The organism is Caballeronia sordidicola (genome assembly GCF_002220365.1).
Classification (GTDB): Bacteria; Pseudomonadota; Gammaproteobacteria; order Burkholderiales; family Burkholderiaceae; genus Caballeronia; species Caballeronia sordidicola_C.
In genome coordinates this window covers 1-55,131 of the sequence record NZ_MTHB01000063.1, presented here as the reverse complement: position 1 = coordinate 55,131, position 55,131 = coordinate 1, and the positions used below count along the sequence as shown (strand labels likewise).

The 55,131-nt window shown below is 60.6% G+C and carries 56 protein-coding genes, 1 tRNA gene and 1 pseudogene (1 of these 58 only partly in view); 27 read left to right on the top strand and 31 right to left on the bottom strand.

Annotated features, from left to right (window positions below; all coding sequences use genetic code 11):
• Together BSU04_RS11025 and BSU04_RS48775 are read right to left on the bottom strand one after the other, a co-directional pair.
• Window positions 1–628 carry the 5' portion of an SOS response-associated peptidase family protein gene (locus tag BSU04_RS11025; protein ID WP_089160642.1) on the bottom strand. The gene continues 332 nt to the left of window position 1, outside the view, so only the first 628 of its 960 coding nucleotides appear in the window; its start codon is at window positions 626–628; its stop codon lies off the left edge, out of view.
• A gap of 118 nt (window positions 629–746) precedes the next feature.
• Window positions 747–875: pseudogene (locus BSU04_RS48775) on the bottom strand (site-specific integrase); the annotation flags it as partial.
• A gap of 278 nt (window positions 876–1,153) precedes the next feature.
• Here BSU04_RS48775 and BSU04_RS11020 point away from each other — a divergent pair.
• Window positions 1,154–1,228: transfer RNA gene (locus BSU04_RS11020), tRNA-Arg, on the top strand.
• Window positions 1,229–1,471: 243 nt separating this feature from the next.
• Window positions 1,472–1,732, top strand: a complete 261-nt coding sequence (locus tag BSU04_RS11015) for a hypothetical protein (RefSeq protein WP_089160641.1) — start codon at window positions 1,472–1,474, stop codon at window positions 1,730–1,732.
• Window positions 1,733–1,829: 97 nt separating this feature from the next.
• Here BSU04_RS11015 and BSU04_RS46400 read toward each other — a convergent pair whose 3' ends face one another.
• The 5 genes from BSU04_RS46400 to BSU04_RS10995 form a co-directional block, all read right to left on the bottom strand.
• Window positions 1,830–2,000, bottom strand: a complete 171-nt coding sequence (locus tag BSU04_RS46400) for a hypothetical protein (RefSeq protein ID WP_179258288.1) — start codon at window positions 1,998–2,000, stop codon at window positions 1,830–1,832.
• A gap of 193 nt (window positions 2,001–2,193) precedes the next feature.
• On the bottom strand, window positions 2,194–2,394 hold the full coding sequence (locus BSU04_RS11010; RefSeq protein ID WP_089160640.1) for a hypothetical protein: 201 nt from the start codon (window positions 2,392–2,394) through the stop codon (window positions 2,194–2,196).
• A 121-nt stretch (window positions 2,395–2,515) separates the two neighbouring features.
• Window positions 2,516–2,764, bottom strand: a complete 249-nt coding sequence (locus tag BSU04_RS11005) for a hypothetical protein (RefSeq protein ID WP_089160639.1) — start codon at window positions 2,762–2,764, stop codon at window positions 2,516–2,518.
• 28 nt (window positions 2,765–2,792) lie between these two features.
• Complete coding sequence (locus BSU04_RS11000; RefSeq protein ID WP_031361269.1) at window positions 2,793–2,996, bottom strand: hypothetical protein; 204 nt, start codon at window positions 2,994–2,996, stop codon at window positions 2,793–2,795.
• 56 nt (window positions 2,997–3,052) lie between these two features.
• Complete coding sequence (locus BSU04_RS10995; RefSeq protein WP_089160638.1) at window positions 3,053–3,286, bottom strand: hypothetical protein; 234 nt, start codon at window positions 3,284–3,286, stop codon at window positions 3,053–3,055.
• 269 nt (window positions 3,287–3,555) lie between these two features.
• Here BSU04_RS10995 and BSU04_RS10990 point away from each other — a divergent pair, with 269 nt between their 5' ends.
• Together BSU04_RS10990 and BSU04_RS46395 are read left to right on the top strand one after the other, a co-directional pair.
• On the top strand, window positions 3,556–3,954 hold the full coding sequence (locus tag BSU04_RS10990) for a DUF1090 family protein (RefSeq protein ID WP_179258287.1): 399 nt from the start codon (window positions 3,556–3,558) through the stop codon (window positions 3,952–3,954).
• Window positions 3,955–4,042: 88 nt separating this feature from the next.
• Entirely contained in the window at window positions 4,043–4,387 is a 345-nt protein-coding gene (locus BSU04_RS46395) for a hypothetical protein (RefSeq protein ID WP_179258286.1), read from the top strand.
• A gap of 28 nt (window positions 4,388–4,415) precedes the next feature.
• Here the strand turns inward: BSU04_RS46395 and BSU04_RS46390 are convergent, their stop codons facing one another.
• Window positions 4,416–4,583, bottom strand: coding sequence for a hypothetical protein (locus tag BSU04_RS46390; protein ID WP_179258285.1), 168 nt, complete (start codon window positions 4,581–4,583; stop codon window positions 4,416–4,418).
• Between the two features lie 142 nt (window positions 4,584–4,725).
• Window positions 4,726–5,409, bottom strand: a complete 684-nt coding sequence (locus BSU04_RS10980) for a TetR/AcrR family transcriptional regulator (RefSeq protein WP_089160636.1) — start codon at window positions 5,407–5,409, stop codon at window positions 4,726–4,728.
• A 181-nt stretch (window positions 5,410–5,590) separates the two neighbouring features.
• Between BSU04_RS10980 and BSU04_RS10975 the strand changes: the two genes are divergently transcribed.
• Entirely contained in the window at window positions 5,591–6,076 is a 486-nt protein-coding gene (locus BSU04_RS10975) for a hypothetical protein (RefSeq protein WP_256982474.1), read from the top strand.
• Between the two features lie 7 nt (window positions 6,077–6,083).
• On the opposite strand, the gene BSU04_RS10970 is transcribed toward BSU04_RS10975, so the two are convergent.
• A complete protein-coding gene (locus BSU04_RS10970; protein ID WP_089160747.1) occupies window positions 6,084–7,541 on the bottom strand; it encodes a sensor domain-containing diguanylate cyclase in 1,458 nt (485 codons plus the stop codon).
• A 303-nt stretch (window positions 7,542–7,844) separates the two neighbouring features.
• On the opposite strand from BSU04_RS10970, the gene BSU04_RS10965 reads away from it, so the two are divergent.
• The 6 genes from BSU04_RS10965 (at window position 7,845) to BSU04_RS10940 (ending at window position 12,310) form a co-directional block, all read left to right on the top strand.
• Window positions 7,845–8,348: a YbhB/YbcL family Raf kinase inhibitor-like protein gene (locus BSU04_RS10965; RefSeq protein WP_089160635.1), complete on the top strand. Its 504-nt coding sequence runs from the start codon at window positions 7,845–7,847 to the stop codon at window positions 8,346–8,348.
• A gap of 132 nt (window positions 8,349–8,480) precedes the next feature.
• Window positions 8,481–9,848 carry an MFS transporter gene (locus tag BSU04_RS10960; protein ID WP_089160634.1) on the top strand — a complete coding sequence of 456 codons (1,368 nt, stop codon included), beginning with the start codon at window positions 8,481–8,483 and terminating at the stop codon, window positions 9,846–9,848.
• Between the two features lie 128 nt (window positions 9,849–9,976).
• Window positions 9,977–10,531 carry a type 1 glutamine amidotransferase domain-containing protein gene (locus BSU04_RS10955; protein ID WP_089160633.1) on the top strand — a complete coding sequence of 185 codons (555 nt, stop codon included), beginning with the start codon at window positions 9,977–9,979 and terminating at the stop codon, window positions 10,529–10,531.
• 32 nt (window positions 10,532–10,563) lie between these two features.
• A complete protein-coding gene (locus BSU04_RS10950; protein WP_256982471.1) occupies window positions 10,564–11,283 on the top strand; it encodes a DUF4142 domain-containing protein in 720 nt (239 codons plus the stop codon).
• The gene (locus BSU04_RS10945; RefSeq protein ID WP_256982470.1) at window positions 11,280–11,636 is read left to right on the top strand and encodes a DUF1488 domain-containing protein; all 357 of its coding nucleotides are present in this window, start codon (window positions 11,280–11,282) and stop codon (window positions 11,634–11,636) included. The genes BSU04_RS10950 and BSU04_RS10945 overlap by 4 nt, the downstream gene beginning before the upstream one ends.
• Before the next feature lie 68 nt (window positions 11,637–11,704).
• The gene (locus BSU04_RS10940) at window positions 11,705–12,310 is read left to right on the top strand and encodes a hypothetical protein (protein WP_089160632.1); all 606 of its coding nucleotides are present in this window, start codon (window positions 11,705–11,707) and stop codon (window positions 12,308–12,310) included.
• An 82-nt stretch (window positions 12,311–12,392) separates the two neighbouring features.
• Here the strand turns inward: BSU04_RS10940 and BSU04_RS10935 are convergent, their stop codons facing one another.
• A complete protein-coding gene (locus BSU04_RS10935; protein ID WP_089160631.1) occupies window positions 12,393–12,641 on the bottom strand; it encodes a hypothetical protein in 249 nt (82 codons plus the stop codon).
• 256 nt (window positions 12,642–12,897) lie between these two features.
• Here BSU04_RS10935 and BSU04_RS10930 point away from each other — a divergent pair, with 256 nt between their 5' ends.
• Window positions 12,898–13,350 carry a PA2169 family four-helix-bundle protein gene (locus tag BSU04_RS10930; RefSeq protein WP_089160630.1) on the top strand — a complete coding sequence of 151 codons (453 nt, stop codon included), beginning with the start codon at window positions 12,898–12,900 and terminating at the stop codon, window positions 13,348–13,350.
• Between the two features lie 205 nt (window positions 13,351–13,555).
• Here BSU04_RS10930 and BSU04_RS10925 read toward each other — a convergent pair whose 3' ends face one another.
• Both BSU04_RS10925 and BSU04_RS10920 read right to left on the bottom strand, forming a co-directional pair.
• Window positions 13,556–13,873, bottom strand: coding sequence for a hypothetical protein (locus BSU04_RS10925; RefSeq protein WP_089160629.1), 318 nt, complete (start codon window positions 13,871–13,873; stop codon window positions 13,556–13,558).
• Window positions 13,874–14,061: 188 nt separating this feature from the next.
• Entirely contained in the window at window positions 14,062–14,394 is a 333-nt protein-coding gene (locus BSU04_RS10920; RefSeq protein ID WP_089160628.1) for a BON domain-containing protein, read from the bottom strand.
• 485 nt (window positions 14,395–14,879) lie between these two features.
• Between BSU04_RS10920 and BSU04_RS10915 the strand changes: the two genes are divergently transcribed.
• A complete protein-coding gene (locus BSU04_RS10915) occupies window positions 14,880–16,364 on the top strand; it encodes an RNA polymerase factor sigma-54 (RefSeq protein ID WP_089160627.1) in 1,485 nt (494 codons plus the stop codon).
• An 83-nt stretch (window positions 16,365–16,447) separates the two neighbouring features.
• On the opposite strand, the gene BSU04_RS10910 is transcribed toward BSU04_RS10915, so the two are convergent.
• The 9 genes from BSU04_RS10910 to BSU04_RS10870 all read right to left on the bottom strand — a co-directional run bounded on the left by BSU04_RS10910 (window position 16,448) and on the right by BSU04_RS10870 (window position 23,538).
• On the bottom strand, window positions 16,448–17,329 hold the full coding sequence (locus BSU04_RS10910; protein WP_256982467.1) for a YihY/virulence factor BrkB family protein: 882 nt from the start codon (window positions 17,327–17,329) through the stop codon (window positions 16,448–16,450).
• A gap of 174 nt (window positions 17,330–17,503) precedes the next feature.
• Entirely contained in the window at window positions 17,504–17,869 is a 366-nt protein-coding gene (locus BSU04_RS10905) for a chemotaxis protein (protein WP_089160744.1), read from the bottom strand.
• A gap of 140 nt (window positions 17,870–18,009) precedes the next feature.
• On the bottom strand, window positions 18,010–19,452 hold the full coding sequence (gene otsA, locus BSU04_RS10900) for an alpha,alpha-trehalose-phosphate synthase (UDP-forming) (protein WP_089160625.1): 1,443 nt from the start codon (window positions 19,450–19,452) through the stop codon (window positions 18,010–18,012).
• A gap of 200 nt (window positions 19,453–19,652) precedes the next feature.
• Complete coding sequence (locus tag BSU04_RS47480; protein WP_089160624.1) at window positions 19,653–19,916, bottom strand: hypothetical protein; 264 nt, start codon at window positions 19,914–19,916, stop codon at window positions 19,653–19,655.
• A gap of 168 nt (window positions 19,917–20,084) precedes the next feature.
• Window positions 20,085–20,369 carry a hypothetical protein gene (locus BSU04_RS10890; protein ID WP_306427181.1) on the bottom strand — a complete coding sequence of 95 codons (285 nt, stop codon included), beginning with the start codon at window positions 20,367–20,369 and terminating at the stop codon, window positions 20,085–20,087.
• Window positions 20,370–20,735: 366 nt separating this feature from the next.
• The gene (locus tag BSU04_RS10885; protein WP_089160623.1) at window positions 20,736–22,115 is read right to left on the bottom strand and encodes a sigma-54-dependent transcriptional regulator; all 1,380 of its coding nucleotides are present in this window, start codon (window positions 22,113–22,115) and stop codon (window positions 20,736–20,738) included.
• A 350-nt stretch (window positions 22,116–22,465) separates the two neighbouring features.
• Entirely contained in the window at window positions 22,466–22,735 is a 270-nt protein-coding gene (locus tag BSU04_RS10880; RefSeq protein ID WP_089160622.1) for a hypothetical protein, read from the bottom strand.
• A 59-nt stretch (window positions 22,736–22,794) separates the two neighbouring features.
• The gene (locus BSU04_RS10875; protein ID WP_089160621.1) at window positions 22,795–23,112 is read right to left on the bottom strand and encodes a DUF883 family protein; all 318 of its coding nucleotides are present in this window, start codon (window positions 23,110–23,112) and stop codon (window positions 22,795–22,797) included.
• 96 nt (window positions 23,113–23,208) lie between these two features.
• Entirely contained in the window at window positions 23,209–23,538 is a 330-nt protein-coding gene (locus tag BSU04_RS10870; protein ID WP_089160620.1) for a hypothetical protein, read from the bottom strand.
• A 521-nt stretch (window positions 23,539–24,059) separates the two neighbouring features.
• Here BSU04_RS10870 and BSU04_RS10865 point away from each other — a divergent pair.
• The 3 genes from BSU04_RS10865 to BSU04_RS10855 all read left to right on the top strand — a co-directional run bounded on the left by BSU04_RS10865 (window position 24,060) and on the right by BSU04_RS10855 (window position 26,476).
• Entirely contained in the window at window positions 24,060–25,130 is a 1,071-nt protein-coding gene (locus tag BSU04_RS10865; RefSeq protein ID WP_089160619.1) for a sigma-54 interaction domain-containing protein, read from the top strand.
• Window positions 25,131–25,409: 279 nt separating this feature from the next.
• The gene (locus BSU04_RS10860; protein ID WP_089160618.1) at window positions 25,410–25,964 is read left to right on the top strand and encodes a hypothetical protein; all 555 of its coding nucleotides are present in this window, start codon (window positions 25,410–25,412) and stop codon (window positions 25,962–25,964) included.
• Window positions 25,961–26,476: a hypothetical protein gene (locus BSU04_RS10855; RefSeq protein ID WP_089160617.1), complete on the top strand. Its 516-nt coding sequence runs from the start codon at window positions 25,961–25,963 to the stop codon at window positions 26,474–26,476. Before BSU04_RS10860 ends, BSU04_RS10855 begins: the two co-directional genes overlap by 4 nt.
• Before the next feature lie 65 nt (window positions 26,477–26,541).
• Here BSU04_RS10855 and BSU04_RS10850 read toward each other — a convergent pair whose 3' ends face one another.
• The 3 genes from BSU04_RS10850 to BSU04_RS10840 form a co-directional block, all read right to left on the bottom strand.
• On the bottom strand, window positions 26,542–29,970 hold the full coding sequence (locus tag BSU04_RS10850; protein WP_089160616.1) for an autotransporter outer membrane beta-barrel domain-containing protein: 3,429 nt from the start codon (window positions 29,968–29,970) through the stop codon (window positions 26,542–26,544).
• Window positions 29,971–30,375: 405 nt separating this feature from the next.
• Window positions 30,376–31,710: an ABC transporter ATP-binding protein gene (locus BSU04_RS10845; protein ID WP_089160615.1), complete on the bottom strand. Its 1,335-nt coding sequence runs from the start codon at window positions 31,708–31,710 to the stop codon at window positions 30,376–30,378.
• A gap of 113 nt (window positions 31,711–31,823) precedes the next feature.
• Window positions 31,824–33,623: an ABC transporter permease gene (locus tag BSU04_RS10840; RefSeq protein WP_089160614.1), complete on the bottom strand. Its 1,800-nt coding sequence runs from the start codon at window positions 33,621–33,623 to the stop codon at window positions 31,824–31,826.
• 760 nt (window positions 33,624–34,383) lie between these two features.
• Between BSU04_RS10840 and BSU04_RS10835 the strand changes: the two genes are divergently transcribed.
• Window positions 34,384–36,060 (top strand): sensor domain-containing diguanylate cyclase, encoded by a 1,677-nt coding sequence (locus BSU04_RS10835; RefSeq protein ID WP_089160613.1) that lies wholly within the window; start codon window positions 34,384–34,386, stop codon window positions 36,058–36,060.
• A 125-nt stretch (window positions 36,061–36,185) separates the two neighbouring features.
• On the top strand, window positions 36,186–36,449 hold the full coding sequence (locus BSU04_RS10830) for a double-stranded DNA-specific endonuclease (RefSeq protein WP_089160612.1): 264 nt from the start codon (window positions 36,186–36,188) through the stop codon (window positions 36,447–36,449).
• A gap of 155 nt (window positions 36,450–36,604) precedes the next feature.
• Here BSU04_RS10830 and BSU04_RS10825 read toward each other — a convergent pair whose 3' ends face one another.
• Together BSU04_RS10825 and BSU04_RS10820 are read right to left on the bottom strand one after the other, a co-directional pair.
• The gene (locus BSU04_RS10825) at window positions 36,605–37,957 is read right to left on the bottom strand and encodes an ATP-binding protein (RefSeq protein ID WP_089160611.1); all 1,353 of its coding nucleotides are present in this window, start codon (window positions 37,955–37,957) and stop codon (window positions 36,605–36,607) included.
• Window positions 37,941–38,663, bottom strand: a complete 723-nt coding sequence (locus BSU04_RS10820; protein ID WP_047896230.1) for a response regulator — start codon at window positions 38,661–38,663, stop codon at window positions 37,941–37,943. Before BSU04_RS10820 ends, BSU04_RS10825 begins: the two co-directional genes overlap by 17 nt.
• A gap of 220 nt (window positions 38,664–38,883) precedes the next feature.
• Between BSU04_RS10820 and BSU04_RS10815 the strand changes: the two genes are divergently transcribed.
• Window positions 38,884–39,465, top strand: coding sequence for a periplasmic heavy metal sensor (locus tag BSU04_RS10815; protein ID WP_089160610.1), 582 nt, complete (start codon window positions 38,884–38,886; stop codon window positions 39,463–39,465).
• A 358-nt stretch (window positions 39,466–39,823) separates the two neighbouring features.
• On the opposite strand, the gene BSU04_RS10810 is transcribed toward BSU04_RS10815, so the two are convergent.
• The gene (locus BSU04_RS10810) at window positions 39,824–40,522 is read right to left on the bottom strand and encodes a pirin family protein (protein WP_089160609.1); all 699 of its coding nucleotides are present in this window, start codon (window positions 40,520–40,522) and stop codon (window positions 39,824–39,826) included.
• 522 nt (window positions 40,523–41,044) lie between these two features.
• On the opposite strand from BSU04_RS10810, the gene BSU04_RS10805 reads away from it, so the two are divergent.
• The 4 genes from BSU04_RS10805 (at window position 41,045) to BSU04_RS10790 (ending at window position 45,123) form a co-directional block, all read left to right on the top strand.
• Window positions 41,045–41,734 (top strand): ABC transporter permease, encoded by a 690-nt coding sequence (locus BSU04_RS10805; protein ID WP_089160608.1) that lies wholly within the window; start codon window positions 41,045–41,047, stop codon window positions 41,732–41,734.
• Window positions 41,735–41,912: 178 nt separating this feature from the next.
• Window positions 41,913–42,626, top strand: coding sequence for an ABC transporter permease (locus BSU04_RS10800; RefSeq protein WP_089160607.1), 714 nt, complete (start codon window positions 41,913–41,915; stop codon window positions 42,624–42,626).
• 32 nt (window positions 42,627–42,658) lie between these two features.
• Entirely contained in the window at window positions 42,659–43,438 is a 780-nt protein-coding gene (locus tag BSU04_RS10795) for an ABC transporter ATP-binding protein (RefSeq protein WP_089160606.1), read from the top strand.
• A 539-nt stretch (window positions 43,439–43,977) separates the two neighbouring features.
• A complete protein-coding gene (locus BSU04_RS10790; protein WP_089160605.1) occupies window positions 43,978–45,123 on the top strand; it encodes a porin in 1,146 nt (381 codons plus the stop codon).
• Window positions 45,124–45,856: 733 nt separating this feature from the next.
• Here BSU04_RS10790 and BSU04_RS10785 read toward each other — a convergent pair.
• From BSU04_RS10785 to zwf, 3 genes are all read right to left on the bottom strand, one after another.
• A complete protein-coding gene (locus BSU04_RS10785; protein WP_089160604.1) occupies window positions 45,857–47,785 on the bottom strand; it encodes a bifunctional transcriptional regulator/glucokinase in 1,929 nt (642 codons plus the stop codon).
• On the bottom strand, window positions 47,763–48,485 hold the full coding sequence (gene pgl, locus BSU04_RS10780; RefSeq protein ID WP_089160603.1) for a 6-phosphogluconolactonase: 723 nt from the start codon (window positions 48,483–48,485) through the stop codon (window positions 47,763–47,765). The genes BSU04_RS10785 and pgl overlap by 23 nt, the downstream gene beginning before the upstream one ends.
• Window positions 48,486–48,656: 171 nt before the next feature.
• Window positions 48,657–50,117 carry a glucose-6-phosphate dehydrogenase gene (zwf, locus tag BSU04_RS10775; protein WP_089160602.1) on the bottom strand — a complete coding sequence of 487 codons (1,461 nt, stop codon included), beginning with the start codon at window positions 50,115–50,117 and terminating at the stop codon, window positions 48,657–48,659.
• A gap of 527 nt (window positions 50,118–50,644) precedes the next feature.
• On the opposite strand from zwf, the gene BSU04_RS10770 reads away from it, so the two are divergent.
• The 4 genes from BSU04_RS10770 to BSU04_RS10755 all read left to right on the top strand — a co-directional run bounded on the left by BSU04_RS10770 (window position 50,645) and on the right by BSU04_RS10755 (window position 55,086).
• Entirely contained in the window at window positions 50,645–51,898 is a 1,254-nt protein-coding gene (locus BSU04_RS10770) for an ABC transporter substrate-binding protein (protein ID WP_089160601.1), read from the top strand.
• Window positions 51,899–52,077: 179 nt separating this feature from the next.
• A complete protein-coding gene (locus BSU04_RS10765) occupies window positions 52,078–53,001 on the top strand; it encodes a carbohydrate ABC transporter permease (RefSeq protein WP_306427183.1) in 924 nt (307 codons plus the stop codon).
• Entirely contained in the window at window positions 52,991–53,848 is an 858-nt protein-coding gene (locus BSU04_RS10760; protein WP_031359215.1) for a carbohydrate ABC transporter permease, read from the top strand. Before BSU04_RS10765 ends, BSU04_RS10760 begins: the two co-directional genes overlap by 11 nt.
• Window positions 53,849–53,967: 119 nt before the next feature.
• Window positions 53,968–55,086: an ABC transporter ATP-binding protein gene (locus BSU04_RS10755; protein ID WP_089160600.1), complete on the top strand. Its 1,119-nt coding sequence runs from the start codon at window positions 53,968–53,970 to the stop codon at window positions 55,084–55,086.
• Window positions 55,087–55,131 lie beyond the last annotated feature (45 nt).

Here is a 55,131-nt window from a genome sequence, read left to right as displayed (position 1 = left end):
GGCTGACGTTTTCATAGAACGCGGTCACTAGCAGCAGGCCGTGTGTATAACCGAAAAGCCCCTTCCAGAAACCCTCAAGACTGTCCCGCCGCGCGTTATAGGTTCCGGGGTATTTCACGTCGTAGATAGCGGGCTTACCTGCCGGCCGACATTGATAGCGCATCGGCTTAATAACGCGCCGGCCGTTCTCCATCACCATGACGGGCGCGTATTGACCGGGAAATATCCGCGAGTCCCGCTCCGCTGGTTCCGTTCGACATAGGTCGTCGAGCCGGCGAAGGGTTGCGTCTATCTTGCCCGTGGCAATCCGTTTGCTCTCGATGGCCGTCTTCGTGGCCTTGGCCTCGAGGATGCGTTCCGCATCCGCGAGCCGGGTGCGCTGTTTGCACAGTTCCTGTTCGAGCTTCGTCATCTGAGTTGCGTCATACCGCTCGATCAACGCCTTGATGCGCCGCTCCTCTTCGGTTTCGGGATTCATGAAGGGCGCATCCATGCCCTTGGGGACCTTCGCACCGCTGCCTTCGACGCGCTCCCAGTAGAGCCGCGCGAACTCCCTGATGTCTATGTCAGGACCGAACATCTTCACGTACTTACGATAGTCCGCCACGATCTGCGCCGAGTAGCACATGGTGCGACCTCTCCTTTGGAATCGTCATCGCATGATGGAACGATCCGCCGCCTGTTGTCACTCCGAAATCTACCGCACGGCCGCGCGACACCGTCAGCTTTGAGCGATCGTGACGTGCAATCGTGACGCTTTGCGAGTCGACGGCATTCCAACCCTTGTCGATCGCACTTTCCTGCTCGCGCGCCCACGCCAGAGCCGCGCCTTTCGTTTTAAACGTCTTTGATATACTCTGCCCGCTGCGCCGGATCTATGTTCACAAGCGTTCGCCGACGGGTAAGATTGAAGTGATTTTTTTGCCCGAAACCGATGAATAGCGAGGTCGAGCGGTCTGGGGTGGCTACCACTTGCTATAGGTCGCCAAAAGCGCCGTTTTATAGCAAAAGCGTAGCAGCCAAGTTGAGAAGCAAGGGTTCACCGTGCGTCACGGCGCTTCATTTAGGAAGAAGCAAACCAGCCGGAAACGTGCACTGGGCGGAGCCAAAGCCGGTATTTACAAGGCTTGAGTCCGCCCGCTGAAATATCCATCTCCCCGTAGTTCAATGGATAGAACAAGTGCCTCCTAAGCGCTAGATGCAGGTTCGATTCCTGCCGGGGGGACCATTGATGTATTCAACACCGCCCCACCGAATTTCCAAGCCCCGTAAGCCTTGCGCTACGGGGCTTTTCTCTGTCGTTATCGTCCCGTGGCGTAGGTGCCGGCACCTGTCCCGGCACCTACGCCGCCAAACCGCGCGCTTAAGCGACATCGCCCACTCTTCCCCATGCACGAAAGCCTCGGAAAGCGCTACTCTTAGCGAGCCCTGTTTCGCCTCGCAGGGTGTCGATTTTTATCCGGGACCCGTCATGACCACGACTTATATCGTTTTCAAGGCTCAACTCAAGATGCTGCTTAGCGACCAGCCACGCGGCATGACTGCGGACTTGACCGATTTCGCGGTTGCTTATTGGGACGGGCGACAGGTGGTGGGCGCCTACTTGCGTGACGCCGGGCATGTCGATGAAGTGTTCGACCTGGACGAGAATGCTTTCGAGCAGTGGCGCGACGAGTTTGTTGCGTGGCTAGCCGATCCGCGCTTTACAGCACGGCCAGACCTGCTGGCTTAGACAAGAAGGAAGAAGCGGGAAGGAATAAAGGAAGAAGCCGCCGTTCGATATCGACGGATATCAGTGCGATCTGCTGCTTTCTGCTACTTGCCTCGGCTTACCGCGCGCCGATCCAGAATTCGTCATCGAGCGCCTGGAAGAAAAACGTTTCCAGCGCGTCCTCCGACAAATCGTCGATCGTCATGCCGCGCAGGCGGCAAAGCACGTGGAGGGTCTCGTCGGCAGCAATAACAAGATTCCGAAACGCAGTAGCGGTGGGATTGGTCATGTCCATGCATCCGCTAACGGCCTCTGCTGACGAAACTTTAGACCCTGGTGCACGATATTTTCGACTAGCCGCGCCAAGCCTTCTCCTGACACGCCAAGGTAATACGCCGTAAGCAACCTGCCCCACGTGCCTTGTATAACAACACCTGTCATAACAACACCTGTCGCCCATTCGAGCGCTGGTCACATCGCTGTCAAAAAACTTGGATTCGCCCGCCAAGATACGCGCCGCCGCCGAACTCGTCTTCGAGTGCACTGAAAAAGAACTCGCCCAGTTCCGCATCCGACAAGCTGTCGAGCGGAATCTGCCTCAGCCGGCAAAGCAATTCCAACGCTTCGTCGGCGGCATTGAGTGCGCTACGGGTATCGGTGTAAGCGAGTTTGTCGAGTTTCATGAGCGCAATGACAGCACGGGTCTAGCGGGCTTCAATGCCTCGCCGAAAGCCTGAAGAACCAAGTTCTGCCATTCACGGCAGATTCGCAGCGGGACATCCTGCTTCCCGCAATCTGTCCCAATCACCAGGGGCCAATGATGTCATCGCCCAGTGCATTGGAAAAGAACTCGCCAAGCTCATCATCGGAGAGCTCTTCGATATCAACCCCACGCAGGCGGCAGATCAGTTCGAGCGTTTCGCCCGCAGCACGGATGAGATCGCGGGAGGCTTCGGGGGTGGGTTCTTTGGTATCCATGCCAACACTAACGGCGCGGATGCAAAGAACTTTAAGGCCGCCTACCGTGCGTTGAAACGCATTGCCAAGCAACATTCGTGAACAAGCTCGAAACAATAACCCGTCACTCCGGCTCAACCGGAAAGCGCCGGTTCAACTCACGCTTCGCCCAATGTAGCGCTTCGTTTTCGGCGACATTGCTGGTCGGCGCCATCTCGCCCGCATTCGTCTTGAGCGGCAAGCTGCCCGCCTGCACGGACCAGTCCCAGCGGGTGCCGCGTTGTTCGACGAACACGTCGATGACATGTTCATTGTGCATATAACGCATGGCTTCTCCCGTTGGCAGGACGCGATCCTAGCATGATGACGCGCTCAGGCTTGCCGTCAGGCTCGCCCCGCGGCTTCTTGCTCGTCGCACCAGTCGAGCGCCCATGCCCGCGCGCATGCGATGGCATCGCCGTCGTTATCGAACGCGTCGATGTCGCCTGACTCGTGCTTTTCCGGATGTGCGTCGTCCGTTGTCGGCATGCGGATCATGCGAGCCTGCGCGTAGTACAAGCCATCTTGATCGTGTCGTGAACGACAGTCGATGTGAAAACCCTTGTAATCGAAACGCATCGGCGTGTTCCTCGCAAAAATGTGAACAGTTCCAGCAGGCTCGCGCAAGACGCGTTCCGCATGGACGCAACCAGGCGTTACTGACCGGGTGCATGGCCGTCGCATTGACCCCTTCAGTCCCCATAAACTCGTTAAAATAACGCCGACCTTGGCCGGTCGAACGGATGCGCGGGGGTTATTCGATGCCCCGTCCCGACCGGACAATCGGACACCGTACAAGTGAAACACCGATTGCCCCCTGCCCAATCTCGTCAGCCACGGATTCCGCTATGAAATTGCTTGCCGCCATCGCCTTAAGCCTGTGTTTGTCGACCGCTCACGCCTCACAGGAAACCGATGCCTGCGACGCCCATCGCCAGACCCTCGAAAGGCAGATGGCCACCGCGCTGAACCAGGACAACTCGGCGCAACTCGACGCCCTGCAAGCCGAACTCAACAAGACCAACGCTGAATGTACGCCCGACGCGATCGCGCAAAAACGCGCAGACGCGTTGAGACGCCACGATAGTGCCGTGGCCGAGGCCAGGAATCGTTTGCGGGACTGGGAAGCGGAGTTGGCGCGCGCCAGGAAAAAGGGCACGGATCAGCTGAATATTGCGGCCTGGGAGCGCAAGGTGAAACGGGCGCGCGCCGATCTGGACCGTGCGGTGGCGAGACCCATTCAATGAATCGCTTATCTAGGGTTTGTACCGACCTGAAGTTCGCTAAAGTTTGATTCACCGCTGCCGTTAAGCATTGATGGACTCACTCCTCGACATGAAACTCCAAGGCGCGCCCTCCGCGCTGTTGGCAGACCAGGAACTGACGCACCTCGAACTGGTGCTGCGGCGTTCACTGATCGACGACGCGTTGTGCCCCATCATGCCGCCCACCTACTGGCGCGAGCGGCTTGCACTGGTCGCGCGGAACTCGCATCTTTCTCACACGCAGCTCCAGACAGTGCATCGGCTGTATCTGCAGATCGACGCCCACGAAGCCGGCAACCGGACGCTCGATACCGTACCCGAACTCACCCCCGACCCACCGACGCCCATTCAGCCCGCGCCACGCACGGTCCTCCACTGGACCCCGGTTCATCCGTTCGGGAACGACCGCTCGTAACCAGGTCGCGCGTAGGTCGTGCGGGCGCTCAGTGCCGGTGTCGGAGCCACCAGTCGCGTAACGCGCCGGGGCTTGCGTGGCTGCGGCGGCGCAGCATGCGGTCGCGCGATGCGTCACGCCAGTCGTGCGCGAGCACCGCAATCGCGAGCGCGGCCAGCGCCGCGAGACCAACGAGAATATTCGCTAAACCTTCCATGGCGCCCTCCATTCCGGTCGACTGCCATGCTTCAAGCATAGGTCAAGCGCCCAAAATCGGGGCGTGGGAAAAGGATTTAATCCGCTCGTGGCATGTGTGTCGGGGCGTTCTTCTCTTCGCGTAATGCAACCGCGCGCTCGACTCAGCGCTGCATGAACCGCATGACGGCGTCCACAATCATCTCGCGATGCCGGGCCCGCGATCTCGCGCCGGATGGATCGCGCCCGAAAGCAACGGTAAACGTATGCCGGTTCGCGACGCGATGAAAACACAGCGAACTGATAAACAGATGCAAGTCGACAGGGTCGACATCGCTACGAAATTGCCGCGCCGCAACGCCACGAGCAATCAGGTCAGCGATCGTCTTCACGGCGCTCGCATTGCGCGCCCTGAACGTCTTCAACTGGCTCACATGTTTCGCGCCATGAATGTTCTCGATCGTCACGAGGCGGACGAAATCGCGGTGTTTGTCGTGGAAGTCGAACGTGAACTCGACGAGTTCGCGCAAGCCCTCGCGTGGGTCCATGGTATCAAGATGCAACGACTGTTCAAGCGCGCGGATCTTGCTGTACGCCTCCTCGATGACCGCTTCGTACAACCCCTCCTTGCTGCCGAAGTAGTAATACAACATGCGCTTCGTTGTATTGGTGCGCTCCGCGATGGCGTCGACCCGTGCGCCGCTTAAACCCATCGCCGCGAACTCCTCGGTGGCAATATCGATAATGTTTCGTTTGGTCTGTTCCGGGTCGTACTTCCGTTTGATGTCGGGTGTCCCGACCGACCGGGAAGACCGAACCGGCGCTGCGACTTTGCTTGCCTTTTTCATCGTTTAGTGTGCGGAGCGCCTTAAAGTAGGAAAAAATTTAGCATCGACTTCCGGCCTATTCGGACCTTCAGCGCAATGTGGTCCTTCACGAAAACCCTTGTTTCAAGGGCTTTGGCCGGGGTTTCGTTATACTTCCGCAGAATTTTGCGGACCCCGGTTGCGCGCCATCACAAGGAATCGAATGACTCACCAGCAAGCCCTGACCCGCGTAGCGTCGGCCTTCAACTCGATGGTCAAGCCGACCCTCATCGCATGCGTTATTGCGGGCGGCGCGTGTGCCCTGCCGTTGAACGCCGCCGCACAAAACGCGCCCGCCCAGCAACCGTTTCCCGCTCAGACACTACCGCCGGGCCATCCCGCGGTGCAACCGCCGTCACCCCAAAGTCTCGCGGCCGAAGGCGTGCGCACGAGCGCCAATATTGCACGGGGCGCCGCCGATATCTGCCACATCGACCGCGTGAAAATCGACAGGTTCAAAGTCATGACGCGCAAGAGTTTTCCCGCCGCGCCCGATTTCGACGGCGAGTGGAATCTCGGCTACAAGGAAGCGCAAGCCACGGTCGATCGCTTCGCGGCGATGAAAACCAACAACCCCACCGAGTACGCAAAGGAGATCGGCGAAGCTTGCCCGGCGCTGACCCAGGGTATCGATGAAGTGACGAAGTGACCCGCGCTCAGTCAGGCGCGCCGTAATACGCACGCTTTTCGGCGTACATGGCGGCGTCGGCACGTTGCAGCATGACTTCCAGCCGCTCGCCGTCCTGTGCAGTGGCTGCGCCCATCGCAAAGCTCAAGGGCATGCCCGAGTAGAACTGGTTGTTGACCTCGAGCAATTGCCGGATGCTGTCGATCACCGCGGCGCCGCCACGTTCGTCCATGCCGGGCAGGAGCAGCACGAACTCGTCGCCGCCAATGCGCGCAGCATGGCTCGGCTTTTCCACGGCTTTGCCGAGTACTTCGCCGGCGCGCCGCAGTAGTGCGTCACCGGCAGCGTGGCCGAGTTGATCGTTGACGGTTTTAAGACCGTTCAAGTCGACGGCCACGGCGGTCACCGGGAACGGGCCTTTGCGCTCCAGCCGGTTCATTTCATCGATGTAAAACGAGCGGTTCTTGAGTTTCGTCAACGCGTCGTGCTTGCCGAGAAACTCCAGGTAGGCCTCCGCTTTCTTGCGCGCAGTGATGTCGGTGAGCGCGACGAGAACGAGGTCCCAATCGGCTTCGTGACCGGGAAACACCGAGAATTGCAGATGCACATGCAATTGCTGCCCTTCCAGCGAATAGTTGACGACCTCGCGCTGATGAAACAGGCGGTTCTCCCATAGATCGATGAGTTGTTCCTGGAAATGGTTCACCATCTCGTCGCGGAAAACGTCGCCCAGACGCGAGAGCAACACGGCTTTATCCGGTGCGCCAAACATGGTCAGCGTGTGCTGATTCACGTCGAGCACGTGAATTTCCTGCATGCAGCGCTCGACGAATTCCGGATGAACATTCGTGAACGTCCGGAAGTCGACAATTCCGCGTTCGCGTATATCGTCCAGCAACGCCTTCACTGAGCTGAAGTCTTCAACCCACAGCGAAACCGGCGAATGTTCGAACAAGCCGCGCGCATACAGCTCGCTCAGCGCAGCCTTGCGGCGCACATTTTCCAGTTCCGTAATGTCTTCCACGGTCACGAGCACGCGGTCCCAGGTTGCTTCGTGTCCGGGCAGGATCACCGCTTTCAGCAATACGTCGAGCCGCTTGCCGTCGAGCGCGTAGTTCACCGTCTTGCTCACGAACGCCGGTTTGCCGGACCATAGTTGTTCGAGCTCGTCTGCGTGCGTGAGCAGCATGTCGTCGCGGAAAACGGCGCCAAGATTACGCACCAGATGGTCGATATCCTTCGCGCCGAACAGCGTGAGCGTGCGCCGGTTAACCTTGATCAGCCGGATGCGCGACGAACATTCGGCAATTCGCGCCAAGTCTTCAAGCAGAAAGGCGCGCAGGTCGACAACGCCCTGCGCGCGCCAGCCTTCGAACACCTCGCGCACGGCGCTGAAATCCTCGAGCCACAGCGAGACGGGCGCGAGGTCGAACATATCGGCATCGTCCGCCGGCGCGCTCGATGCAGCCGTCGATGCCGCTGCCATGCTCTGCAAAACGCGCCCCTGGTTGTTCGGCATGTCCATCCTTTTCCGATGATCTAGCTTGATATGGTCCGGTTCCGCCATTTTATGCGCAGACGTGGCGCAAGGAAGCTAGAAGGAAATAATCAGGAGGGACGCACGCGCTGCGGCCTTGAGCAACAATGAAGGACTTCAGGCATGTTTGCTGCGCGAAGGCGCTCAATGGCCGCACGTCTTGCGGCCTGCATACGCCCGCGCGAATGGCTGAACGCCGGCACGCGCCGGGATATCAAAACCCTTTAACCCCGTCAAAGGAGACACGTCCCCATGGCTGACTTTCGCATTTGGTCCGATGAATTCGCGGCCAACGGATATCTTTCGAAGAATCATGAGTTCGATCAGCAGGCATTCGGCGCGGACGGCGAAAACATCTCGCCCGCGCTGCAATGGGACGGTGTGCCGCCCGAAGCCAAGAGCCTCGCTCTCACCGTCTACGACCCCGACGCGCCCACCGGCAGCGGCTTCTGGCACTGGATCGTGGTGAATATTCCGGTGGACACCCTCTCGCTGCCGCAAAATGCCGGCAAGGCCGACGGCAGCCTGCTGCCTGCCGGCGCGCTGCAAATGCGCAACGACTATGGCACGGTCGGGTTCGGCGGCGCAGCGCCCCCTCGCGGCGACAAACCGCACCGGTACATTTTCCGGATTCACGCATTGAAAGCGGATCACCTGTCGCTCGATGTCTCGGCGACCAACGCGGTCGCCCGTTTCATGACGCATCTGAACGAAATCGATTCGGCTACCTACACGGGGCTGTATCAGTTGAAATAAGCGCCGGATCGGGGTCGCGCGCGCACGCTTGCACGGCATTGCGCGGCACCGCGCGTTTTGAATGCCTGCTCAAGTAAACCGTCTGAAAGGCGCGCGACTTACACTTCGCCGCTCCCCTCCTCCTCCCTACCGATGGACGCAGACCAAGGCCTTCCTCTTCCCCAGCGCTATTGGGCCATCCTGGTCGTGGCCCTCGGCATTACGCTCGCGGTGCTCGACGGCGCCATCGCCAACGTCGCGCTTCCCACCATCGCCCGCGACCTGAACGCCAGTCCCGCCGACTCGATCTGGGTGGTCAACGCGTATCAGCTCGCCATCACGGTGTCGCTGCTGCCGCTCGCCTCGCTCGGCGACCGGATCGGTTACCGGCGGGTGTACATGTCGGGACTTGCGCTGTTCACCATCGCCTCGTTCGGCTGCGCGCTCTCCGGGTCGCTGACGTCGCTTGCGATTGCACGGGTGATCCAAGGGTTCGGCGCGGCGGGCATCATGAGCGTCAACACGGCCCTGGTGCGGATGATCTATCCCACCGAGCATCTCGGCCGCGGCGTCAGCATCAACGCCTCCGTGGTGGCGATCTCGTCGGTCATCGGGCCCACGGTTGCTTCCGGCGTTCTCTCTATCGCACCTTGGCCGTGGCTCTTTGCGATCAACGTGCCGATCGGCATCGCTGCGTACGCGCTCGGCTGGAAAGCGTTGCCTCGCACGCCGGGACACCGGCAACCCTACGACTTTCTCAGCGCGCTGATGAACGCGGCGGTGTTCGGCCTTGCGATCACTGCCGTCGATGGGCTCGGTCACGGAGAACATCGCTCGTACGTGCTCGCCGAGTTTCTCGTGGCTGGCGTGATCGGATACTTCTTCGTGCGGCGGCAACTGACGCAACCCGCGCCGCTTTTGCCTATCGATCTGCTGCGAATCCCGGTATTCGCGCTGTCCATTGCGACATCCTTCTGCTCGTTTACCGCGCAAATGCTGGCCTTCGTCTCGCTGCCGTTCCTGCTGCAGAACACCTTTGGCATGAGCCAGGTGCAGACCGGATTCCTGATGACGCCGTGGCCGCTGGTGATCGTATTCATCGCGCCACTTGCCGGCATGCTGTCCGACCGATATTCGGCGGGTGTGCTCGGTGGCATCGGGCTGGCCATCATGACAGCCGGCTTGATGCTGCTCGCGACCACTGGGGCACACCCCGCGCCCGTCGACATAGCATGGCGCATGGCGGTGTGCGGCCTGGGCTTCGGTTTGTTCCAGACGCCCAACAATCGCCAGATGCTGTCGTCGGCACCGCGTCATCGCAGCGGCGGCGCAAGCGGCATGCTCGGCACCGCGCGCCTCTCGGGACAGACGCTCGGCGCGGCACTCGTCGCGCTGATCTTCGGCATTGCACCGCAGCACGGCACGACCATTACGCTGGTTGTCGCGGCGGGCTTTGCAGCCGCAGCGGCCATGGTCAGCCTGATGCGCATTTCGCGCAGCAAGACGCCCGCGACCGCCTGACGCCCGCCCGTCTGATCCTGTCACGTAGCCCTGCGTTGGAGCCTCCTGGGCACACCCTTTGCTGAATTGAACGGACGTGGCTCCGTGTGCCGGAGCCGGTTCGTTCAATGCACCAAGGAGTTATTTCCATGGCTGATTCCCTCAACGGTTACAAGGTCGCGATTCTCGCTCTCGATGGCTTCGAGCAAGCCGAACTGGTCGAACCGCAAAAGGCGCTGAAGGCAGCCGGCGCCCAAGTCCATGTGATCTCGCAAAAGCCGGGACAGATCCAGGGCTTCGTGCACACCGACAAAGGCGACACGGTAAAGGTCGACGCCACTTTCGACCAGACCAGTGCAGCCGATTACGACGCGGTCGTGTTACCGGGCGGCGTAGTCAACGCAGACGCAATCCGCGTCGATGCGAAAGCGCAAAGCATCGTGAAGCAGTTCGATCAGGATGGCAAACCCATCGCCGTGATCTGCCACGGCGGCTGGCTGCCGATCTCCGCAGGCATTGTGTCGGGCCGCACGCTGACGAGCTGGCCGACGCTCCAGGACGATATCCGCAATGCCGGCGGCACATGGGTCGATGAAGAGGTGCATCGTGATCGCAATCTCATCAGCAGTCGCAAACCCGACGATCTCCCCGCGTTCAACAAAGTCATCATCGAAGCGCTCAGCGAGCGGAAGAAAGCGGCTTGAGGTCGGAGTCGAGATTGGCTACGGAGAACCGAATGACGAAATCGATGCCAGCGGATACTCGCCAAGGGATGGACACTTTGTATCCTGGGAAGGTCCTGCGCATGTCGCGGCTCAGTGTTGGCGCGATCGCAGCGCTCGCGGCGTTCACACTCGGCTCAAGTTGTGTGTCGATGAATGCAAGCGCGCAAAACGGCAATGCGGTAGCGCCGGCGCGCGCGGGATCCGACGGGGCAGCGACGCCTGCGCCGGCCCATGACGGCGCAGGCGTCGCGGCGTCCACGCCGATGGCTGCCTCCGCGCCCTCCCGCGCCAAATTGTCCCCGGCCGATCAGCAGTTCGTGCAGGACGCAGGCACTGCGGGCGCTACCGAAATCGCGGCTGGCAAGCTGGCGTTGACGAATTCATCGGATGCGCAGGTCAAGAGCTTCGCGCAGCGGATGATCGCGGATCACACGCGGCTCGCTCGCAACCTCGATATTGTTGCGAAGCGGCAAGGCATCACGTCGGCGCCGAGCGCGGATGCGTCGGTGACGGGAAGCCTCGAGACGTTGCACGGCGCGGACTTCGACAAGGCTTACATCGCACAGGTGGCTGTGGACGGGCATCGCAAAGCAGTCGCCATCTTTAGCACCGAAAGCAAGGGCGGCAACGACGCGCAGCTTAAAAATGTCGCCGCCCGTGCGTTGCCGATTATCAAGCATCACTACGCAATGGCGCAGCAGCTCGCCAAGCTGAAGGGAGTGACATCATGACGGCCGCTTCGGCTTCGCTCGCCTCGAGCGTTGTACAACCCCGGCCAGCCTACGAGGACTCAACCATGCACATCCAGTTTACCGACGGCCCTCCCACCTACGACGGCGACGATTTCGCTCTTCATTTCGTTGCGCTGGTCGACGGCCAACCGGTGGTGTGTTCCATTTCCGCCGAAGCGCTCGAGGATCATTTCGGCGCTGCGTCCGCCCGGGAGGACGACTTGCTCGCGGCGTTCGAACGAGGCCGCGCGAGAATCCGCTCGGTGTGCGCCGAAGCGCTTGACAGCCATAGCGGAGAGAGCGTCGTATTACGTAGCGGACTGTTCCGCGTGGCGGGCATGGAGCCGGAATGACCGGCGCGTTCCATCCGTCATTGGTTCAGGACGCGGTTCATTGAAACAAACGCTTCCCGGAGGTCCTCATGTCTTTGATCATTGCAGGACGGTTTCAAACCTTTCCCAAAGCCGAAGCCGCCGCCCAACGCCTTTTTGAGGGCGGATTTCTCGAAGAGGACGTCACGCTCTTCTATGTTGCGCCAAGCGGACAGCACGCGCGGCTCGCCACGGGCGGCGACCACGACGCGGATGCCGGTGCGAAAGATGCATCGAAGGGCGCGGGCTTGGGCGTCACGATCGGCGCGGTAATCGGCGCAATCGTGGGTGCAGCCGTTTTTATACTCTTCAAGGCGCCTTGGCTGGCCGCGGTGCTCGCCGCCGGAGCAGGCGCCTATGTCGGATCGCTAGCGGGCGCAATGGCGCGTTCCCAGTCCGGCAAGCGGGCCGCTGTCGATTCGACCAGCACTGACAATCACGGCTCGGCCAACGCCCTCGACGCGAGGCAGTCCGGCGTTGTCGTAGCGGTGCATGTTGGCGCGCAATTGCAGGCACAAGCGGCAGCCATTCTCCGCGATGCGGGCGGTATGGAAGTCGAGCGTGCATCGGGTCAATGGCGAAACGGCCGCTGGGCCGACTTCGATCCGGTCAAGCCGCCGGAGCCGGTTCGGGAATTTGCGGAACCGCGTGCATAAGTTGGATAGTTCAAGCGTTGGTGTCAATCAGGCCGCTCTGGGAGCGGCCTGATTGACTTTGTATGTTTCGGAACGCTACGAATTACGCCCACAGTTGAAACCGTACGCTCGGCTGGGCATTGGTGCCTCGCACGTCGTTCGCCGGTTCGCAACTCGCGCGCTGCGGGCCGTTTCTCAATGCTGACGCCACTGGGTTGCAAAGGCCTTTGTGCGTCGATTGCGCATGCACGGCCGCGAGATTCTCATCGATACCATGCTGACGCACTTGCAGCACGATCGCGGATGTGACGATTGCAACGAACACAAGAGCCTCACGGGGATTAACGGTCATTGCTTCTCCAACGTTCAATTTTTGGCAGTCTCTGAGCAAAGCACATGCCACGTAACGGCTCTATTTCCCAGAAGCGGTTGCGAAATTGATGACAGACCGCCAAGCCCAAAAACGACCGGCGTTCCGGCGTCGAACGCGCCTGTCTCGGGTATGGATCCGGCACAGATCGGGCACAGCCGTTGCGACTCCCCTTTGGACCGCGATCCGGGGAATCAGAGGACCGCGGGCCATCTTCGATTACTCAAAGGAGGTTCATATGAGCACTAACATCGTATCGGTACTGAACGATCTGGTCGAAACGTCGAAGGACGGCGAGAAGGGCTTCCGGAAGGCCGCTGAAGACACGAAGGACGCGACCCTGAAGCAACTGTTTACAGGCCGCGCCGAGGACTGTGCACGCGGTGCGCACGAGTTGCAGGATGTGGTCCAGCGACTGGGTGGAAAGGCGCAAACCGGCGGCACGGTGGGTGGAGCGCTACATCGGGGTTGGGTCGACATCAAGTCGGCCGTGACCCATCGTAGCGATCACGCAATTCTCGAGGAATGCGAGCGCGGTGAAGACGTTGCGAAGAAGAACTATCGTGACGCGTTGGACAAGGAATTGCCGGCGGATGTGCGCGCCGTGGTTGAGCGCCAATACCAGGGCGTAATCGAAAATCACGACCGCATTCGCGATCTGCGCGACCAGTACGCTGCGGCCAAGCCGTAATCACGGGTCGCACGTTGAAATCAAGCCGGTGCACCGAAGGTGCGCCGGCTTTTTTACATTCATGTTCATAGATTCGAATGACTATTTGCTATCCCTGTCGGTCTTGATGTTCATCGCACCAGGGATGGGCGCCAGAAAAAACCCACCGGCTGCTACCGCAGCCGGTGGGTTCATGTCGCGCGCACTCGCAAACAGGTAACGTAGTTTATTGCGGTGAGCCCTTGTCGTTGGTACCCATCGCCGACGCCGCAGCAGCAGCCGACGCGCCCCGAAGGTGCGTCGCCTTGTTCTGCTTGTGCAAGGTCGTTCCGTGCGAGCTCTTCTTGCTCATGCCCATGCTTCCTGAAGCCGCCATACCACCCTCTGTGGGCGAGGCGGTAGCACCAGCGTGCCCACCTACTTCGCTCGCGCCCGCGCCGGCCGTCGGCCCACCTGACGAGCCTCCGGCTGATTGAGCCAATACCGGACCTGAGAACGCAAGAGCCAGTGCGCCGAGCAAAGCAATCTTTTTCGTTTGATTCATGAAAATCTCCTTTCCCTGAGGATCCGGTTCATCGAGATTTAAGCGAAGACCAGATCCGTTATGAGTGATGGACTGCACCCAGACTTCTATATTCGGACTTCTTATTAATTGCTTCGTACAGCCTTGTAATCACTAACCAGAAACAAGCAAAACGGACAGCGAGCGCGCCGCCCGTTTTGCACCAACCCTTACTCTACGATCTTCAGGTGGTTGCGCACCGATGTCACGCCGTCAACCTTCGACACCACGTCTTCCGCACCGCTTTTGTCATCGGCGGTGGGCACCGTACCCGTCAGCGATACAACGCCAGCACGTGTCTTCACATGAATATGCGTGGACTTGACATTCTTCGCGCCCAGCAGTTCCGCCTTGACCTTGGTCGTGACTGCCGTGTCATCGACCTTTGTACCAATCGACGTGGAGGCGCCTGTCGACGTGGTCGCGGTTTGTGCACTGACGTTAAGCGCAAACACGACACACGCGATACTGCCGGCTGCCTTCAGGATTTGGGTCGATTTCATCGTGATTCTCCTTCTAGTTGGTTTGAAAAACTGCGGCGTTGCCGCTGTGTTATTTGAGCGTAGGCCGCCTCGTACGGCCGCAGCATCTTTGCTGCAAAGCCCTGCTCGTTTTCATACCCGCAGCGCCAAGACCCCACGAGTAGTGACAGGTCAGACGCAAAGAGCGTGCCGGATCGTCCGCGACAATCGGCAAATGTGACGTTGAAAGCTGCGTTAAGACCGTATGCTGCAACGCTTACCCGCTGTTTTGTCCACGCCCTGTTTACCTATGATGTGGGGCCCAAGATGCCTCTGCCTACCCGCAGTGCTTTTGCCCGTGCGCGTGTAAAAAGTGCGCGCATTTGCCGGCCGATCGAATGCCCGGGCATGCCGTTAGCTGCGGAAAATCGTATTGAAATCTAGCGCTCACATGCTCTGCAGCGCGCATGGCATGACTGTTGCTTTTAAGGACTCACGAAAGTCCTAACATTGAGGAACAACACGCAATGCCGCCTTCCCTCGAACTACGCACCAAGCAAAGTCTTGCGCTCACGCCGCGCCTTCAGCAATCGGTTCGTCTGCTGCAACTTTCATCGCTCGAGTTTCAGCAGGAATTGCGCAACGCGCTTGATACGAACCCGTTCCTCGAGTATGACGAGACGCAGGCAGAGGACAACGCGCTGTCCACCGACAATGGCAACTCCATGGCTGACACGCCCGCGCCCGTTGATCAGAACGCGCCCGTCGATGCCCCAATGAGTGCCGAAAGTAACGCCGATACATCGGATAGCGGCGACTCCCAGTCGCATGAGGATTCGATGAACGAATTCTCGTCCGATCCGTTCGGCCGGACATCGACTCGCAATAATGGCGATGGCGAAGGCTCCGACCCGGCCGACTGGGTTCGCATTGAACCCTCGCTGCATGAAACGCTACACGACACGCTGCGGCTTTATCCGATCAACGATCGCGACCGGGCAGTGGCGCAGCTCATCATCGAAGCACTCGATGATGACGGCTATCTGCGTCAGGATCTTCAGGAACTGTCGGAGCTCGTGGATATAGAGCCGGCGTTGTCCGAGGCTGAGTTGAATATTGCCCTGAAGCTCGTGCAATCGCTGGACAAGCCTGGTGTGGGCGCGCGTAACTTGTCCGAATGCTTGTCGCTGCAACTCGACGCGCTCGACCCGAAAACGCCGGGACGCGCAGTCGCGATCGAGATTGTCACGCATTATCTTGAGCGGCTCGCGCGCCGCGAGCAGGCCGAGTTGCAGAAGAAAATTGGCTGCAGCGCGGAAGAACTGCGCATCGCCTGCGCTCTTGTACGCAAGCTCGACCCCAAGCCGGGCGCGAATTACGGTGCGGCGGAAGACAACTACGTGGTGCCCGACGTAATCGTGCGGCAGGTGAAGAAAAACTGGGTCGTGACGATCAATCCCGCCGTGCTGCCCCGTGCGCGCATTCATCGCATGTACGCCGAGCTGTTCGCCCAGTCGGCGGGGGCAAGCCGCTCGCCGCTTGCTCAACAATTGCAGGAAGCGCGCTGGCTGATCCGCAACGCGCAGCAACGTTTCACGACGATCCAGCGCGTGGCGGAGTGCATCGTGTCGCATCAGAAGGCTTTCTTCGACTACGGCGAAATTGCGTTGAAGCCCCTGGTATTGCGTGATGTCGCTGACGAACTCGAACTTCATGAGTCGACCATCTCACGCGCGACGGGCAACAAGTACATGTCCACGCCGCGGGGCATCTTCGAGTTCAAACACTTCTTCCCGCGCGAGCTCAGCACCGAAAGCGGTGGTACCTGCTCGGCTGCTGCCGTGCGTGCCCTCCTGAAGGAAATGATCGCGAAGGAAAGCAGCAGCGACCCGCTGTCAGATGTGAGCCTCGCCAAAATGCTTGCAGACCAGGGGGTGATCGTCGCGCGCCGGACGGTGGCGAAGTATCGCCATTTGATGAAGGTGCCGCCGGCGGAGTTGCGCCGAGGTTAAAGCAGACGATCAGACGGTCCGGCTTCACAGGCTGAAAAGCAGGCTGAAAAAGAACGCCCCTCTTCTACTTCCAGGGGCGTTTTTTATCGCCAGCCGGAGTTTCGTTGCGTGCGTCTGCGCGCGACCATCGCCGACACCTCCGCGCCCAGCAGAAACACCGCCGCCGAGTAATACAGCCACATCAGGATGATCGCGAGCGACCCGGCCGCACCGAAAGTATTTGCCGTGCCCGCGTGCTGCAGATAGAACGCGAAGAGCCGTTTTCCTCCTTCGAACAACACCGCTGCGGTCGACGCACCGAGAGCGGCATCGCGCCATTGCATGCGCGCGCTCGGCAGGAATTTGAGCAATACCGCGAACGCGAGCACCATCATCACCAGCGAAATGGCCCGCTGCGCCACCGCCGCGATCAGGAAGGACGGCCCGCTCGTGCCCAGCACCCATTGCCCGACCAGAACCACGAGTGCATCGAGTACGAGCAATGCCACAATCAGCAAGGCCGCGCCCAGGACGAACGCGAAGGAAATCGCGCGAACCCGCAGAATGGCAATGATGCTGGCCCGCGTGCCCGTCACGGGCGCAGGCCAGATCACGTTGAGCGCCGTGTAGAGCGACGAAAAGGTCGCCGATGCCCCGACCAGCACGCCCACCCCCGACAGGATCGCCGTGCGCGTCGCGATGTCCGCATGCCAGGCGTTGGCGACGATTGCTTCCAGGCCGTGCGCGGCGTCGGCACCCACTATCCCGGCGATCTCGCCGAACAGACGCCCCTGGACCGCATCCGCGCCAAAGAAAATGCTCGCCACCGCGATGATGATCACCAGCGTCGGCGCCAGCGAGAAAGCTGCAAAAAACGCGATCGCCGCCGAAAACATCAGCCCGTGGTCCTGCGACCACTGGACGACCGGGTCCTGGATCCATGACCAGAAGGACTTCAGTCTTTGGTCTTTTGCTGCTGTGTTCAAGGCTGGACGCTCCGCAAGTTTTACTTTTTGCGATGGTAGCGCGGATTTGAGGTTTGGCTGCTGCCGGCAAATTGACGCTGGCGCCTTCGTCTTCTTGATTAGTATTTCTTATTATTCTTCTTGAAGGCAAAACGGCGCGCCCTGACGGGCGCGCCGTTTTGCCGCGCTTGCGTTTCAAAGGTCTTCGTCGCTGGCTGTTTCGTCGCTAGCCGGGTCGGCGATCTCGTCGTCTATCGCGCGCACCTCTTCATCCACGCCGTCCGGCAGGATGTCCGAGTCGGGTTCGAGGTTGTTGTCACCATCGGCGGACGCCGCCTCCCCCGCTCCATACCGGTCCGTGTCGCTGTTCAGCTCGGCTGCGGACTGGCCGACGGCATGCGCGTCGAGTTCGTCCTCAATGTCGCCGGGATAACGCTTCTCACCCTGCACATCCGAGCCGCTATCGGACGAATCGCTCGGGCCCAATGCGCCAGTCCCATGTCCCTTGCCTACCTCTACGCCACCTTCTTCATCCGGGTCCAATGTGCTTCCACTCATGATCACCTCCTGACGAACGTTTCTTCTGCGACGCAAGTCCCGTTCCGCCCTCGGCAATGCCACCAACAAAAAGCCCCGCGGCGGTTGGTCGGCGCGGGGCTGGATTCATCTGAGGATTTTAACGCAAATACTTGACTCTGCGCTTAGCTTGCTACGCGCGCCGGGCGTTTCGCCTCCGTCACCTGCCTCACCGCTTTCTTCGTGACCGACGCAGCCGTCGCGACGCTACGCAAATCAGTCAGGAACGAGTCGCGCCACACCGATAGATTGTTCTCCCGCAACGGCGCCATCATGTCCGTATGACGAGCTTGACGCTCTGCAAGAGGCATCGACAACGCCCGCTCCAATGCCTCGGACATCTGCGACAGGTCGAACGGATTGACGACCAGCGCGCCCGGCAACTGATCCGCCGCGCCGGCAAACTGCGACAGCACGAGCGCACCCGGGTCGGCCGGGTCCTGCGACGCCACATATTCCTTTGCCACGAGGTTCATCCCGTCGCGCAACGGCGTGACATACCCAACCTGCGACAACCGGAACAACGCCATCAACAAACTGCGATCGTATTTGCGATTGAGATACTGGATCGGCGTCCAGTCGAGTTGCGCGAAACGGCCGTTGATACGGCCGGCCTCCCCTTCCAGGTTCTGGCGGATGCGCTGGTACGTCTGGACGTCCGAACGCGTTGGCGGCGCAATCTGCACCATCGATACCCGCCCATGCCACCCCGGCGCGTGCAGCAGCAAGCGCTCGAACGCCTGGAAACGCTCGGCAAGCCCTTTCGAATAATCGAGCCGGTCCACGCTCATGATCAACTTGCGCCCACGCAAACTGTCGCGCAGGCTCTTGACCGGCTTGCGATTCGAAAATTGCTCGGCGACCTTGGCAATGGCGTCCGGATAGATGCCGATGGGATAGGCCCCGACCTTCAACATGCGCCCATGCGCCTGCAGCATCCCGTCTTCGCTGAGATGCCCCAAGTTCCCGCGCTCGATGTAATCGACAAACGACTGCTTGTCCGCCTCCGTCTGGAAACCGACGATGTCGTAGCTGCACATCGCTTTGATCAGCTCTTCGTGCGGTGGCACCGTCCGCAGGATCTCAGGCACGGGGAACGGGATATGCAGGAAAAACCCGATGGGATTCTTGATGCCCGCCGCCCGGCATTCCTGTGCGAAGGGCAGCAAATGATAGTCGTGCACCCAGATGATGTCGTCGGGTTCGAGCAGCGGCTTGAGCTGTTTAGCCAGCGCCTCGTTCACCCGCGCGTAACCCGCATATTCCTCACGGTCAAATCGCGACAGGTCGTTGCGGTAGTGGAATGTCGGCCACAAGGTAGCATTGGAAAAGCCGCGGTAATACTGATCGTAGTCCCGCCGGGTCAGCCCAACGGTCGCATACGTCACGTTGCCACGCTTCTCGATGACCGGCGCAGAGGCCTCGCCCACGATCTCGCCGCTCCAGCCAAACCACACACCGCCTGTCTCCTTCAGCGCGTCCAGAACGCCGATTGCCAAACCGCCTGCAGCAGGTTTGCCTTCCTGGATCGGCGCGACACGATTCGATACCACGATCAATCTGCTCATTACTGCTTCACCTCATCAGTTGTCGTTGCTCGTTCGAATTGATCGGAATAGCAATGCAAGACACGTGCCTTTTTTACAATTTGGAAAATAAAAATTGTGTATAAATGTGACAGACGAACGAAAACACGCGCTTACCTTGCGCGGCGCAGAATATTTTCAGGGTGGCGCGCATCGGCAAAACCCGGTTGCTTCGAACCGATTCAGGCGTCTTGCTCCGACCCGAGATCCCGTTGGTAATCGAGCCCTTCTTTGCGAATGCCACCCTGATTATGGTCACCGTCCGGCGGTACGCCCGGTGCCGGGCGGTTCTGCCCGGCCGGGTCATGCGACGATTGCCGGTTATCAACACTGGCCGGATCGGCCGGAACAGCAACGGCCTCAGGTGGAGTTACTTTAGGCGAATCGGGCCGCGCGTCACGCTTCGATGAATGGCGTGCTGAGCGACGGAGTGCGGGGTGCCTCATGGTGCCTCCAGAAAGAAGGCCGTCGGAGAAGCGTTCGGCGGCGGATTACCAACAAAATCCAGCAAGAACAGCCAGACACGGCGTTCATATCCGGTCATTCTTGCCTAATGCGTTGTAATGCCTACAGCAACGATGAAATATGTTCATTGCGCCGCCAAACCGGCGGTTTCAATGCAGCGTGTCCGAGACATGCGGCGTTTCGTTCGGTCCCGGAGGCGGATCGCCGATAGGCTGACTCGGCGGCGACGGCGGCTCGCGCGTCGGATCGGGAATCGTATCCGGAGGTTCTTGCGGTGCGGGCGGCGGCGGCGTGTCGGGATTGAATGGCGGGTCAGGCGGCTGCGGTGTCTGGGCTTGGACCGGCATCAAATGCGGCGATCGTGAAACACGCAACGCTTGCCATACGTGCAATACATTTCGGGATTGGCGTTGAAGCGAGGCGAGATCGGTCATGACGGGCTCCCTGGATCTTTTGATAATGACGCTCGTTCGGATCGCGCTCAGCGGCCGATCCGGCCAAGGACTCTCGAACTCGGACTAAGGCGGCAAAGGTACTGAACCGCCCACGAGCCAAGCCATTCAAGCGCAGCAAGGGCCATGCCCCGATTCGAGTGCCTTGCGCATTCAATCCATGAGCCTGTTGACATTATCGGCGCTGCTATCGCGCGCACCAACGAAAATCGCCCGTCCAAAGCGGACATCTTTCGAAGTCCCAATGAGACGGGCGTTGACTCTGTCACCGCGCGTTGCCAAGCTGCTACCAGGGCATTACTCCGACGACGAACGCTAAACCCTGGCGCCGGCCGGCGTCGGCATCACCTACTCGCTGGCTTCGCTTATGGCCGCCTTGTTCGCGGCGTCATCGCCATATTCAACCAGCCGGTTGTAGAGCGTCTTCAGGCTGATGCCGAGAATCTCGGCCGCGCGCGTCTTCACACCGCCGCATTGCTCGAGCGTGGCGAGGATCAACTGGCGATCCGCTTCGGCAAGCGAGGTGCCGAATGGAATAGTGACAGCCGTTCCCGCCGATGGCTTCGCCAGCGAGATCTGCAGCGGCACGGTCGCGGTACTGTCCGACTCGGCGCCCGACATGATGTACGCACGTTGCACGTAGTTCTTCAGCTCGCGCACATTACCCGGCCACGGATAGGACGCGAGCATGTCGCGCACGGCGGCCGGAAACGTCTTCTTGGTGTTGTAGCGTGAATTGAGCTCGTCGAGGAACGCCTGGCCGAGCAACTCCACGTCCGAGCCGCGATCGCGCAAGGGCGGCAGGTTGATCGGGAAGACATTGAGCCGGTGGTACAAGTCAAGCCGCAACTTGCCCTCGAGCACAGCCTGCTCCGGATCACGATTGGTCGCAGCAATCAGGCGTACGTCGGTCTCGAGTTCTTTCGTTGTACCCACCCGCATGAACATGCCGGTCTCGAGCACGCGCAGGAGCTTCACCTGCAATTCGATCGGCATCTCGGTGATTTCATCGAGGAACAGCGTCCCGCCGTTCGCGCGTTCGAAGTAACCCTTGTGCTGACGATCCGCACCGGTAAACGAGCCGCGCTCATGCCCGAACATCTCGGACTCGATCAAATTCGGCGAGATTGCTCCGCAGTTCACGGCAATAAAAGAATGTTTGCGGCGCAGGCTCAACTCGTGGAGCGTTTGCGCGGCGACTTCCTTGCCTGTTCCCGATTCACCGATCAGCAGTACCGATGCCGCCGTGGGCGCCACCCGGCCGACCTGGTCGTAGACCGTTTGCATTGCCGGCGAATTGCCGAGCATCAGGCCGAAGCGGCCCATGCGGCGCAGCTCACCACGCAAGGTGCCAATTTCGGCCTTGAGGTCGCCGGGACGCGGCAGGCGACTGAGGATCGCCTTGACGCGCTGCATGTTGATGGGTTTGACGAGGTAGTCCGTCGCGCCCATCTTTAGCGCGCTGACAGCTGACTCCACCGTCGCGTGTCCGGTGATGACGATGATTTCCACGCCGGATCGAGGATCAAGGTCCTCGAACAGATCGACGCCCGAACCATCAGGGAGCTTGAGGTCAGTGAACACGACGTCCGGCGTCTGGCGCACAAGCTGGATCCGCGCCTCACGCAGATCGCCCGCCGTCGCTGTAGTCAGTCCGTCTTCGCCGATGATCGCGGCTAGTGCCTCGCGGGTACTGGGATCGTCATCGACAATCAATACGTGTGGCATGCGTCTCGAATTTATCCAAAGCGTTGAGGGTCACACGGCGCAGAAAGCGTCGTGGAGGTCTCTGGGGCGGTGCTATGAAAGCAGTACGCCGCCAGGCCGAATGGGCACCGAGAGAAACTCAAGTACGCCGAAAGATGAAAGTCTTTCCGGTTTCGCGAATGGCGCGTGACTGCGTCACGCAAATATTGCCATATAGCGAACTTATTACTGTGGATAGGTTGATTATAAGGCTTTATCAAGATGAAACGCACGCCCAGGCGTGCGTTTCAAATAGTCTGCTTGCCGCATGGACCCGGTGTTCCGGTTACACGTTGAGGTTGCGCAATCGACGCGGCAAAACCGTCTCTAGATCAGCTATGCGGGAAGTGCCACGCGTCGGGCGTGCCGCCGAGCGCCCCATTGCCCACGCTGTTCGACGGCTTGACCGGCGCCGCGGCTGTCGCGGGCGTGGCATGAGAAGCGCTTGCCGGCGCGACAACTTTGCCGCCCTCATTCTCCCAACGGTTCAGTTCACGTGCACTGCGCCTTGGAGCGTTGCGCTGTGCTTGCGCCCATCGCCAGGCTAAGACACTGCCTATCGCGAACAACGCACCGAACAGGCCGAGTTTGGGTCGTGCCATTGTGATTCCTCCGTTTGTCGCGGTTACAGCGGTTACAGTCAGCGGTGATCGCTTATTGACTAGCGCGAAACCAGGATGCCAGCCAGAAAGCCGATCCCTGCCGCAATGCCAAGCGCCTGCCACGGGTTGTCGCGCGTGTATTGCACCGTGCCGTCCAGACTAGCGCGATACCGCTCCTGCGCATTGGATTGTGCTGTTTCAAGTGCATTGCGCGCGGCATCGACATGGTCCCGCAAACGCGTGCGCAACGCGTCCACACCTTCAGCGGGCAACGACGCGCTCAACCGCACGAGTTCTTCCGAATCGTTCAGCAATACCTTGATGTCTTCGATAATCTTTTGCTTGCCCAGGGACATTTGGACCGTGGTTTGACTCATGTTATGAAACCCCTTGCTATTACTTGACATAAACGCCCTATACGAACGATACGTCTGATAAATGTTTCGCCGGGCGTGAAGACTTCCACCCCGGCATCACGACGTCCACGTGTTGAGCGGCGCCGAGTCCGACCGCCGCAGCCGCATTGCGCGTAGCATGGCGCCAAGCACGAGCACGCCACCAAGCGCTGCAAACACGACACTCGTGACGCCCGCCGCCCGCGCAAGCGCGGGTGTGCCGGCAGCGCAGGCCATGACCACGCACATCAATGCGGTCACCAGCGCGACTGCGGCCCAGTGATAAAGATTGATTGGTTCGGCCGTCAGTAGTTCCGGACGTTCGGCCGCGCGTGGCTGTGCGCGGGCCCGCCGGACGGGGCGCACACGCGGTTGCACGGGAATGTCGAAGTGAAGGGAATCTTCCATGGCTTCGTGCCGGAAACCGGCCTTTCATTGCAGATGCCACCCGAGTCGCAGGTTTCGTGCCATCCCCGTCAACGCGCATGCCATCATGGTGAGGACCGTCGATCAGGTGCAAAGCGCAACGGCGGGGATCCACGTCAAACGCGTAACAATTACGCCCGGAACAGGTAATTTTCTAGGAGTATCGGTGAAGCTTTCCGGCTCGCGGCCAGTGTTTCCCATTCATATGGAGATTCGTGTACTTGATTGCGGGTAAGGACGACGACAAAGACAAGGACAAAGGACAACGAAAGGACAAAGCCCATGCAAAGCACATTGCCGCTAGGTCGTTACGGATGGTTAAATACGGTTTATGAGATAAGCCGCATGCAAGCGCTGGTTCCCGAAATGACGGAACCGGTGCCCGTCGAACGATGCTTCGCCCCCCGAGCGACAGTCACAACGGGCCTGCCATCCGAGTGGCGGTGACCGCCTCGTCTTCCCCCGAGCTGTCGCCCGAATAACATTTGCAGGACAAAAGACTCATGGCGTCAATCGATCTGGACTCGCCGGCCGTCGCCTCCGGCGACACGCCATCGCAAAAAAAACGCAACGCAGGTGAAATTGCCGGGCTGAAATCGTACGGACTTCTGTACGGATCATCGCCCGTGATGATGGAGCTGTATTCGCAGATCGAACGCGTGGCCGCAACCGATGCCACTGCGTTGATCATCGGTGAATCGGGCACGGGCAAGGAACTGATTGCCCGCACGATCCACGATCAGAGCGCCCGCCGCGAAGCCCCGTTCGTCGCCGTGAATTGCGGCGCGATCCCCGATAACCTCATCGAACCCGAACTCTTCGGCCACGAGAAAGGCAGTTTCACCGGCGCCGTGCAAGGACGCCTCGGATACTTCGAGCATGCAAACGGCGGCACGCTGTTCCTCGACGAAGTGACCGAGATGTCGCCGGTTCGACAAGTCAAGTTGCTGCGTGCGCTGGAAACAGGCACGTTCTTTCGTGTGGGCGGCAATGACCTGATTCACTCCGATGTCCGCGTGATCGCAGCGACCAATCGCGACCCCATTGTGGCGGTCAAGGAGAACGGCTTGCGAGAGGACCTGATGTATCGGCTCGCCGTGTTTCCGCTGCGCGCGCCGCCTCTGCGTGAACGCGATACCGACCGTGAATTTCTCGCGCAGCACTTCCTCTCGGAGATGAACGCGCAAGAAGGGACGAACAAGTCCTTCAGCAAACGCGCGCTCGACATGCTGCGCACGTACTCATGGCCGGGCAATGTGCGCGAGTTGAAGAACACGGTGTATCGCGCGTTCATCCTGGCTGAGAAGACCGTGGAGATCGCGCATCCGCACCTGGCATCGCGGGTTAAAAAGCCGGTCACGCAAGGCGATGCGATGAACGTGTGGGTCGGCACGCCCCTCGCCGATGCGCAGAAACAAATCATCCTCGGCACCCTCAAGCATTGCGGGGGAGACAAGCGTCGCGCCGCCAAGGCGCTCGGCGTGAGCCTCAAGACGCTGTACAACCGCCTCGGCACTTACGAGAACGAAGGCGGCGACGGGGACTCGTCAACGCCGACAGGCGCGGATAGCTAGATCGGCGCCATGCCGGTTCAGGTCGATGGAGTCAATGGGTCCGGAGGCGACCCAGTGACTCATCCGTGATTGATCCCCTGAGATTGTCACGGGTAGTTTTCATTTTCCGCACCACGTTCCCCGCATTTGCAATTTCTTGCAAATTTCTTTGCCCTTCTTTTCGCTGCGTCCTTCAAAATGCGCGGGCGCTCCAATTGCTTAGTGTTCCTTCAGTGCCCGCACAAGCAAGCTGGTTGCCGTTATCGAAAGAATATGGAAAGGCGAGGAAGGTACAGCACCATGCAGAAAACGATTCACCGGCGTCCCCCCCGCGCCGTCGCACTGGCGACGCTCCTGCTAGGAGCGCTCGCAAGCTCCGCGCTTTCAGGTTGTAGCTCGCTCTATGGCGAAGGCGCCGTGGCAGGCGCCGGTGTTGCCGGCGCCGCGATCGCGGGCAGCGTGACCCGCAATGCCGCGGTGGCAACCGGCATCGGCCTCGGCGCCGTTGCTGCCGCCAAGGCCGGCGTGCAGTACAGCGAGCGCGTGATGCACACCTATACGCAGGACCGGATAGCCGGGGCAGCCGGCCCGCTGGCCGTCGGCGCGGTGGCGTCGTGGGCCGCGGTGCATAGCGTGCCTGTCGAGCCGGACGAGAAAGGCCGCGTGACAGTGAGCCGCACCATCAGCACCGGGACGCTCGACTGCAAGGAAATCGTATTCTCCGTCGATACCGATGCCACCAAGGATCAGCCGGCGGACAGCGGTTTCTATGTCGCGTCCATCTGCCGTGACGGCCAGGTCTGGAAGTGGGCGTCGGCGGAACCCGCCACGCCGCGCTGGGGTGCGCTGCAATGAAGCCCGGTCTCAGTTTGATGCTCGCGACCGGTGTTGCTGCGAGCTGCGTATTCCTCGCCGGCTGCGGGTCGATCGGTGCGGCAGCCGGCGCGGCGGCGGGCATATCCACGGGCGTGGTGACGACTAACCCGGCCATCGGTTTTGGCGTGGGTATCGCGGTCCAGGCCGCGACCGACGAAGCCGTCAATCGACTGATGAAGCGCCTGCACGGCGACCAGCAGGTTGCCATTGCGACGACCGCGGGCGATCTTCCTATCGGCGACACGAAACCGTGGCGGGTAAAACATACGCTTCCGGTGGAGAACGGTCACGGCGACGTGCGCGTATTGCGCGAGTTCAGCAGCGCGCTGGCGACCTGCCGGGAGTTCGCGTTCTCGGTCGCGGACGGCGACAAGCCGGACGCACATCAGGACTGGTTCCTCGCGCAAGCCTGCAAGGGCAATGACAATAGCGGCGGCTGGAAGTGGGCATCGGCGGAACCGGCTGTCGCGCGCTGGGGCAATCTGCAGTAGTCGTGTGTCGCCGGAGGGTTAGCTGTGTCGATGTGCGTTGGTGTGCATCGACGCTCAAAGGCGCCTCACCAGCGCCAGCGTACTGCTGCGTTCCCGCCTACGGTCTCGCGGCGTGCGCCGCTCACGTTCATCCCATAATGCGCGCTCACAAAGACGCTGCCGCGTGCACTCAGGTTCACGGCTACCCCGGCCGTCATGTCGGCAATCGTCGACGATGATTGCGCCGGGATATCGGTCGTACCGTCGAACGTCACCTGGCTCGTGGCACTGAAATAGCGCCAGAGATTCACGCCTGCATACGGTTGCAAGGCCACGCCCAGTGCTTGCATCCGCCCGGTCACCCGCACGCCAAGACGGGCTGCGACGGTGTTGGGGTTAGAGAAGGCGACGCTCGAAATGCCGTCGTTGAGATCATCGATACCCACGTGTTGCCAGATCACTTGCGCCTGCGGCTCGATGCTCAATCCTTCGGCCAAGGGGAACGGCAAGCCGGCCTCGATGGATCCCGCTATCGACCGGCCATGCGTAGTCGGGCTGACGCCGTCGTTCGACGACGGTTTGATCGTCAATGTGCTACCGATCACGATGGTGTCGGTGTACCAGCCACCCGCGCCAATATGCGTCCAATAAGCGCCGATGCTCCCTGCATCGATACTCAGGCTGCCCGCCTGCACGGCCGGCATGCCAAGCGCGAAACCGCTCACATCGCCTGACGCGCGCGCTACGCCGAGCAGAAATCCATAGTGGTCTCGATGCCCATCGGCAGCGGCACTGGCATAGAGATCCTGACCAATTTGCATGCCCCCGATCGCGCCGTTGAAATGCGGATCGACGCCGGTGTCGCTGCTTGTGATTGTGCGGTTGCCCCAGACACGGCTCCACGCCGCCGGCAGCGCACCGGTCTCGTTCAACTGCGATTGCTCTCCCGCGCGCTCGTGAAAAGTGCCGATCTGCTGTATGCCGAGTTCGCGCGTAAGCGATGAAATCTCGGCATAGAGCGGCACCTCGATTCGGTAGAGCGGCGTCGGGGTGGTCTGGATCGGCGGCGCCGGTGGTGGCGCCACGGGTGGGGGTGCAACAGGCGGTGTCACCGGTGGGGGTGCGACAGGCGGCGGCGTCACAGGTGGCGTGACGGGTGGCGTCACAGGTGGCGGCGGCGGTGGCGTCACAGGCGGTGGCGGTGGCGGCGGCGGCGGTGGCGTGATACTCGAGCGCAAATACCAATCGTCTCCCGTCCCCGCCGCGACTCCGCCTCGAAACAGCAAGTACGTATACGCCCCTGCCTTGACCGGATTCGCCAATGAAAACGCGGTCGACGCCGTCGTACCGCCCTGAATTGCCTGCACGACCATGATCCCGTCGCTCAACGTCAGCGCGCCCGTGCCACCGGCGTTCGTTACCCCGATCGCGGTATTGCCCGTCGCTGAGCCTTGCGAAATCACCAGTTTTCCGCTGGGCGAGTTATCTGATCCAAGCATGCTCTGCAGCAGCAGTTGCCCTCCATGGCCGACATAGTTGCCGCTCACCATCAGCGTGTTGCGCACACCCGCTGCGCCGGTCAGATCGATCGTGCCCGCGTTGTTCAAGGTCACGAGTCCGCCCGGCACGGTCGTCGTGATTGCAGAATCCCCCCCGCCGTTCCAGGCAAGCGTGCTGGTCGAATCGATATCGAACAGGCCCGATTGCGCCGTGGCGTTGCCCAATGTCACGCCGTGATCATCGAGCGAGAGCCGGCTGGCGTTCGTCAACGCGATGCGCTCCCAGCTCGTAAAACGGCTAAGCCCGCTGGTTTGCGTATGGTCGAACGTCAGGGCATTCTGCCCGGTGCCGCCGTCGAATGCCGATAACCCGGCGAGGTTGACGTCGCTCAGTTTCGACAACGTGGCGACCACCCCACCCGCTCCGAACGACACGGTCCCGCCGACTACACCGCCTCCCAACCATCCGAAGGTCGAGGCCCCGTCGCCTGACGCCAAGCCCTGCGCGATCGATCCGCCCGTGACCGCGATCGTGTTCGCGCCGTTGCCAAGCGTGACCGCGCCGCCTATTGCCCCGCCCGAGATGGTGAGACTCGTATTGCCGGAGCCGGCCGTCAGGTTCGTATCGATCTGTCCGCCTGACATGGCGAAGGTATTCTGGGCGGCCGTCATCGCCACGCTGCCAATGCGCCCACCCGTGATCGTGACCGCGCCGCCGTTCGTCAGGCCACCCGTGACGCGCCCGCCATTGAGCGTGAAGCGTGGCTGGGGGCCGCCCTGATCCACGGAATCGACCTGCCCTGCCTGCATGACAAACGTGTTGATGCCCGTACCCTGGCGGATCAATCCACTGACCGTGCCTCCCTCCATGTTGAATGTGTTCACGCCGGTATCGGTCGATACGGTCGCGCCGGCATTGCTCGTGATCTGGCCGGTATTCGTAATGGTGATGGCGAACGGGCCGGTGGTTGAGATGGCGGAATCCGTCCCGCCTTGAATGACCCCGCTATTCACGATCAGCGCGTCGCCGCCGACAATCGACAGCCCCACGTTCGCGCCCGCGATGGTCCCGGCGTTGGTGAACGTGCCACCGCCGTTCGCGTCGATGGCATTGGCCTGCTCGCTCGCGAGGCGCGCGCCAGCCGTGTTGACGAAGGTGACCGGGTCCGAGAAGTACGCACCCAGCCCCTGCGGTCCGTGCGCGACGATCGATCCGGTGTTGGTGACGAGACCCGGCGAAGCATCCAGGGACACAATGCCATGCGCGTTTGACCCGAATACATCGATCGACCCGTGATTCGTGAGCGTCGTGTTACCCGTGCCTGACGCGCCGCCATTCGCGTACAAACCATCTGCACGCAAGCCCAACGTGGTGATGGCGCCGTTGTTGATGAGCGCATCGCCCGACGTTAGAGCGTCCATGCCGTCGGAGCCATCGCCGGAAGTGGTTAGCGTGCCGTTGTTGGTCAGCGTACCGCCGCCGGCCGTGGATAAATCCAGCATCGCTGTTGCATTAGTTCCGCTAGTGCTGATAACGCCGCCCACCGCATTCACCATGGTGACCGCCGGCGAGCCGTTGTAGATACCCTCCGATTCCACGCCGGACGTATGAATCGACCCGCCGTTCGTGACGGAGTTACGCCCGAAGCCGGATGCGCTTCCCTCGGAGGTGATGCCATCGAATGAGTCGGCGGTGGTTTGAATCGTGCCCAAGTTCTGTACGGTGCTCGAATCCCGAACAACGATGCCGCTGCTGTTGTTCACGCTGATGCCCGCGCCCGGAAGCACGAGGACGGTGACACCGGTACTGCCGGCAACAGCTACGACGGGCAGCGTGGAGGGATTCGGTGCATTGGCGTTGCACGTGGCGGTTTCTCCGCTCCCGGGCGCGAGGTCGTCGCAAACGGCGAGCGCGGACGGAGCGCGCAACAGGCACGCCATGCCAATCGACAGACGAGATAGCACCCTCGTTCGAGACATCAGCATGGACTGCAACGACAGGCGCGTTCGGGGCATCTCCTTATCTCCACGTTTCAGGGTGACTGAAGCGTTTGCCCGGTCGCGCTTACCGCATGCAGGACTACCTGCACGCGAGTGGCCAGGCGGGGGACTCGAAGGGTAATGCACGATCTACGCTGATGCAATCTTGCGGAAAACGTTCCAACAAGGCCTCATCGAATCGCTGAGAGCCTTAATGGACGGGGCTTTCAACCTGATCTGAAATAACCGCATTCGACGTTCTCAAGGTCGTCGGCAATCAGGCTCCTTCCGCCCCGAAAACGTTCGAGAAGCAAAACCGAGCGGCCTGTCGATGACTAAAACACGGCCCGAATGACGTAAAAAACGCGGCGTCCGTTTCCGGATCAGCCGCGTTTTTTTGCGCAGGTCAGCGCGCCTTAAGCGCTCTTCACTCCTTGGACATCAGGACTCGACGTCTTCCAGGCTGAAAATCTCGGTCTGGTCGTTGTACGAGAAAATCTCGCCGTAGCGGCCCCAGTTGATCACCGCGTCCAGCGTTTCCTCGGCGGCTTTATCGGAGAGAAAATCTTCCAGCTCCTGCTCGAAGCGCACGCGCGGCGCGCGATGCCCCGGCCGCTCGTTCAGCACCTTCTTGATCCGCGCGGCGAGCGGCACGTGCCGCAGCAAATGCTCCGCGAACATCATCTTGCGTTCCTGCGTCCCGAACTCCGCGAACACGCGAGCCGGCGGAGTCAGGAAGATGTCGCCCTCACGGACATCGGCGAAACCCAGATGCTGCAGCACTTCGGCCACCGGAAACAAATCGTCCACTTCCAGATGCAGCGAACGCGCGATCTCCGGCATGTCGGCGCGGCCGTGGTACGGATCAGCGGCAAGCGTTTCGATCAGACCGGCCATCAGGTTGGTCGAGACCTGCGGCAGCCAGCTGCTCAGTTCCAGGCCCTTCTTCTTCTCTTCGCCGAGTTGACGCGCGGTCATCTTGGCGTAGATATCGTCGACCAGACGGCGGAACGCGGGGTCGAGACGATTGCGCGGATGTTTGAACGGCACGCGGATTTCGGCCATGACGCGCCCCGGATTCGACGACAACACCAGGATCCGGTCGCACATGAACACCGCTTCCTCGATGTTGTGCGTCACGATCAACACCGACTTGATCGGCATCTTGCCCTGGGTCCAGAGGTCGAGCAGATCGGTCCGCAAGTTTTCGGCCGTCAGCACGTCGAGCGCGGAGAACGGCTCGTCCATGAGTAACAACGTCGGGTCGACGACCAACGCGCGCGCAAACCCCACGCGCTGGCGCATGCCCCCCGACAACTCACGCGGATACGCGTTCTCGAAACCGTCGAGACCAATCAGATCGATGGCTGCCAGCGCCCGCTCGCGCCGCACTTTCGACGGCACGCCCTGCGCCTCCAGCCCCGCTTCCACGTTCTGCAGCACGGTCAGCCACGGAAACAGCGCGAAGGTCTGGAAGACCATGGCCACGCCCTTGGCCGGACCGTGCAGCGGCTCTTTCAGATAAGTGACCTGCCCGCCTGTTGGCTCGATCAGTCCGGCGATGATCCGCAGCAGCGTCGACTTGCCGGAACCCGAACGGCCCAGCAACCCGACGATCTCGCCTTCGTTGAGCGTCAGGTTCACGCCTTCGAGCACGAGCAGCTCGCCCTGTGTCTTGTTGAAGCCGCGACTGACGTTCTCGACGTTCAGGATTTCCTGGCCGAGGCGCGGCGGGATCGGCGGCGTTTGGGTAGTCGTATTCGTCTGCGTTGACATGGTCGCTCGCGCGTTGCTGATTACAAGAATTTAAGGTGTGGCCGCTGGCGGCGGGCGTTCGGCCGGTGTGCGGCCAGTGTTCGGCATTGGCCGCCAAATGACACGCTTCAGACTCAGTCCAGCCTCAGGCGTGCTTCAGAGTAAGCGAACAACGGCCGCCACAAAAGCCGGTTAAAGAGTGTGACGAAGAGCGACATCACGGCAATACCGAGAATGATTTTGGGATAGTCGCCGTTGGCCGTATTTTCCGCTATATACGCGCCAAGCCCGTGCGCCACGATTTTCGTATTCCCCCACGACACCGCTTCAGCCACGATGCTCGCATTCCACGCCCCGCCCGACGCGGTGATCGCGCCCGTCACGTAGTACGGGAAAATGCCCGGCAGGATGGCCTGGCGCCACCACTGCCAGCCCTTGATCTGGAAATTGGTGGCCGCTTCACGGTAATCGTTCGGATACGACGTCGCCCCGGCAATCACGTTGAAAAGGATATACCACTGCGTGCCGAGCACGATCAGCGGTGAGAGCCAGATATCCGGGTTCAGGTTGAACTTCACGATCACCACGACAAAAACCGGGAACAGCAGGTTCGCCGGGAACGCGGCGAGAAATTGCGCGAGCGGCTGGATCTTGCTGGCCAAGGTGGGCCGCAACCCGATCAGCACACCGACCGGAACCCAGATGACGGAAGCAAGCGCAATCAGCACCATTACGCGAAACAGCGTGATCAAGCCCAGCCAGAAGACGTGCCAGACTTCGCTCCACGTGACGCCGGTGCTCACGAAAACCGTCACTTTCCACACCAGGAACACCGTCAGCGCGAGGACGATGATCGCCCACGCGATATCGCCGGCACGGGACGGATTGCGGGACTTGCTGCGCGCCGTGGGCGTCGACCCGCCCAACGCGCCCAACGCGCCCATCGGGAACTTCGGCAGGCGGCCTTGCAGCGAGGGCAGCTTCAGCGGCACCCGCGCCATCTTGCCGATCATCCAGCCCGCCGGCACGAGCAACTGGTGGATCAAACGCGTGCGGCGAATCAGATCGAGCAGCCACGACTCCGGCACATTGCCCGAACTCGTGTTTTCCATGCGGAATTTGTCCGCCCAGGCAACCAGCGGACGGAACATGAGCTGGTCGTAGGCCAGGATCACGACAGTCATTGCCAGGATCACCCAGCCGATCGCGCCGAGATTGCGCTCGCCAATAGCCGTTGCCAGATACGCGCCGATACCCGGCAATACGATGGTGCGGTTACCGACCACGATAGCTTCGGAGGCGACCACGAAGAACCAGCCGCCCGACATCGACATCATCATGTTCCAGATGAGGCCGGGCATCGAAAACGGCACTTCGAGCTTCCAGAAGCGCTGCCAGTTGGTCAGGTGAAAACCGCGCGAGACTTCATCCAGATCGCGCGGCACGGTGCGCAGCGACTGATAGAAGCTGAACGTCATGTTCCACGCCTGGCTCGTAAAAATCGCGAAGATCGCCGCCAGCTCGGCGCCGAACACGCGACCCGGGAACAATGCGAGAAAGAACGTGACCGTGAACGAAATATAACCGAGCACCGGCACCGACTGGAGAATGTCCAGGATCGGCACGAGCACGACGGACGCCCGCCGGCTCTTCGCCGCGAGCGTGCCGTAGATCAGTGTGAAGACCAGCGACGCCACCATGGCCGCCAGCATGCGCAAGGTAGTTCGCAGCGCGTATTCGGGCAGGTTTGCCGGGTCGAGCGAAATGGCCTGCGTTTGCAGTGTCGAGATGGGGGCCAGCGTCTCGTGAAAGCCGACCACGGTGAGCGCGAGCACGCAGATAATCAGCGGGAACGCGACGAAGTCCCATCGATTGGGCAACAGACGCAACGCCGAAGCGTTCGCCGTTCGAGTCAGGTTAAAGCCAAAATCCATTCCACGCCCTTCCCGTTGAGGCTCGTTGCAGCAGGCTTTTCGTCGCGCGAGGCAACGTCCGGCGCCTGTGTTCTTGCCTGTATTCTTGTTTCCCGAGCGGATACTCCGCTCTTCTCTCATCCGCCAGGCGTGAGTGCGGCCGACCCCGCTTCCGCGCTTCCCCGCTTCCGCGCTTCCCCGCTTCCCCTTCAAGCCAGCGGACTTCTGCGCGTTCCGGGCAGGTCCCGGCACATGGCCCGGTGCCATTGCACTCGCCCACCCGAGTCCGCCGGCCGACATACAACTTGACCATTTCGGAACCGCACGACACTACACCAACCTTTGTTTCACGCACAACCTCAGCCGGCGTATCTGTTGCCTGTTTTCCTGAGCCACCGCCCTCAGCACCGCCCTTGGGCTAAACGGCTAACCCGCGACTCACGTGGACACGCGCTTCAGAAAAGCGCGCTCGCGCCGATAACAACTTGATGGCCGGGAGAAAACGTCGTCCAATCGAGGCGTAGAGGCGGGGCCGAATGAGTGAACCGGAGCGAAACTGGGCAAACACGGACTGCGGGACTCTTCGCCGAGCGAACGAACAAAGCATGAGGTGCGGCTGACGCGGGTTCCAGCCGCCAGGCAATGGCACTCGGGCGAACTACCGATGTACGCGCAGCTGCGCCCGGTAAGATGCTCATATGCCGGTAAAACATTCATAACATGCTCGCAGCGCGGGGTCGTGCCACAGTCCCGCGCCACAGTCAGACAGGCCAGAGGATCGATGAACAAGACAACCTATCACCGCGCCATCGCGACGCTCGCCTTCGCGTTGCTCGCATGCGTGTGCTGGGTTGCCGCCGGGATGGTGTCGGACCGAATGGTACAGCAAGAACTGACCACCTCGGTACGCGTGGAGCAGCAAATGGCTGCGTCGATCGTCGACAACACCGCGCAGATCATTGCCAGCGACCTCGCCATGTCCCGGGCGATTCCTGCCACTATCGCCGAAATGGACATGATCCAGCTGGCGCTTGCCCAATCCCACAGTTCCGCTGAAGAAATCAGGCAAACCGAACCCGAGCGACGAGCCAAGCTGCTCGCCGTGCCGGCGCTCGCCAAACTCGACAACTTCCTGCGCAACGCCCGCGGCTTCACGGGCCTCGACTATGTGTGGGTCGTCAATAGCGATGGCTTTTGCGTGGCGTCGAGTAATGGCATTGACTCGAATAGCTTCGTTGGCACCGACATGCGCATGCGCGGTTATATCCAGAAAGCGCTGCTCGGCGCGTTCAACGAAACTTATGGAGTCGGCCGATCGAGCGGAGACCCCGGCATTTTCATCGCCACGCCGGTTTATCGCGACGGCTTCCTGGTGGGCGCGGTGATCGCGAAAGTGAGCGTCGACCGCTTGCGCCACTGGGTGGCGCGCCCAGGCACATTCGTCACCGACAGCAATGGCGTAATCGTCATGGCTCACGAAAGCCGGCTCGAAAACCGCGTGCTGCCGGATTCGCCCGTGCTGCGGATGTCCCGGTCGCAGCGGCTGGATGCGTATCGGCGGGTCGATTTCCGTACCCTGCAGCTGATCAACATCGGAGAACGCGTGCGGGCGGACGCGCCCTGGCTGCCGCCGTCGCTCGCGCGCTCGTTTTTCTCCTCCGGCGACAGCAGCGCGCCCTCTCTCTACGACGAACGCACTGGCCTGAACTCGGGGCTCGCCGCGCATATTGTCCATCCGCTGCCGAACTGGGCGGAAATTGTGAGCAATCAACGGCGCGACAGGCTGCTGGTTTTCCTGACGGCGCTCGGCGTGAGCCTGCTCGCCATTGTGATCACCGTGTCATACCTGCGCGAGCGGCGCTTGCACCGGGGCACGCGCCATCTGGCCAACCAGTTGCAGTCGGCTAATGCGCTGTTGTCCGCCGAAGCCCGGCACGATGCGTTGACCGGGGCGCTGTCAAGGCGTTATTTCCTGGATACCTTGCGTCGCGAAGTCGATCTGTCCCGCTCGGGAGGCGTGCCGTTGTCAGTGGCAATCGCTGATCTTGACCACTTCAAGCAGGTGAACGATCGATTCGGCCACGCAACCGGCGACCGCGCGCTCGAACATTTCGTACGGATGTGCGAGGAGCAACTGCGCGCGAGCGACGGTGTCGGGCGGTTGGGCGGTGAGGAATTTGGCCTGCTGCTGCCGCATACCTCGCTCGCCGATGCCCACACGGTTCTTGAGCGCCTGCGCAAGCGCTTCAACCAGGAGCATTGCGCCTACCTCCCCGACGACACCACGCTGAGCGTGAGCATCGGCATCACGGAACTGAGCGACGGCGACACCGCTGAAAACCTGCTCAAGCGCGCGGATCTGGCGTTGTATGCGGCGAAATCGGGAGGGCGAGATCGCAGTGAAGTACGCCCGGCCGATACCCGGCCGCCCATGCCGCGGCATCCTGAAACGGCCTGACGCGAAGTCAAGACGGCAATTTGGCGAGACGTTGGCTGAAAGGCGTGGTGCGGCAGCGGCACGACAGCAGGTATCATCGACCTTCGAGTTCGATATCTGCCGTTATCAAGAATCAGGAGGGGTGCATGAAGGGAAATCTGGTCATTGTCTGCCGCGATCAGGACGCTGAAGCATTCGATCACTTGCTGGCCGAGTACGGTGCGTTCCAGACGCGGCTCTCTTCGACTACCTGGTATTTGCGTCTCGATGTCGCGCCTGAAGTGATCCAGGAGGAAATCCTGGCGCGGTTCGGCAAATACACCACGCACTATATTTTCGAGGCAGCGACCGTGACGTACAACACCGTCGACAGCGAAGCGGCTTCCGCGCTCAACACCTTGTTCGACTAGCGGTTTCGCTGGCGCCAGACTTGGTTTCGCTGGCGCTGCGAGGTTCTGGATACGGGGTTTTGGCCACGAGGTTTTGGCCACGGGGTTTTGGCCACGGGGTTTGGCCAAGTCTGGGACCCCCTCCGCCCGAGGACGCCAAGCCCCGGGATGATCAATCACATCATGCGCGCTTCATTCAGCACGTCGCCATGCAACATCTCGGCCGAGCGCGCCACCACATCGAAAGGAAAGGTCATCACGACCTGCAGGCCGCCTTCGGGGCGATTGCCAATTTCGCATTCGCCGCCCGCCCGCCTTACCAGCCGCTCAACAATCGCAAGCCCCAGCCCGCTGTGGCCGCTGCCGCCGCGGGCCGGATCGAGCCTGACGAACGGCCGGCTCGCCTTCACCAGATCATGTGCCGCGATCCCGCTGCCGCTGTCCATGACACGCAAAATCCAGCCATTTGTCCCGCGCAACGTTTCGATCACAACCGGCGGTGCACCGTAGGCGTGTGCGTTATCGAGCAGGTTCGACAACAAGCGGTCAAGTGTCGCAGCGGGCAACGCGAAATCCCGCCCCGCGGTAAGCCGGGTCTGAACAGACGGCGCTCCCACGGTCACCGCGCGATAACTGCGCGCAATGCGCTCGCACTGCTGATCAACTTCGGCTGGCTCGCTACGATCGGCGCCGTCGTGGGCGAACACAAGGAACTGGTCGACGATATGCGCCATGGATTCCACGTCGCGCACCACACCATCCCGTAGTTTCGCTTCATCCATCATTTCAGCACGCAGGCGCAAACGCGCCAGCGGCGTCTTCAGGTCATGGGCGACCCCTGCCAGCATGACCGCGCGGTCGCTTTCCGTCTGCTCCACTTCGCGCACCATCTGGTTGAAGCCGTGGGTCAACTGCCGCAGCTCGCGCGGACCGCGCTCCGGTACCGGCGGAGTAGGTTCACCCCGGCCGAAGCGGCCGACAGCCTGCGCCAGCGAACGCAACGGCGTCTGCAATTGCCACGCCGCAAATAGCGCGGCCATCACGGCGGTAGAAAAAATAATAGCGAGCCAGAGCAGCATCCGGTCGCGCGAACGCGGCGGCCGCAAGGGCTGCACCGGCACGACTATCCAGCTGGCATCCTTCGCGCCTCGCACCCACAGGCGGGGCGGGCCACCCGGCTCGCCGATGCGAACGTCGGTGCCGTCCGGCAGACGATCCCGCAAGTCGTCGATAAAACGACTGAACGGCGGCGGCACTCGGCTGGTATCGACGTCAGTGAAGGGTTTGGGAACGTCGGGACTGTTGGGTTCGACCACGCGCACACTCGACGGCAGCGGCTGATCCGGCGAATTCGCGACGTGCTGGCGCACGGCATCTATCAGGAAGGCCGCTTCTTCTACTGCGTAGCGAGTTTGTGTCTGGTCCCGTTCGAGCCGGATAACCGTGAACCAGGCGACGTGCGACAACACGAGCACGCCGATGACCAGGACAACCAGCCGGCCGAACAGTGAATCAATGGGCCGACGCATTTTGCTCGCCGTCCGGCACGAACACATAACCGCGTCCGCGCACAGTCTGGATAAAGCGCGGCGTAGACGGATCGGTTTCGAGGATCCGGCGCAGACGCCACACCTGCACGTCGATACCCCGGTCGGTGCCGTCGTATTCCGGACCGTGCAGCAGTTCGAGCAGGCGCTCGCGCGTCAGGGTGCGCATGGGGTGATTGACGAAAATCTTCAGCAATGCGAATTCGCTGCCCGACAGCGTAAGCGGCGTTTCGTCCTGATGAAGCGTGCGCGACTGGAAATCGAGCCGGAAACGCCCGAATGAGAACGGTTCGCGCTGCTCGGGCGCCGCCGACGGAATCGTCCGGCGCCGGCGCAACACCGCCTGCACGCGCGCCAGCAACTCGCGCGGATTGAACGGCTTGCCGAGGTAGTCGTCAGCACCGAGTTCCAATCCGACGATGCGATCCACGTCGTCCGCGCGCGCCGTCAGCATGATCACCGGGATGTCGTCACCCGAAGCGCGGAGCTTGCGCAACGCAGTCAGTCCGTCCACACCCGGCATCATCAGGTCGAGCACGATCAGGTCCGGGCGCTCGCGTTCGAGGCGCCGTTCGAGCGTGCCCGCGTCGTGCAGCACCGATACCTCGATGCCTTGCCGGACCAGGTAGTCGCGCAGGAGGTCGCGCAGTTCAGCGTCGTCGTCGACGACAAGTATTTGAGTAGCCATGCGACGCAGTTTAACGCCTGCGCGGGGCCTCCACATTGCAATCACAGCGAAAACGTTTACTGGGTGTTACCGCGAAAGGCGAAGGTAAACCGGCGTAATAACGGCGCCCTCGCTCGTAACACGCGCTTGGCTGTGACTGTCTACGCTGTGACTTACCGAAGGCGCGACCACCGAAACGGCGCCGCCAGATCGGCTCTGGAAATCAAAAAAGGAGTAGACCATGTTGAAGCAGTCCCGATTCCTCGCCATCACCGCCGCTGCGCTAGCCCTGTCGATCGGCGCGGTCAACGCCGCGAGCGCCGCCACGCCCGACGCGCCGCCGCCCGGCGCTCCAGGCATGATGGGCGGTCCTGGAGGCCCGGGCGGGCATCATGGGGAAATGCGCATGAAGAAAGAGATGGACAAGTTGCACAGCCAGCTCAATCTCAACGCAGACCAGGAAAAAGCGTGGCAGGCCGCGCTCGGCACCATGAAGCAGAATCACGAGGCCATGCGTGAAAGCCACAAGCAGATGCACGCACAAATGGCATCAATGGAGCAGCAGCCCATTCTCGATCTGAACGCGATGTACGCAGCGCATCAGAAGATCGAGCAGCAGAATGCCCAGTTGCGCGACCAGACGAGCGCCGCGTGGCTGAATTTCTATGGCACCCTGAACGACCAGCAAAAGACCACGGTCAGCACGGCGCTCAAGCAGCGCTTTGCAAGAATGGAAGCGCGCCGGGAAAAGATGCATGAGCGCTGGAGTCAGCATCGCGGCATGCCGGGTGCGCCGGCTGGCGCATCGGCCGCCAATCCTTGAGCATCGCTGCAGCAATGCTTGAGGTAGGTATCCGGAGCCGGTGATTTAAGCGGCGCGGCCCGCCGGTTCAATCGCGTGGCGCCAGCCGAGCCGTTCCAATCAACGCTGGAACGGCTTTTTTGCGTCAGCTTAATGTGACATTGTTTTCGGCGTTGAACCAACGACCGACGCGATTGATCGATACACACCGGTTCCGTGGTGATCTAGCGGACACGCAGCGGTGTCATCTAGGTTCCCCGGGAAATCCGACACGCAATGAACAACACAAAAGGCCGCGGAATCTTTCCGCGGCCTTTTGTCGTTTTCCCGGCCTCCCGGACGGTGCCGGGAAAAACCAGCCAGTAACGCTCACGCCAATCTACGCCAGGTCGAACAAAATCACTTCAGCGCCGGCGCCTTGATCCAGTGTGACCTTCGACACCTGCTCCAGCTTCGCGGCATCCCCGGCCGCGAGCGCTTCACCGTTCACCGAAATCGCGCCCCGTGCCACATGAACATACACGCGGCGGCCAGCCGGCACGTCAAATTCCGCGCGTTCATCGCCGTCGAAAAGACCCGCGTAGACTTCTGCATCCGCACCCAGCTTCACCGCGCCGTCCCGTCCCTCAGGCGACGCGATCACCCGCAGCCGGCCGCGCTTTTCAGCGTCGTCGAAATGCTTTTCCTCGTAGCCCGGCGCATTGCCCGCTGCGTCCGGGATGATCCAGATCTGCAGGAAATGCGCGGTTTCAGTAGCCGAGCCATTGAACTCACTATGGCGCACGCCCGTGCCCGCGCTCATGCGCTGGACATCGCCGGGATGGATGGTCGAGCCGTTGCCCATGCTGTCCTTGTGCGACAGTCCGCCCTCAAGCACGTAACTGATGATTTCCATGTCGCGATGGCCATGCGTCCCGAAACCCTGTCCGCCCGCCACGCGATCCTCGTTGATTACCCGCAGCGCACCGAAATGCACGTGCTTCGGGTCATCGTAGCCTGCAAAAGAAAAGCTGTGATACGAATCAAGCCAGCCATGGTTGGCGTGGCCACGTTCATTGGCGCGTCGAATTTCAAACATCTCGAACTCCCGGTGATATTGCGATGGAGAGAATGTAAGGGCTCGCACCACGCTAAACAATCGCCCGCGCAGGCACCACACCGTCCTGAAAATGCATGCAATCGCGACAATGCACGGACTTGGCCGGTGGACTTTGCCTGAAGCATCAGGGCAGCGGGACGCCTGGACTGGACCCCGGGGTGCACCGGTCGGCTTCGGGTAGAATACCGGCCTTTTCAGGGGTCAACGGGTGCTGGAGATGTCGGCAGCCCGCCGGACAAGCCCCGCCGGGAAAGCCGCACGGTGCGTCCGCGGACTTCAGCCGGGGGCGCGTTTTTTCGGGTGAAAGGCCTTTGTCGACAAAACGCACCAATTTTGGACACCTAGAATAAGCACCGCCGAAGACGGTCGGTTGGCAGGTTTGCATCGCCAGACAGCGGTTATGAGCGATTACGCAAATTCAGGCAAAAAAAGCGCGGCTGACATGGCCACAGCGAAAACAGCGAAGGCCACGGCACACGCGCACGTCATCAAGGACTCACCATGTTTCTGCAAGGCTACGGGCCGCTTATCCTCTCGGGCACATGGCAAACCGTCAAGCTGGCGGTCTTGTCGCTCGTTTTCGCATTCGTGATCGGCCTCCTCGGCGCGGCGGCGAAACTGTCGAGAAACCGCTTTTCTTCGGGTGCTGGCACGATCTACACCACGCTCGTGCGCGGCGTTCCGGACCTCGTGCTGATGCTGCTCCTGTTCTACAGCATCCAGATCTGGCTGAATCACCTTACCGATTTCCTGGGCTGGGATCAGATCGATATCGACCCGTTCGTGGCCGGTGTCATCGTGCTCGGGTTCATCTATGGCGCGTATTTCACCGAGACTTTCCGCGGCGCGTTTCTCTCGGTGCCGCGCGGCCAGCTTGAGGCGGGCGCGGCTTACGGCATGACGCCTTGGCAAACCTTCTCACGAATCATGTTCCCGCAGATGATGCGCTTTGCGCTGCCGGGCATCGGCAACAACTGGCAGGTGATGGTGAAAGCGACGGCGCTGGTATCGATCATCGGTCTGGCGGACGTGGTCAAGGCCGCCCAGGACGCCGGCAAGGGCACGTTGCGGTTCTTCTTTTTCACGCTGCTCGCGGGCGCGGTCTATCTCGTGATCACCACGATATCGAATCTCGTGCTGATGTGGCTTGAACGGCGCTACTCGTCGGGCGTGCGCAAGGCCGACCTCTAGGCCATGAGAAACATGAGCAACATGAATAGCCGAAAGCAGTCGTAGCCGGCACGCGGCGCATGTGCGCCAAGCGCCTTCGCTTGAAGAAAATCACAGCGAACCCAGACACTATCAGGCAACCCCAGGTAACCCCAGGTAACCCCAGGTAACCCCAGGTAACCCCCACGCGGCGGAATCCATGCTCGAAATCATCCAGGAATACTGGCGCAACTATTTGTTCACCGACGGTTATCGCATCACCGGCCTCGCCATCACCATGTGGCTGCTGGTTGTATCGATCGTGCTCGGCTTCTGCCTGTCGATCCCGTTGTCGGTCGCCCGGGTATCGAAGAACAAGTTCCTGTCGCGCGGCGTCTGGGTCTACACGTATATCTTCCGCGGCACACCGCTCTACGTGCAACTGCTGCTCTGTTACACGGGGCTCTACAGCCTGCAAGTGGTTCGCGACCATGTGCTGCTCAACCAGTTTTTCCGCGACGGCATGCATTGCACGCTGCTCGCATTCACGCTGAATACGTGCGCGTACACCACGGAAATCTTCGCTGGCGCAATCCGGGCGACGCCTTACGGTGAGATTGAAGCAGCGCGGGCGTACGGAATGTCGTCCTTTACGCTCTACCGGCGGGTGATCCTGCCGTCGGCGTTGCGCCGGGCGCTCCCCTACTACAGCAACGAAGTGATCCTGATGCTGCATGCGACCACCGTCGCGTTCACCGCCACCGTGCCGGACATTCTCAAGATCGCCCGCGACGTGAATTCCGCGACTTACCAGTCGTTCCAGGCGTTCGGTATTGCCGCCGCGCTTTATCTCTGCATTTCGTTCGCGCTCGTGTGGCTGTTTCGCCGTGCCGAATACCGCTGGCTCGCCTACTTGCGGCCGCAAGGTAAATAAGCCTCAAGGAACAGGAACGGGATCGGCACCTCATGAACACACCGGCATCCAAGCTTTTCGTCGATAACTTGCACAAGCAGTACGGCGACAACGAAGTCCTCAAGGGCGTCTCGCTAAGGGCGAAAGCCGGCGATGTGATCAGCGTCATCGGCTCGTCCGGGTCGGGCAAGAGCACGATGCTCCGCTGCATCAACTTCCTTGAGCAGCCGAATTCCGGCCGGATTTTTGTCGATGGCGAGGAAATCCGCACCCTCAAGGACAAGTACGGCGCGCTGAAGGCGGCTGAGCCCAAACAGTTGCAGCGCATGCGCACGCGCCTTTCCATGGTCTTCCAGCACTTCAACCTCTGGTCGCACCTGAGCGTGCTGGAAAACGTCATGGAGGCGCCACTGAAGGTGCTGGGGCTATCGAAACGGGAAGCGCAGGACCGTGCGCGCACCTATCTCGAGAAAGTGGGACTCGCGCCGCGGCTGGAACAGCAGTATCCGTCGCATCTGTCTGGTGGCCAGCAGCAGCGCGTGGCTATCGCGCGGGCGCTGGCCATGCACCCGGACGTCATGCTCTTCGACGAACCAACCTCGGCGCTCGATCCAGAACTGGTCGGCGAAGTGCTGAAGGTCATGCAGACGCTCGCCGAGGAAGGCCGCACGATGATCGTGGTGACGCACGAAATGGCGTTTGCACGCAATGTCTCGAATCACGTCGTATTCCTGCATCAGGGACGGATAGAAGAAGAAGGACGTCCCGACGACGTTTTCGGCAATACCCGCAGCGAACGGCTCAGGCAATTTCTGTCGGGCAGCCTGAAGTAAAACTACAGACCGGCCGCGCTCCAAAACTGAAAGCGCCCCGAGGGGCGCTTTTTTAGTTGGTATATCTAAACAGGCAAACGTTTTTAAGCCCCAAATGCATTAACCTCACGCGCATCGTCCGTCAATAGAGGCAATCCATAGCGTTAAGGGTCCGGATGGCCTACATCCTTATCCCGCAAGGGTTTTCACCTTTTTTTACAACCTTCGCGCAAACCCGCAACACATCAATCATTGCATTTTCGAGACAGAAAATGGGTTGACAACAATTTTCTTGGCGGCACAAAGGTAATTTGCTAAATTAGTAATCAAAGTACGGAAACGAAGTTCATTAAAAGTAGTTTTACTTCAAAAAGAACTGAGGAGACACCAATCCAAAGGGTTGGTTTGCGACACCGGAGGTCAGTCAACGGGCTGCCGGATGTCAAGGACACCACCCCTTTGCGTGTCATCCCTCTAAATAGTTTCCGGTTCGGTGCGCTGGCGCCGAACCACTACCGCCGCACTTGGGCTTCTATTTTTTGACAGGGTTGGAGGAGATGATGAAGAAAGCTTTGCTCGCGGCTTCGCTGCTGACGGTCGGCGTTGCGGCACACGCTCAAAGTAGCGTAACGCTCTATGGTCGGCTTGACGCCGGTCTCGAATACACGTCCGGCAATCCTACAAATCCTAACGCTGCTGGCAAGGCTACTGGCAGCTCGAATCAATTCCGCGCGGAAAGCGGCGATTGGGGTACGAGCTTGTGGGGCATGAAGGGCGTCGAAGATCTGGGCGGCGGCAACAAGGCCGTATTCCAGTTGGAAGGCAGCTTTAACACCATGACCGGCCAAGGCCCGGGTAACAACGGTATCTTCAATCGTTGGGCGACTGTCGGTATCGCCAACGACCAGTTCGGTACCCTCTTGCTGGGTCGCGAACTGTTCATCTCGAACGGCGTGTGGGACTTCGATCCGTTCGGTCAGTCGAACTGGTCGTCGGCGTCGCTGGTGCGTGGCCGCAACTGGCCGCAATCGAGCAACAACGTGTCGTACCAGTCGCCGAAGATCGCTGGCTTTGACGTCTACGGCCAGTACGCGTTCTCGAACACGACGGGCTTCAACGGTAGCGGCGGCAACCCGGCAACACCGGGAACAGGTCGTGAAGGCGGTCTGCAAGTGACCTACACGAACTCGCTGTTCCAGATCCGTGGCTTGTACGACGAGATCCGCAACAACGTGAACGGTGGTCTGGGCGATACAGCCGCGGGTTCGCCGAACGGTCCGTTCAACTACGGCCGCGAATACTTCGCCGGCGTCAACGTGTTCCTCGGCCAGTTCAAGATTCAGGCCGTGTATCAAGCGTCACGTACTTCGGGTGAAACCAATGTACCTATTGGCACGCCGACGACGACTGATCAGGAATGGGGCGGTGTGACGTGGCAAGCTACGCCGGCTGCAGCTTTGATCGCAGCGGTCTATCACGTCAATGCGAACAACGGTGCGGGTAACGCCAACATCTACACGGTCGGCGGTTCGTACAACCTGTCCAAGCGTACGTTGCTGGACATCCAGGTTGCATCGGCACGCAACAGCAAGAACGCCAATTTTGGTCTGAACGCGAACAGCGCGGGTGACACGGTTTCGTCCGACAACCCACTGCCTGGCCACAGCCAGACAGGCGTGTACGCAGGCATCCAGCACTCGTTCTAAAACGAACGAATCAGCCGGAGCAAGTACGACAGAGAGAGAGTCATAAGGTTTTCACGCTGCTGCGAGAGGCGCGTATCGGTGCGGTGTCCGAAAGGGCATCGCACCGTTTTTTATTTTTGTTGGCACCGGTCGACGGTTTTTGGTTGGTGCTTTTGTTTTTGGGATTTTATTTAGGATCGCGAAGTATTTCTCTAGGCGGGTTTTGGCTGTTGGGCGCTGAGTCAATGTCGGGGCGCTAGGTTCTGAGGTTGGCGGTCGGGGTCAATGCCGGGTTGCTGGATTCTCGCGTTAGCGGTCGGAGTCAATGCCGGGTTGCTGCTGCTTAAGTTAGTGGTCTGCGCGAGTCGGATATTCTCTTTATCACTATTAGCCACTGTGCGTGGCGGCACGTCATTTCCTGGTCCTTAGCGACAAAGAAACGAAGCAAAGAAAACGCTTTCAAAACACGCTACCCTAAGTGTCCACAGCGTGCAGTTTCCATTCATGGGTGCCCCAAAAGCACGGTGCTCGCCAGAGCCACGGATGTTTGAACCCCTCCTTCTCGCGAATCCTGACATAGACACGCTTCGCCACCAGTGCCCTCGGGCAAGCACTGCCTGCCTATGGACCCGCAAAGCCCCCAGCTTCCCTCATGCGCTATGCGCCCCCAAGCGCAAAAAACCGCCAATCGACGTTCGCATTGGCGGTTTTTTTACTTCAGCGCTCCATCTGGCACGCTACGTCTCATGCACCTTTAGTCGCGTGCTATCCCCGCCGCGCCGTGGCTCAGCCAATCAAGCACCGCGCCCGTGTCGTCATCGCCTGCTTCTCTCACCTTCGTCATCGCTTCGCTCACGTCAGCGCTCGCATTGGGCACCGCACGACGGATCGCCACGCCAACCGCAAGAATGTCGATCATCACAAGATGCAAAATGCGCGAAATCATCGACATCTGAGATTCACGTATCTCAATGTGATCAGTCTCCAACGCCACCGTCGCACGCTTGGCCAACGGGGTATTGCTCGACGTGATCGCCACCACCGTCGCGCCCTGCTGCATCGCAATTTCAAGCACGCGCAACAACTCCGGCGCACGCCCCGACTTCGATACCGCCACAATCACATCGCCCTTGCCCAGCAACGCCGCCGACGCCGCCTGCATGTACAGGTCGCCATAAGCAATGGTCGGGATGCCGAACCGGAAGAACTTGTAGTGCGCGTCCTGCGCCACGATGTTCGAATTGCCCAGCCCGTAGAACTCGATGCGCCGCGCACCATTCAGGATATCGATCGCGCGTTCCACATGATCGAAGTTCAAATGCTCACGCAATTGCAGGATCGCGGACACCGTGTTGTCCAGCACCTTCGCACCGAAATCCGTGGCGGTGTCTCCCAGATGCACCTGACTGTGGCTCACCGGAATCGTACCGGTCAGACCCGTCGCCAGCTTCAGCTTGAAATCGGACAACCCCTGACAACCCAGCGACCGGCAGAAGCGAATCACCGTCGGCTGGCTCACGTCAGCCTTGCGCGCAATATCGATGATCGGATCATTGATGATCGAACGCGGATGGTTCAAAGCAAGATCGGCCACGCGGCGCTCGGCCGGCGTCAACGCATCACGCATCTGACGAATCCGCTCGAACACCGCGGACGAGCCGCCGTTCGCGCGATTCGATAGTTGCTCCGACAATATCGCCGATACCCCAAGAAACGCCGGATATTCCGCCGTAATGATGAACGTGGGCACACTCGACAAATACTGCTGAAAACGCCCCTTCGCTTCGAACCGCTCGCGAAACGGCGACTTCGTGAACAATTCGCCCAACTTCAGCACCACCCCGCCGCCGATAAAAATCCCGCCCAACGCCCCCAACGTCACCGCAACATTCCCGGCAAACGTACCAAGAATGCCGCAGAAACAGTTCACGGCCTCAAGCGCAAGCGCCTCGCCATCGTGCGCGCGCTGCGTAATGCTGGCCGATTCGAGATCGTCGGGCACGCTCACGCCATCACGTTCCGCAAGCGCCTGATAAATCAGCAACAAACCCGGTCCTGCCGACACGCGCTCGAACGACACGTGCGGAAATTTAGTGCGCGCAAAACGCATCACCAGGTCTTCACGTTCGTTCGACGGCGCGAAACTCGCATGGCCGCCTTCACTGCCAAGCGCAATCCAGCGGTCATCGGCAGGAATCAGGCCGGACACGCCGAGGCCCGTACCCGGTCCAAGCAACCCAATCACGCTGTTCTGCCGACGCGCACCGCCGCCTACCTGCACACGCTGTGCGTCGGTGAGACCGGGCAAGGCCATTGCAAGCGCGGTGAAGTCGTTCACGACCAATAGCGTATCGAAGCCCAGCGCGCGGCGAGTGGCCTCGATCGAAAAGCTCCAGTCGTGATTCGTCATGGAGACGTGATCGCCATCCACTGGATTCGCAATCGCCACAGCCGCGTGGTTCACGCGGCTCACCTTGATGTCCTTCAGATACTGCTGCATCGCTTCAGCAATACCCGGATAGTCGCGGCCGGGATACACACGTATTTCACCAATCACACCCGGTGACGTCTCAAGCGCAAACCGCGCGTTGGTGCCGCCAACATCGGCCAAAAGCCTGGGTCCGTCGGCGTGCTGACTTCCGGCCGCTATCGTTACGGCCTTACTTTGCACACCAGTAGACATCGAGCCTGACTCCTTGAGCATTTGCCAACGTGGAGATGGCGTTTTTTTGCGGTGCGGCAAGCGCAGCGGTTAGTACATCCAGCTTCTTCTGCCCGCTAATGAACAGGTAGAGCTGCTTGACTTCCTTGAGCGCGGACATGGACAACGACACGCGCGCGTGCGGCGCACTGCCCGGATGAACCGAGACAAACCGGTCAGCCGTCGATATCGCAAAGTCCCACTCCGGGGCATCGGCGAAAATGGAGGCCGTATGGCCGTCCTCGCCCATGCCGAGAACAGCTACGTCAGGCACCCGGCGCTGTGCATCGGCGTTCAGCTCCGCAATGTGCGCGTCCAGCGGTCGTGCCGTGTCCACCAGCGGCAGGAAATACGCGCCGCTCGCTGCATTCTGCAACAGCGTTTCACGCGCGAAGCGCGCATTGCTCGCGCCGTCCGTCTCCGGCACCCATCGGTCATCGACCAGCGTGACGTCGATATGCGCCCAGTCGAGCGCATAGGTCGACAGCGTTTGCAAGAATGGCTTCGGACTCGTGCCGCCGGACACGGCGAGCGTAGCGTGTTGGGTGGGGTTGCCAGCCACAGCAGCATCAGCCGACGCCGCTCCGCGGGCCGCGAGCGTTGCGGTAAGCGCGTCGCCTACCGCTTCTGCCAATGCGTCGGATTGGGCGCTTGGCTCATCAAAAGTATGAAGCTGGATCACTGCTCCTCCATGCTGCCTTGTTTTGGTTTCATTTCGCCCGTTGCGACAACGCCTGAACTACTTTCAGCGTCGCGCAACAGGATTTGTCTCGGCTTTAATTGCAACATGTCTACAGCACGTACGTCTTAGAACACGTCCCACCGACCCATTACAACGGTCTTAATACAAGTCTTAATTCTCTTCTTCCAGCCAGCAGGTGCCGTGCTGCGCGAGCATCGCGCTTGCGGCCGCCGGTCCCCAGGTGCCCGATGCATAGGGCTTCGGCGGTTTCGAAGACGCAGCCCATTCGTCCAGGATCGGCTCCACATAACGCCAGGCCGCTTCTTGCTCATCGCGCCGCACGAACAACGCGAGACGTCCGTTGATCACGTCGAGCAGCAGGCGCTGATACGCCTCCATCTGCCCTTCCTTGAAAAACTTGTCGAAGGCAAGATCGAGATGGACGCTCGCGAGGTTCATGCCCTCGCCGGGCTGCTTGGCAAGGCAGTACAGGCGAATGGTTTCGTTCGGCTGCAAGCGAATCACCAGCCGGTTCGCGCCCGCACGCAACGCATTCGCACCCAGCGCCGAATGCGGCACGGGCCGGAAATTCACGACAATCTCCGCTGTGCGATCCGCCAGCCGCTTGCCGGTGCGCAGGAAAAACGGCACGCCAGCCCAGCGCCAGTTTTCGATCTCCACCTTCAACGCAACGAACGTCTCGGTATGGCTGTCCGGCCGCACACCCTTTTCGGTGGCGTACGCCGGCACCGACGTTCCCTTGATCACACCAGCATGATATTGGCCGCGCACGGCAACCTTGCTGATGTCGCGCGGATCGACGGGTTTAAGCGCACGCAGCACACGCAGCTTTTCGTCACGCACGGAATCGGAATCCATGGAATGCGGCGGTTCCATCGTCACGATGGAAAGCAACTGCAGCAAGTGGTTCTGCACCATGTCGCGCAACGCGCCGGTGTTGTCGTAGAAATCGCCGCGCGCTTCCACGCCGAGCTCTTCCGCAATCGTGATCTGGATGCTCTCCACCCACTCGCGGCGCCACAGCGGTTCGAACAGCGCATTGCCGAAGCGCAGCGCGAGCAGGTTCTGCACCGGCTCTTTACCGAGATAGTGGTCGATCCGGTAGATCTGCTCTTCCTGGAAGATCTCGCCCACCGCGTCGTTGATGGCCTTAGACGACTTCAGGTCGTAGCCCAGCGGCTTTTCCAGCACGATCCGCGCGTTTTCGTTCAAGCCGACATCGGCGAGCGCACGGCAGATCGGCACGAACAGCGACGGTCCCGTAGCCAGATAAAAGACGCGCGTGCCGCCGTGCTCGTTCACCGCATCGCGCAGCAGCTTGAAGTCTTCCGGCTTGCCGAGGTCGAGCCGGACGTACACGAAGCGCGCAAGAAAACCCTTCCACACGCTTTCGTCGACGCCATTCTTCGACACGTGCGGCTTGACGTGTTCATCGACCCATTTCAAATACGCCTCGCGATCTTCGGCGGCGCGCGCCACCGCGACGATCTTGCCGCCTTCAGCGAGCATTCCGCCCCGGTGCGCTTCGAACAGCGCCGGCAGGATCTTGCGCATCGAAAGATCGCCTGTTCCGCCGAACAGAACAAAGGTGAAATTCGAGTCGTTTTGCATGTGTCTCCGCTAAGTTCAGAAGGACCGTAGTCCAATAAAATTTTTTTTGACACTGAATTGTAGTTTAACTACAATTCAAATCAAGGGGTAACGTGATCCCGGAAAAAAACACTTAGTCAACCAGAACATGCGTGTTTTCCCGGAGTTTCATGTCTAGTTGCATGGTAATGGACCTGAGCCGATGACGCTTTTGCCAGATAGGCAACGGTGCGGCAAGGGCTAAAGCCGCTGGATGCAAAACCCCGGACGCACGCCGCGCTGGTCGACGCCAGTGTGAACGGGCAAAAATCAAAAGAGGAGACACAGTTGCGATTCGACACACTCATCTCTTGAGAGCCGTGCGGCCGTGGTTCGGTCTGCCGGCCAGGCGGGCGTGCCCAAGGTTCCTTGCCCTGGACAATGCTTGGCCTTTTCCCGCCGACACCGCCGATAACCGGCCACTTCAGTTTGTTCATGTTCCAGCCATCGCTTCCTGGCGGCATCAGGGGCCAATCGTTTTTTGTTCAGGTGTTCGGAGGAGATAAACAATGAAATTTCGCAAGCTCATCGGCGCGCTCGGCGCCGCAGGTCTGTTGTGCGGCGTGTCGGCGCAAGCGGTTCAGGCAGCTGAATCCCTGTCGGTACTGCACTGGTGGACTTCCGGTGGTGAGTCGAAGGCCGTTGGCGTGTTGAAAGACGACATGACCAAAGAGGGCTACACCTGGAAGGACTTCGCCGTTGCAGGCGGCGCGGGCGCAGCTGCCATGACGGCGCTCAAGACCCAGGTCATCTCGGGCAACGCACCGTCGGCAGCACAGATCAAGGGTCCGCTGATCCAGGAATGGGCTGAACAAGGCGTGCTCGTACCGATCGATTCGGTTGCCGGCGACTGGAAGAAGAACCTGCCGCCCGAAATCGACAAGATCTTGCACGCCGATGGCCACTACGTCGCAGCACCGTTCTCCGTGCACCGCGTGAACTGGCTGTGGATCAACAAGGCAGCGCTCGACAAAGCAGGTGGCAAGGTTCCGACCACGTGGCCGGAATTCTTCGAACTGGCTGACAAGATGAAGGCACAGGGCATCGTTCCGGTGGCAGCAGGCGGCCAGCCGTGGCAAGACCTGACCTTGTGGGAAGACGTCGTGCTGTCGCAAGGCGCGGACTTCTACAAGAAGGCGATTGTCGACCTGGACCAGAAGACGCTGACGTCGGACCAGATGGTTGGCGTGTTCGACACGGTGCGCAAGATCGAAACGTATTTCGATAACGGCCGTACCGGCCGCGACTGGAACCTGGCGACCGCCATGGTCATCAACGGCAAGGCCGGCATGCAGTTCATGGGTGACTGGGCCAAGGGCGAGTTCGCAGGCGCGAGCAAGACCGCTGGCACAGACTATGTCTGCGCACCGGTGCCGGGCACCGCCAAGCAGTACACGTTCAACGTCGACTCGTTCGTGTTCTTCCAGCAGAAGGGTTCGAAGGAAGCGACGCCGGGCCAACTGGCGCTCGCCAAGACCATCATGTCGCCTGCATTCCAGGAACAGTTCAGCCTGTACAAGGGCTCGATCCCGGTTCGCCTGGGTGTCTCGATGGCCAAGTTCGACGCCTGCGGCAAGCAGTCATACGCGGATGAACAGACGGCCATCAAGGCAGGCGGGTATGTGCCGTCGCTGGCTCACGGCATGGCGCAAGGTGACGCAACTGCAGGCGCGATCACCGACGTCGTGACGAAGTTCATGAACTCGACGCAGGATTCGAAGAGCGCAGTTGCCGCTCTCGCGAATGCCGCGAAGACAAAGTGAGCGAAGTAGTCGCGAAGTAAGCGTTCGTTCGACAACCGGGCGCGCGGCTCTTAACCGGCCGCGCGCCCGGGCAAATCCCAAGCATGAGTTGGCGTAAAAACTGCTGTATCCCTGTTCCGGCCTGAGACTCTTGCCGGCAAATTTTCAGGAGTCGAGAAGTGGCTGCCTCCCCTAGCGGTATCGCGAGCAAGACGTCGCGCACCCCGCCTCGCCGCACGTCGCCTCTGGCGGCGCTTGCCGATACATACATTCCGAAGCTCGTACTCGCGCCAAGCGTGCTGATTGCATTGGTGTTCGTGTACGGCTTTATCCTGATCACCGGCTGGCTTTCGCTGACCAATTCGCGATTGATGCCGCGTTATGAATTCACCGGCTTCCAGCGCTACACCGAGCTGTTCTCGAACGACGTCTGGTGGACGTCCGCTGCGAACCTTGGATGGTTCGGCATTCCGTTCATCGCGATCTGCGTGGGGCTCGGGCTGTTCCTCGCCATCCTGCTCGACCAGAAGATCCGTAACGAAGGCGCGTTGCGGGCGATCTTCCTGTATCCGATGGCGCTGTCGTTCATCGTGACGGGCACGGCGTGGCAATGGATCCTGAATCCGGGCCTCGGGCTGGAAAAGATTTTCCACGACTGGGGCTGGACGAGCTTTTCGTTCGACTGGCTCGGCAACCCCGACAAGGCGATCTTCTGCGTGGTGATTGCGGCCGTGTGGCAATCCACGGGTTTTGTCATGGCGCTGTTTCTTGCCGGTTTGCGTGGCGTGGATGCGGAGATCTTCAAGGCCGCACAGATGGACGGCGCTTCGTTGCCGCGGATCTATCGCAGTATCGTGATCCCGAGCATGCGGCCGGTGTTCTTCTCCGTGCTGCTGATTCTCTGCCACATCACCATCAAGACCTTCGACCTCGTGGTTGCGTTGACCGCGGGCGGTCCGGGCACGTCGTCGTCGCTGCCGGCCATGTTCATGTACACGTTTTCGTTTAACCGCGGGCAGTTGGGCCTGGGCGCCGCTTCGTCGATGATGATGCTCGCCACCGTCGTCGCCGTGCTGGTGCCGCTCATGTATTTGGAATCGAGGAGCACGCGCAATGGAATCTAAGATGACGATCAGCCGCGCCGTCATCTATGCGGCGCTGATTCTGTTTGCTCTGTACTTCCTGTTCCCGATCTACGTGATGCTCTCGACGTCCTTCAAGGACCTCGACCAGTTGCGCACCGGCAACCTGCTCACGCCGCCGACCTCGTTCACGTTCGCGCCTTGGGTCAAGGCGTGGTCGCAATCGTGTACCGGCGTGCGTTGCGACGGCATGGAACCGTTCTTCATGAACTCCGTGCGCATGGTGATCCCGGCCGTGCTGATCTCGTCGATCGTCGGCGCGTTCAACGGTTATGTGCTCACTCACTGGCGCTTCCGTGGCGCCGATGCGGTGTTCACCATGTTGCTGGTCGGTTGTTTCATCCCGTTCCAGGCCATCCTTTTGCCGATGGCGCGTTTGCAAGGCATGTTGGGACTCGCTAACACCACGACCGGTCTCGTGCTCGTGCACGTGGTCTACGGTATTGCGTTCACCACCATGTTCTTCCGCAACTTCTACGTGAGTATTCCGGCGGAGCTGGTGAAGGCGGCGCGGATTGACGGTGCGGGGTTCTTCACCATCTTCACGAAGATCCTGTTGCCGGTGTCGCTGCCTATTTTCATGGTGTGCCTGATTTGGCAATTCACGCAGATCTGGAACGACTTCCTGTTCGGGATCGTGTTCTCCGGCGTCGATTCAATGCCGATCACCGTCGCCCTGAACAACCTGGTCAACACATCGACGGGTGTGAAGGAATACAACGTCGACATGGCTGCTGCGATCATTGCCGCCCTGCCCACCCTGCTCGTCTACATGGTCGCCGGCCGCTTCTTCGTGCGCGGCCTGACAGCGGGCGCGGTGAAGGGCTGACGCGGTGAAGGCTGCTGCCGGCGGGGCGCCTTCAGTTGCTGAACGGCGCTCGCGATAGAAGATCAACTGAAGCGCGGAAGAACATTAATTCGGCGCAGAGACATTAAAGGATTCACAGCATGGCAAGCCTTTCTATCCGTGACGTGTACAAGACTTATGCGAACGGCGTGCCCGTTCTGAAAGGCGTGAACATCGACATCGAGGATGGTCAGTTCCTGATCCTCGTGGGCGGTTCAGGCTGCGGCAAGTCCACGTTGCTCAATATGATCGCCGGGCTGGAGACGGTCACCAAGGGCGACATCATGATCGACGGCAAGACGGTGAACAACCTCTCGCCGAAGGATCGCGACATTGCAATGGTGTTCCAGTCCTACGCGCTGTATCCGTCCATGACGGTGCGCGAGAACATCTCGTTCGGGCTGAACATTCGCAAGGTGCCGAAGGACGAGCAGAAGGCGATTGTGACGCGCGTGTCGGACACCCTGCAGATCCAGCATTTGCTCGATCGCAAGCCTGGCCAGTTGTCGGGCGGTCAGCGTCAACGCGTGGCCATGGGCCGTGCGCTCGCGCGCGATCCGGTGATGTTCCTGTTCGACGAGCCGTTGTCGAACCTGGATGCAAAGCTGCGGATCGAGATGCGCTCGGAGATCAAGCTGCTGCATCAGCGCCTTGGAACGACGATTGTGTATGTGACGCACGATCAGATCGAAGCCATGACGCTCGGCGACCGGATCGCGGTGATGAAGGATGGCGTGGTGCAGCAGTTCGGCGCACCGCAGGATATCTATGATTCGCCGGCGAATTTGTTCGTGGCGGGTTTCATTGGCGCGCCGCCGATGAATTTTATCGATGGCAAGCTGGTCGAGGCCGGGTCGGGTATCGGGCTTGAGGTCGATACGGGCGTGACGCGCACCGTGCTGAACCTGCCGTTCGATGCTGCCGCCGTGCGTGGCAAAGTCGGCCAGAATGTGATTCTTGGGCTGCGGCCGGAGCGGATTACGGATGCCCGCAGCGCGCATAACGTGGAAGACGCGCGGTTGCAGCCTATTGAAGTGAAGATCGATGTGATCGAACCGACGGGCCCGGATACGCTGGTGTTCACGCAGGTGAATGGCAAGCGCGTGGTGAGCCGCGTGCACCCGGCGTCAAACCCGCAACCGCTGACGAACATGACGCTGTTGTTCGATGTGTCGAAGGCCGTGTTGTTCGATTCGAAGAGCGAAGAACGGTTGGCTTGAGAGGTCGTTATCAAGTTAGTGGAAGCCGCGCAGCCCGCAAGGGCT

Excerpts from the sequence above, each read along its gene's own strand:
- BSU04_RS11015 (WP_089160641.1), top strand. The coding sequence starts at position 1,472 with ATGACCACGACTTATATCGTTTTCAAGGCTCAACTCAAGATGCTGCTT.
- BSU04_RS10950 (WP_256982471.1), top strand. The coding sequence starts at position 10,564 with ATGACGAAATCGATGCCAGCGGATACTCGCCAAGGGATGGACACTTTG.
- BSU04_RS10785 (WP_089160604.1), bottom strand. The coding sequence starts at position 47,785 with ATGTCTACTGGTGTGCAAAGTAAGGCCGTAACGATAGCGGCCGGAAGT.
- BSU04_RS10925 (WP_089160629.1), bottom strand. The coding sequence starts at position 13,873 with ATGAATCAAACGAAAAAGATTGCTTTGCTCGGCGCACTGGCTCTTGCG.
- BSU04_RS46390 (WP_179258285.1), bottom strand. The coding sequence starts at position 4,583 with ATGGAAGGTTTAGCGAATATTCTCGTTGGTCTCGCGGCGCTGGCCGCG.
- BSU04_RS10930 (WP_089160630.1), top strand. The coding sequence starts at position 12,898 with ATGAGCACTAACATCGTATCGGTACTGAACGATCTGGTCGAAACGTCG.
- BSU04_RS10825 (WP_089160611.1), bottom strand. The coding sequence starts at position 37,957 with ATGCGTCGGCCCATTGATTCACTGTTCGGCCGGCTGGTTGTCCTGGTC.
- otsA (WP_089160625.1), bottom strand. The coding sequence starts at position 19,452 with ATGAGCAGATTGATCGTGGTATCGAATCGTGTCGCGCCGATCCAGGAA.
- BSU04_RS47480 (WP_089160624.1), bottom strand. The coding sequence starts at position 19,916 with ATGAGGCACCCCGCACTCCGTCGCTCAGCACGCCATTCATCGAAGCGT.
- BSU04_RS10855 (WP_089160617.1), top strand. The coding sequence starts at position 25,961 with ATGAAGCCCGGTCTCAGTTTGATGCTCGCGACCGGTGTTGCTGCGAGC.
- BSU04_RS10975 (WP_256982474.1), top strand. The coding sequence starts at position 5,591 with ATGACTCACCAGCAAGCCCTGACCCGCGTAGCGTCGGCCTTCAACTCG.
- BSU04_RS11010 (WP_089160640.1), bottom strand. The coding sequence starts at position 2,394 with ATGAAACTCGACAAACTCGCTTACACCGATACCCGTAGCGCACTCAAT.
- BSU04_RS10880 (WP_089160622.1), bottom strand. The coding sequence starts at position 22,735 with ATGGCACGACCCAAACTCGGCCTGTTCGGTGCGTTGTTCGCGATAGGC.
- BSU04_RS10965 (WP_089160635.1), top strand. The coding sequence starts at position 7,845 with ATGGCTGACTTTCGCATTTGGTCCGATGAATTCGCGGCCAACGGATAT.
- BSU04_RS10820 (WP_047896230.1), bottom strand. The coding sequence starts at position 38,663 with ATGGCTACTCAAATACTTGTCGTCGACGACGACGCTGAACTGCGCGAC.
- BSU04_RS10800 (WP_089160607.1), top strand. The coding sequence starts at position 41,913 with ATGCTCGAAATCATCCAGGAATACTGGCGCAACTATTTGTTCACCGAC.
- BSU04_RS10810 (WP_089160609.1), bottom strand. The coding sequence starts at position 40,522 with ATGTTTGAAATTCGACGCGCCAATGAACGTGGCCACGCCAACCATGGC.
- BSU04_RS11000 (WP_031361269.1), bottom strand. The coding sequence starts at position 2,996 with ATGCGTTATATGCACAATGAACATGTCATCGACGTGTTCGTCGAACAA.
- BSU04_RS11005 (WP_089160639.1), bottom strand. The coding sequence starts at position 2,764 with ATGTTGCTTGGCAATGCGTTTCAACGCACGGTAGGCGGCCTTAAAGTT.
- BSU04_RS10845 (WP_089160615.1), bottom strand. The coding sequence starts at position 31,710 with ATGTCAACGCAGACGAATACGACTACCCAAACGCCGCCGATCCCGCCG.
- BSU04_RS10770 (WP_089160601.1), top strand. The coding sequence starts at position 50,645 with ATGAAATTTCGCAAGCTCATCGGCGCGCTCGGCGCCGCAGGTCTGTTG.
- BSU04_RS10960 (WP_089160634.1), top strand. The coding sequence starts at position 8,481 with ATGGACGCAGACCAAGGCCTTCCTCTTCCCCAGCGCTATTGGGCCATC.
- BSU04_RS10805 (WP_089160608.1), top strand. The coding sequence starts at position 41,045 with ATGTTTCTGCAAGGCTACGGGCCGCTTATCCTCTCGGGCACATGGCAA.
- BSU04_RS10875 (WP_089160621.1), bottom strand. The coding sequence starts at position 23,112 with ATGAGTCAAACCACGGTCCAAATGTCCCTGGGCAAGCAAAAGATTATC.
- zwf (WP_089160602.1), bottom strand. The coding sequence starts at position 50,117 with ATGCAAAACGACTCGAATTTCACCTTTGTTCTGTTCGGCGGAACAGGC.
- BSU04_RS10835 (WP_089160613.1), top strand. The coding sequence starts at position 34,384 with ATGAACAAGACAACCTATCACCGCGCCATCGCGACGCTCGCCTTCGCG.
- BSU04_RS10870 (WP_089160620.1), bottom strand. The coding sequence starts at position 23,538 with ATGGAAGATTCCCTTCACTTCGACATTCCCGTGCAACCGCGTGTGCGC.
- BSU04_RS10850 (WP_089160616.1), bottom strand. The coding sequence starts at position 29,970 with ATGCCCCGAACGCGCCTGTCGTTGCAGTCCATGCTGATGTCTCGAACG.
- BSU04_RS10795 (WP_089160606.1), top strand. The coding sequence starts at position 42,659 with ATGAACACACCGGCATCCAAGCTTTTCGTCGATAACTTGCACAAGCAG.
- BSU04_RS10955 (WP_089160633.1), top strand. The coding sequence starts at position 9,977 with ATGGCTGATTCCCTCAACGGTTACAAGGTCGCGATTCTCGCTCTCGAT.
- BSU04_RS10790 (WP_089160605.1), top strand. The coding sequence starts at position 43,978 with ATGAAGAAAGCTTTGCTCGCGGCTTCGCTGCTGACGGTCGGCGTTGCG.
- BSU04_RS10755 (WP_089160600.1), top strand. The coding sequence starts at position 53,968 with ATGGCAAGCCTTTCTATCCGTGACGTGTACAAGACTTATGCGAACGGC.
- BSU04_RS10980 (WP_089160636.1), bottom strand. The coding sequence starts at position 5,409 with ATGAAAAAGGCAAGCAAAGTCGCAGCGCCGGTTCGGTCTTCCCGGTCG.
- BSU04_RS10990 (WP_179258287.1), top strand. The coding sequence starts at position 3,556 with ATGAAATTGCTTGCCGCCATCGCCTTAAGCCTGTGTTTGTCGACCGCT.
- BSU04_RS10830 (WP_089160612.1), top strand. The coding sequence starts at position 36,186 with ATGAAGGGAAATCTGGTCATTGTCTGCCGCGATCAGGACGCTGAAGCA.
- BSU04_RS10995 (WP_089160638.1), bottom strand. The coding sequence starts at position 3,286 with ATGCGTTTCGATTACAAGGGTTTTCACATCGACTGTCGTTCACGACAC.
- BSU04_RS10915 (WP_089160627.1), top strand. The coding sequence starts at position 14,880 with ATGCCGCCTTCCCTCGAACTACGCACCAAGCAAAGTCTTGCGCTCACG.
- BSU04_RS10860 (WP_089160618.1), top strand. The coding sequence starts at position 25,410 with ATGCAGAAAACGATTCACCGGCGTCCCCCCCGCGCCGTCGCACTGGCG.
- BSU04_RS10840 (WP_089160614.1), bottom strand. The coding sequence starts at position 33,623 with ATGGATTTTGGCTTTAACCTGACTCGAACGGCGAACGCTTCGGCGTTG.
- BSU04_RS10940 (WP_089160632.1), top strand. The coding sequence starts at position 11,705 with ATGTCTTTGATCATTGCAGGACGGTTTCAAACCTTTCCCAAAGCCGAA.
- BSU04_RS10885 (WP_089160623.1), bottom strand. The coding sequence starts at position 22,115 with ATGCCACACGTATTGATTGTCGATGACGATCCCAGTACCCGCGAGGCA.
- BSU04_RS10920 (WP_089160628.1), bottom strand. The coding sequence starts at position 14,394 with ATGAAATCGACCCAAATCCTGAAGGCAGCCGGCAGTATCGCGTGTGTC.
- BSU04_RS46400 (WP_179258288.1), bottom strand. The coding sequence starts at position 2,000 with ATGACCAATCCCACCGCTACTGCGTTTCGGAATCTTGTTATTGCTGCC.
- BSU04_RS10970 (WP_089160747.1), bottom strand. The coding sequence starts at position 7,541 with ATGGCAGCGGCATCGACGGCTGCATCGAGCGCGCCGGCGGACGATGCC.
- BSU04_RS10935 (WP_089160631.1), bottom strand. The coding sequence starts at position 12,641 with ATGACCGTTAATCCCCGTGAGGCTCTTGTGTTCGTTGCAATCGTCACA.
- BSU04_RS10945 (WP_256982470.1), top strand. The coding sequence starts at position 11,280 with ATGACGGCCGCTTCGGCTTCGCTCGCCTCGAGCGTTGTACAACCCCGG.
- BSU04_RS10760 (WP_031359215.1), top strand. The coding sequence starts at position 52,991 with ATGGAATCTAAGATGACGATCAGCCGCGCCGTCATCTATGCGGCGCTG.
- BSU04_RS46395 (WP_179258286.1), top strand. The coding sequence starts at position 4,043 with ATGAAACTCCAAGGCGCGCCCTCCGCGCTGTTGGCAGACCAGGAACTG.
- BSU04_RS10865 (WP_089160619.1), top strand. The coding sequence starts at position 24,060 with ATGGCGTCAATCGATCTGGACTCGCCGGCCGTCGCCTCCGGCGACACG.
- BSU04_RS10890 (WP_306427181.1), bottom strand. The coding sequence starts at position 20,369 with ATGACCGATCTCGCCTCGCTTCAACGCCAATCCCGAAATGTATTGCAC.
- BSU04_RS10815 (WP_089160610.1), top strand. The coding sequence starts at position 38,884 with ATGTTGAAGCAGTCCCGATTCCTCGCCATCACCGCCGCTGCGCTAGCC.